52 protein-coding genes, 1 tRNA gene and 1 riboswitch (2 of these 54 running past the window's edge) are annotated in these 56,869 nt (G+C 57.0%); of the genes, 34 read left to right on the top strand and 19 right to left on the bottom strand.

What is annotated here, in order from left to right; translation table 11 throughout:
* Positions 1-988, bottom strand: the beginning of a protein-coding gene (gene thiC, locus ACFQDM_RS03210; RefSeq protein WP_377375358.1) for a phosphomethylpyrimidine synthase ThiC. It extends 1,019 nt beyond the left edge of the window; only the first 988 of its 2,007 coding nucleotides appear in the window; it begins with the start codon at positions 986-988; its stop codon lies off the left edge, out of view.
* 46 nt (positions 989-1,034) lie between these two features.
* Positions 1,035-1,194: riboswitch (TPP riboswitch) on the bottom strand.
* 125 nt (positions 1,195-1,319) lie between these two features.
* Between thiC and ACFQDM_RS03205 the strand changes: the two genes are divergently transcribed.
* The 3 genes from ACFQDM_RS03205 to ACFQDM_RS03195 all read left to right on the top strand — a co-directional run bounded on the left by ACFQDM_RS03205 (position 1,320) and on the right by ACFQDM_RS03195 (position 4,247).
* Positions 1,320-3,314 (top strand): VWA domain-containing protein, encoded by a 1,995-nt coding sequence (locus ACFQDM_RS03205; protein ID WP_377375357.1) that lies wholly within the window; start codon positions 1,320-1,322, stop codon positions 3,312-3,314.
* 136 nt (positions 3,315-3,450) lie between these two features.
* Positions 3,451-3,789 (top strand): ArsR/SmtB family transcription factor, encoded by a 339-nt coding sequence (locus ACFQDM_RS03200; RefSeq protein WP_377375354.1) that lies wholly within the window; start codon positions 3,451-3,453, stop codon positions 3,787-3,789.
* Positions 3,790-3,791: 2 nt separating this feature from the next.
* A complete protein-coding gene (locus ACFQDM_RS03195) occupies positions 3,792-4,247 on the top strand; it encodes an SRPBCC domain-containing protein (protein WP_377375351.1) in 456 nt (151 codons plus the stop codon).
* A 45-nt stretch (positions 4,248-4,292) separates the two neighbouring features.
* Here the strand turns inward: ACFQDM_RS03195 and ACFQDM_RS03190 are convergent, their stop codons facing one another.
* Positions 4,293-4,874: a hypothetical protein gene (locus tag ACFQDM_RS03190; protein ID WP_377375348.1), complete on the bottom strand. Its 582-nt coding sequence runs from the start codon at positions 4,872-4,874 to the stop codon at positions 4,293-4,295.
* An 83-nt stretch (positions 4,875-4,957) separates the two neighbouring features.
* Entirely contained in the window at positions 4,958-6,112 is a 1,155-nt protein-coding gene (locus tag ACFQDM_RS03185; RefSeq protein WP_377375346.1) for a hypothetical protein, read from the bottom strand.
* Positions 6,113-6,243: 131 nt separating this feature from the next.
* Between ACFQDM_RS03185 and ACFQDM_RS03180 the strand changes: the two genes are divergently transcribed.
* The 4 genes from ACFQDM_RS03180 (at position 6,244) to ACFQDM_RS03165 (ending at position 10,866) form a co-directional block, all read left to right on the top strand.
* Positions 6,244-7,221 carry an acyl-CoA thioester hydrolase/BAAT C-terminal domain-containing protein gene (locus ACFQDM_RS03180; RefSeq protein ID WP_377375343.1) on the top strand — a complete coding sequence of 326 codons (978 nt, stop codon included), beginning with the start codon at positions 6,244-6,246 and terminating at the stop codon, positions 7,219-7,221.
* Between the two features lie 66 nt (positions 7,222-7,287).
* Positions 7,288-8,100 carry an arylamine N-acetyltransferase family protein gene (locus tag ACFQDM_RS03175; RefSeq protein WP_377375340.1) on the top strand — a complete coding sequence of 271 codons (813 nt, stop codon included), beginning with the start codon at positions 7,288-7,290 and terminating at the stop codon, positions 8,098-8,100.
* 204 nt (positions 8,101-8,304) lie between these two features.
* Complete coding sequence (locus ACFQDM_RS03170) at positions 8,305-10,326, top strand: HAMP domain-containing methyl-accepting chemotaxis protein (RefSeq protein WP_377375337.1); 2,022 nt, start codon at positions 8,305-8,307, stop codon at positions 10,324-10,326.
* Positions 10,327-10,620: 294 nt separating this feature from the next.
* Positions 10,621-10,866 carry a hypothetical protein gene (locus tag ACFQDM_RS03165; RefSeq protein ID WP_377375334.1) on the top strand — a complete coding sequence of 82 codons (246 nt, stop codon included), beginning with the start codon at positions 10,621-10,623 and terminating at the stop codon, positions 10,864-10,866.
* On the opposite strand, the gene ACFQDM_RS03160 is transcribed toward ACFQDM_RS03165, so the two are convergent.
* The 3 genes from ACFQDM_RS03160 to ACFQDM_RS03150 form a co-directional block, all read right to left on the bottom strand.
* Positions 10,867-11,454, bottom strand: a complete 588-nt coding sequence (locus ACFQDM_RS03160; RefSeq protein ID WP_377375333.1) for an NAD(P)H-dependent oxidoreductase — start codon at positions 11,452-11,454, stop codon at positions 10,867-10,869.
* A 130-nt stretch (positions 11,455-11,584) separates the two neighbouring features.
* Positions 11,585-12,109 (bottom strand): hypothetical protein, encoded by a 525-nt coding sequence (locus ACFQDM_RS03155; RefSeq protein ID WP_377375330.1) that lies wholly within the window; start codon positions 12,107-12,109, stop codon positions 11,585-11,587.
* An 85-nt stretch (positions 12,110-12,194) separates the two neighbouring features.
* Positions 12,195-12,956 carry a dienelactone hydrolase family protein gene (locus ACFQDM_RS03150; RefSeq protein WP_377375328.1) on the bottom strand — a complete coding sequence of 254 codons (762 nt, stop codon included), beginning with the start codon at positions 12,954-12,956 and terminating at the stop codon, positions 12,195-12,197.
* Between the two features lie 188 nt (positions 12,957-13,144).
* Here ACFQDM_RS03150 and ACFQDM_RS03145 point away from each other — a divergent pair, with 188 nt between their 5' ends.
* Positions 13,145-13,603, top strand: a complete 459-nt coding sequence (locus ACFQDM_RS03145; RefSeq protein WP_377375325.1) for a hypothetical protein — start codon at positions 13,145-13,147, stop codon at positions 13,601-13,603.
* Here ACFQDM_RS03145 and ACFQDM_RS03140 read toward each other — a convergent pair.
* The 3 genes from ACFQDM_RS03140 to ACFQDM_RS03130 all read right to left on the bottom strand — a co-directional run bounded on the left by ACFQDM_RS03140 (position 13,600) and on the right by ACFQDM_RS03130 (position 17,755).
* Positions 13,600-14,313 (bottom strand): hypothetical protein, encoded by a 714-nt coding sequence (locus tag ACFQDM_RS03140; RefSeq protein WP_377375322.1) that lies wholly within the window; start codon positions 14,311-14,313, stop codon positions 13,600-13,602. The two genes, ACFQDM_RS03145 and ACFQDM_RS03140, sit on opposite strands and share 4 nt — an antisense overlap.
* Before the next feature lie 72 nt (positions 14,314-14,385).
* The gene (locus ACFQDM_RS03135; RefSeq protein WP_377375319.1) at positions 14,386-15,285 is read right to left on the bottom strand and encodes an alpha/beta hydrolase family esterase; all 900 of its coding nucleotides are present in this window, start codon (positions 15,283-15,285) and stop codon (positions 14,386-14,388) included.
* A 160-nt stretch (positions 15,286-15,445) separates the two neighbouring features.
* Positions 15,446-17,755 (bottom strand): methyl-accepting chemotaxis protein, encoded by a 2,310-nt coding sequence (locus ACFQDM_RS03130; protein ID WP_377375316.1) that lies wholly within the window; start codon positions 17,753-17,755, stop codon positions 15,446-15,448.
* A gap of 423 nt (positions 17,756-18,178) precedes the next feature.
* Here ACFQDM_RS03130 and rpoH point away from each other — a divergent pair, with 423 nt between their 5' ends.
* On the top strand, positions 18,179-19,069 hold the full coding sequence (gene rpoH, locus ACFQDM_RS03125) for an RNA polymerase sigma factor RpoH (RefSeq protein WP_377375313.1): 891 nt from the start codon (positions 18,179-18,181) through the stop codon (positions 19,067-19,069).
* A gap of 78 nt (positions 19,070-19,147) precedes the next feature.
* On the opposite strand, the gene ACFQDM_RS03120 is transcribed toward rpoH, so the two are convergent.
* Entirely contained in the window at positions 19,148-19,663 is a 516-nt protein-coding gene (locus ACFQDM_RS03120; protein ID WP_377375310.1) for a hypothetical protein, read from the bottom strand.
* Between the two features lie 179 nt (positions 19,664-19,842).
* Here ACFQDM_RS03120 and ACFQDM_RS03115 point away from each other — a divergent pair, with 179 nt between their 5' ends.
* The 4 genes from ACFQDM_RS03115 (at position 19,843) to ACFQDM_RS03100 (ending at position 23,065) form a co-directional block, all read left to right on the top strand.
* Positions 19,843-20,046, top strand: coding sequence for a hypothetical protein (locus ACFQDM_RS03115; RefSeq protein ID WP_377375308.1), 204 nt, complete (start codon positions 19,843-19,845; stop codon positions 20,044-20,046).
* Between the two features lie 177 nt (positions 20,047-20,223).
* Positions 20,224-20,667: an RrF2 family transcriptional regulator gene (locus ACFQDM_RS03110; protein WP_377375306.1), complete on the top strand. Its 444-nt coding sequence runs from the start codon at positions 20,224-20,226 to the stop codon at positions 20,665-20,667.
* Between the two features lie 147 nt (positions 20,668-20,814).
* A complete protein-coding gene (locus ACFQDM_RS03105; RefSeq protein ID WP_377375303.1) occupies positions 20,815-22,653 on the top strand; it encodes an SLC13 family permease in 1,839 nt (612 codons plus the stop codon).
* Positions 22,654-22,720: 67 nt separating this feature from the next.
* On the top strand, positions 22,721-23,065 hold the full coding sequence (locus ACFQDM_RS03100; RefSeq protein ID WP_377375300.1) for an RcnB family protein: 345 nt from the start codon (positions 22,721-22,723) through the stop codon (positions 23,063-23,065).
* 21 nt (positions 23,066-23,086) lie between these two features.
* Here the strand turns inward: ACFQDM_RS03100 and ACFQDM_RS03095 are convergent, their stop codons facing one another.
* Positions 23,087-23,653 carry a hypothetical protein gene (locus tag ACFQDM_RS03095; RefSeq protein ID WP_377375297.1) on the bottom strand — a complete coding sequence of 189 codons (567 nt, stop codon included), beginning with the start codon at positions 23,651-23,653 and terminating at the stop codon, positions 23,087-23,089.
* Between the two features lie 81 nt (positions 23,654-23,734).
* On the opposite strand from ACFQDM_RS03095, the gene ACFQDM_RS03090 reads away from it, so the two are divergent.
* Positions 23,735-24,541 (top strand): TrmH family RNA methyltransferase, encoded by an 807-nt coding sequence (locus ACFQDM_RS03090; protein ID WP_377375294.1) that lies wholly within the window; start codon positions 23,735-23,737, stop codon positions 24,539-24,541.
* Positions 24,542-24,668: 127 nt separating this feature from the next.
* A tRNA-Val gene (locus ACFQDM_RS03085) sits at positions 24,669-24,743 on the top strand.
* On the opposite strand, the gene ACFQDM_RS03080 is transcribed toward ACFQDM_RS03085, so the two are convergent.
* Complete coding sequence (locus ACFQDM_RS03080) at positions 24,714-24,884, bottom strand: hypothetical protein (protein ID WP_377375291.1); 171 nt, start codon at positions 24,882-24,884, stop codon at positions 24,714-24,716. The genes ACFQDM_RS03085 and ACFQDM_RS03080 overlap by 30 nt on opposite strands.
* A gap of 69 nt (positions 24,885-24,953) precedes the next feature.
* On the opposite strand from ACFQDM_RS03080, the gene ACFQDM_RS03075 reads away from it, so the two are divergent.
* The 11 genes from ACFQDM_RS03075 (at position 24,954) to ACFQDM_RS03025 (ending at position 38,049) form a co-directional block, all read left to right on the top strand.
* Entirely contained in the window at positions 24,954-27,086 is a 2,133-nt protein-coding gene (locus ACFQDM_RS03075) for a TonB-dependent siderophore receptor (RefSeq protein ID WP_377375288.1), read from the top strand.
* A gap of 7 nt (positions 27,087-27,093) precedes the next feature.
* Entirely contained in the window at positions 27,094-28,572 is a 1,479-nt protein-coding gene (locus ACFQDM_RS03070) for a tetratricopeptide repeat-containing sulfotransferase family protein (protein WP_377375285.1), read from the top strand.
* On the top strand, positions 28,569-28,859 hold the full coding sequence (locus ACFQDM_RS03065) for a hypothetical protein (RefSeq protein WP_377375282.1): 291 nt from the start codon (positions 28,569-28,571) through the stop codon (positions 28,857-28,859). The genes ACFQDM_RS03070 and ACFQDM_RS03065 overlap by 4 nt, the downstream gene beginning before the upstream one ends.
* Before the next feature lie 4 nt (positions 28,860-28,863).
* Complete coding sequence (locus tag ACFQDM_RS03060; protein WP_377375279.1) at positions 28,864-30,474, top strand: PepSY-associated TM helix domain-containing protein; 1,611 nt, start codon at positions 28,864-28,866, stop codon at positions 30,472-30,474.
* Positions 30,475-30,792, top strand: coding sequence for a DUF3325 family protein (locus ACFQDM_RS03055; protein WP_377375276.1), 318 nt, complete (start codon positions 30,475-30,477; stop codon positions 30,790-30,792).
* 132 nt (positions 30,793-30,924) lie between these two features.
* On the top strand, positions 30,925-31,971 hold the full coding sequence (arsB, locus tag ACFQDM_RS03050; RefSeq protein WP_377375274.1) for an ACR3 family arsenite efflux transporter: 1,047 nt from the start codon (positions 30,925-30,927) through the stop codon (positions 31,969-31,971).
* A 95-nt stretch (positions 31,972-32,066) separates the two neighbouring features.
* Positions 32,067-32,408, top strand: coding sequence for an ArsR/SmtB family transcription factor (locus ACFQDM_RS03045; RefSeq protein WP_377375271.1), 342 nt, complete (start codon positions 32,067-32,069; stop codon positions 32,406-32,408).
* Positions 32,409-32,575: 167 nt separating this feature from the next.
* Complete coding sequence (locus ACFQDM_RS03040) at positions 32,576-33,886, top strand: acyl-CoA dehydrogenase family protein (protein ID WP_377375268.1); 1,311 nt, start codon at positions 32,576-32,578, stop codon at positions 33,884-33,886.
* A 177-nt stretch (positions 33,887-34,063) separates the two neighbouring features.
* Entirely contained in the window at positions 34,064-35,026 is a 963-nt protein-coding gene (locus ACFQDM_RS03035) for a UDP-glucuronic acid decarboxylase family protein (protein WP_377375265.1), read from the top strand.
* 109 nt (positions 35,027-35,135) lie between these two features.
* The gene (gene acuI, locus ACFQDM_RS03030) at positions 35,136-36,119 is read left to right on the top strand and encodes an acrylyl-CoA reductase (NADPH) (protein WP_377375262.1); all 984 of its coding nucleotides are present in this window, start codon (positions 35,136-35,138) and stop codon (positions 36,117-36,119) included.
* 253 nt (positions 36,120-36,372) lie between these two features.
* Positions 36,373-38,049 carry a pilus assembly protein TadG-related protein gene (locus tag ACFQDM_RS03025; protein WP_377375259.1) on the top strand — a complete coding sequence of 559 codons (1,677 nt, stop codon included), beginning with the start codon at positions 36,373-36,375 and terminating at the stop codon, positions 38,047-38,049.
* A gap of 36 nt (positions 38,050-38,085) precedes the next feature.
* Here the strand turns inward: ACFQDM_RS03025 and ACFQDM_RS03020 are convergent, their stop codons facing one another.
* The gene (locus ACFQDM_RS03020) at positions 38,086-39,366 is read right to left on the bottom strand and encodes an acyltransferase family protein (protein ID WP_377375257.1); all 1,281 of its coding nucleotides are present in this window, start codon (positions 39,364-39,366) and stop codon (positions 38,086-38,088) included.
* An 81-nt stretch (positions 39,367-39,447) separates the two neighbouring features.
* Positions 39,448-40,212 (bottom strand): LuxR C-terminal-related transcriptional regulator, encoded by a 765-nt coding sequence (locus ACFQDM_RS03015; RefSeq protein WP_377375255.1) that lies wholly within the window; start codon positions 40,210-40,212, stop codon positions 39,448-39,450.
* Between the two features lie 95 nt (positions 40,213-40,307).
* On the opposite strand from ACFQDM_RS03015, the gene ACFQDM_RS03010 reads away from it, so the two are divergent.
* Positions 40,308-41,492 carry an acyl-CoA dehydrogenase family protein gene (locus tag ACFQDM_RS03010; RefSeq protein ID WP_377375252.1) on the top strand — a complete coding sequence of 395 codons (1,185 nt, stop codon included), beginning with the start codon at positions 40,308-40,310 and terminating at the stop codon, positions 41,490-41,492.
* A gap of 122 nt (positions 41,493-41,614) precedes the next feature.
* Positions 41,615-44,197, top strand: coding sequence for a TonB-dependent receptor (locus ACFQDM_RS03005; protein ID WP_377375248.1), 2,583 nt, complete (start codon positions 41,615-41,617; stop codon positions 44,195-44,197).
* Between the two features lie 225 nt (positions 44,198-44,422).
* Here the strand turns inward: ACFQDM_RS03005 and ACFQDM_RS03000 are convergent, their stop codons facing one another.
* The 5 genes from ACFQDM_RS03000 to ACFQDM_RS02980 all read right to left on the bottom strand — a co-directional run bounded on the left by ACFQDM_RS03000 (position 44,423) and on the right by ACFQDM_RS02980 (position 50,118).
* Positions 44,423-45,400 (bottom strand): NAD(P)H-dependent flavin oxidoreductase, encoded by a 978-nt coding sequence (locus tag ACFQDM_RS03000; protein WP_377375245.1) that lies wholly within the window; start codon positions 45,398-45,400, stop codon positions 44,423-44,425.
* Positions 45,401-45,431: 31 nt separating this feature from the next.
* Positions 45,432-46,997 carry a fatty acid--CoA ligase gene (locus tag ACFQDM_RS02995; RefSeq protein WP_377375399.1) on the bottom strand — a complete coding sequence of 522 codons (1,566 nt, stop codon included), beginning with the start codon at positions 46,995-46,997 and terminating at the stop codon, positions 45,432-45,434.
* A gap of 147 nt (positions 46,998-47,144) precedes the next feature.
* Complete coding sequence (locus ACFQDM_RS02990) at positions 47,145-47,933, bottom strand: glutathione S-transferase family protein (protein WP_377375242.1); 789 nt, start codon at positions 47,931-47,933, stop codon at positions 47,145-47,147.
* A 29-nt stretch (positions 47,934-47,962) separates the two neighbouring features.
* Positions 47,963-49,171: an acyl-CoA dehydrogenase family protein gene (locus tag ACFQDM_RS02985; protein WP_377375239.1), complete on the bottom strand. Its 1,209-nt coding sequence runs from the start codon at positions 49,169-49,171 to the stop codon at positions 47,963-47,965.
* 20 nt (positions 49,172-49,191) lie between these two features.
* Entirely contained in the window at positions 49,192-50,118 is a 927-nt protein-coding gene (locus ACFQDM_RS02980; RefSeq protein WP_377375236.1) for an oxygenase MpaB family protein, read from the bottom strand.
* Between the two features lie 251 nt (positions 50,119-50,369).
* Here ACFQDM_RS02980 and ACFQDM_RS02975 point away from each other — a divergent pair, with 251 nt between their 5' ends.
* The 6 genes from ACFQDM_RS02975 to ACFQDM_RS02950 form a co-directional block, all read left to right on the top strand.
* Positions 50,370-52,331, top strand: coding sequence for a heme lyase CcmF/NrfE family subunit (locus tag ACFQDM_RS02975; RefSeq protein WP_377375234.1), 1,962 nt, complete (start codon positions 50,370-50,372; stop codon positions 52,329-52,331).
* A 5-nt stretch (positions 52,332-52,336) separates the two neighbouring features.
* On the top strand, positions 52,337-52,879 hold the full coding sequence (locus ACFQDM_RS02970) for a DsbE family thiol:disulfide interchange protein (protein WP_377375231.1): 543 nt from the start codon (positions 52,337-52,339) through the stop codon (positions 52,877-52,879).
* On the top strand, positions 52,876-53,370 hold the full coding sequence (locus tag ACFQDM_RS02965; protein ID WP_377375228.1) for a cytochrome c-type biogenesis protein: 495 nt from the start codon (positions 52,876-52,878) through the stop codon (positions 53,368-53,370). The genes ACFQDM_RS02970 and ACFQDM_RS02965 overlap by 4 nt, the downstream gene beginning before the upstream one ends.
* Positions 53,367-54,302, top strand: a complete 936-nt coding sequence (gene ccmI, locus ACFQDM_RS02960) for a c-type cytochrome biogenesis protein CcmI (RefSeq protein ID WP_377375225.1) — start codon at positions 53,367-53,369, stop codon at positions 54,300-54,302. Before ACFQDM_RS02965 ends, ccmI begins: the two co-directional genes overlap by 4 nt.
* 98 nt (positions 54,303-54,400) lie before the next feature.
* Entirely contained in the window at positions 54,401-56,563 is a 2,163-nt protein-coding gene (locus tag ACFQDM_RS02955) for a S46 family peptidase (RefSeq protein WP_377375223.1), read from the top strand.
* Positions 56,564-56,655: 92 nt separating this feature from the next.
* Positions 56,656-56,869, top strand: the 5' portion of a protein-coding gene (locus tag ACFQDM_RS02950; RefSeq protein WP_377375220.1) for a MarR family winged helix-turn-helix transcriptional regulator. The gene runs 281 nt beyond the window's last position; 214 of the gene's 495 nt are visible here — the first part of the coding sequence; the start codon lies at positions 56,656-56,658; the stop codon falls past the right edge of the window.

Genomic DNA, 56,869 nt, shown 5'->3' with positions numbered 1-56,869 from the left:
TTTCGGCAATGCCGTCGACCTTTTCCAGCGCCTGATAGATCGGCACGGTGCCGATGGGGACCGGCGAGTTGCGGATGATCCATTCGCGGGTGTTGTGAATGTTACGGCCGGTGGAAAGGTCCATCACATTGTCAGCGCCCCAGCGGGTCGCCCAGACCATTTTCTCGACCTCTTCCTCGACGGACGAGGCGACGGCGGAATTGCCGATATTGGCGTTGATCTTCACAAGGAAGTTGCGGCCAATGATCTGCGGCTCCAGCTCCGGGTGGTTGATATTAGCCGGGATGATGGCGCGGCCCTTGGCGATCTCGTCGCGGACGAATTCCGGGGTGATGAATTCAGGGATGTCCGCGCCCCAGCTTTCGCCCTCAGCGACTTTCTCGGCGGCATTGGCAAGGGCTTCCTTGCGGCCAAGGTTTTCCCGCTCGGCGACATAGATCATCTCTTTGGTGATGATGCCCAGTTTTGCATATTCATACTGTGTCACGGGGGCGCGGTTTTGTTTGGTTTGCTCGGTGATGTTTCCTCGCGCTTCGCTGCTCGGATCACCTGCGCCTGCGCGGTCGCTTGTGGATTCCCCTAAACTTCCATTGGTGAAAGTCGGGTCAAAGTCCGCAGCGCGAAGGGGCTTGTTCTGCGTCGGGAATTCACGGGCGAGGTATTTGCCCGTCGCGCCGCCATTATCCTCTGGCTTCACTTCGCGGCCTTCATATTCCACGACGCCGCCGCGCTCTAACACCCACGCTGTGCGAATGCGGGCAAGGCCCTTCTCAACGTCGATCTCGACATCGGGGTCAGAATACGGGCCGGAGGTGTCATAGACCGGCACCGGCGGCTCATTGGCAGAGGGGTGCAGATTAATCTCGCGGCGCGGCACACGCAGCGAAACATCGGCCGTCGGGTGCGTATAGACCTTGCGGCTGGCGGGCAGCGCGCCGGTGGTGACTTTCGGGGTCTCGAATTCGGACTGGGAAGTAGGTTTGTTCATGTCAGGTCGCCTTTAAAATCAGGAGACCCGGGTGTGCGCGGTTGAGCGGTCTGCAATGGTCCGTCCCTACGCCGGTTGTCCCGGATCAGGTTCAAAGGGTGCTTGGTTACGCTGGCTGTTATTCCGGGCGGCGAACCGGTTCCCACTTCGCCTGAACAACAGCACATCCAATCTCAGCCGGTGCACCGGCGCCCCTCGGATAGCGCTACGCTAGATGACTTGGCCCGCTTTGGAAAGGGATGATCGTATCCCATCACCCATGTCCTGAAGTGGCTCGGCTTCGCGTGATCCGGTTCAGACAGGCAAATCGCCGGGAACAGGAAACACGTGCATGAAACACTCAAATTGGCTGTGTGCGGGCATATCTGCCCTCTCACTTATCGGGTCAGCCGCCGCACAGGAGGCGTCGCCAGATGATCCGATCATGTTCGTCGTGGATGGCTCGAACTCCATGTGGGGCCAGATGGATGGCATCGCCAAGATCGAGCTGACAAAGTCTGCCTTCGCCGACATGCTGCCAAAACTGGATGCCAGCCGTCCGGCCGGGCTCGTCATGTATGGACACCGCCAGACCGGCAGCTGTGAGGATATCGAGCTGGTGTCCGCCCCTGCGACCAAGAACCGAAGCCAGCTGACCGCATCTGTCAATGGCCTCTCGCCGCGCGGAAAAACGCCAATCACAGCAGCCCTGAAGACGGCGGCTGACGCTCTGCCCGATGGCGGAAACGGCACGATTGTGCTGTTGAGCGACGGCATTGAGACCTGCAAGGCTGACCCTTGCGCCATGGCGCAGGCGCTGAAGGAAAAGAACATCGAGTTCACGGTTCATGTCATTGGCGTGGATTTGCGCAAACCGGCGGACAAGGCCGCCCTCGCCTGTATCGCAGACCGCACAGGCGGGACCTTCACCGATATCGAAACGGCCGACAGCCTGTCAGACGCGCTGAAGGACACGACCTCTGCCGAGGGCAAGACAGATCTCATCCAGCCGCTACGCTATGAGCTGCGCGCGATTGACGGCATGGAAGGCCCGGTGATTGCAGATGCCCGGTTTGAAATTCTGAGCGCAGCAGACAAACAGGTCATCGCCTCGCAGATCGAGGATGGATATGACTTCCTGCCCGGCGACTATGAGATTATTGCCCGCTCTGGCGAACGTAGTGGAACGCTGGAGACCCGCATTCTGAAAGACGACGAAACCCGCACCATCACCATTGTGATTGACGCGGCGCTGCCGGAAGCGAGCCTCAGCTTTACGCCTTCTGTCCCGGCAGCCTCTGTGCTGTCCATTGCCTGGGAAGGCCCGAATGGCGAGGGCGATTATATCGAGCTACTGGATGCAGAAGGTCAGCGTCTGGAAGAGAGCTATTTTGTCTACACAGCCGATGGCGCGCCATCCCTGCTGCGCGTTCCAGGAGATGCGGGCGCGTATTCGCTCCGTTATGTCTATGCGAGCCTCAACGCGCCTCTGGTGACTGAGCCGCTGACTGTTACGCCTGCGCTTGCGAGCCTGACGCTTTCCGCAGACGCCGAAGTTGGCGCCTTTGTTGATATCAGCTGGGAAGGTCCGGCTGGCGAAGGCGACATGATCGGCATCTTTCCGGCAGGCACGCCCGTCAGCGAACGCAACCCGCTGAACTATGAGCGTGTCGCAAAGGGCAATCCGGTGCGCGTGCAAATGCCCGGCACGGAAGGCGATTATGAAACGCGGTATCTGACCGGCAATGACATGACGGTGCTTGCCGCGGCGCCTATCCGGCTCATACCCGCGCAGGGCGCCATCAACGCGCCGGAAAGCGCCGCACTCGGCGAAGCGATCACCATCGACCTGACGGGCAGGTTCAATCCGGATCAGGACTATGTGACGATTGTGCCTGTCGGCGCGGGCGCCTCGGCCTATCAGGAATATGCCTATACAGACGGCAGCGCGCCGGTCATCCTGCGCACACCCATCGAGACCGGCGATTTCGAAATCCGCATCGTTCGCGAAGCGGGTGACCAAAATCAGGTCCTCTTCAGCAAGCCCATCGCCATCACGCCATCTGTGGCCACGCTGTCTGCGCCGGCCACCATTGCGGCAGGCGGGACGCTGAATGTCGTCGCAAATGGACCGGTTTCGCGCGAGGGCGATGATGACGTCTATATTGCCATCACCGGCCCGGATGAAGGCGCAGGTTCGTATTCGGGCGGGTATGAATATGTCATCACAGCTGGCGAGACGATTGCGATCACCGTGCCGGATGAACCGGGCAGCTATGAACTGCGCTATATCGCCAATGGCTATCAACCGACCATTCTGGCGCGCCAGCCGCTGACCATTCAGTAGCCGCACAACGCATAAGACATGAAGAAAGGGCCGGTGTGATCATCGGCCTTTTCGCGTTTTTAGCCATGCGCAAAATAATACTTACCCAATTGACTTACTTTCTTGACAGGCGCAGCCCCGCATGACAGTAAGCCATATGGCTAACTTAAATGCGGGGTCGGCGCATCCGATCGATCTGGGATTTCATGCGCTTGCCGACGCGACCCGTCGGGCGGTGATTCAAAAGCTCCATCATGGGGAAGCAGCGGCAACTGAGTTGGCTGAACCCTTCGACATGGCGCTGCCTACCTTCCTCAAGCATCTCAAGGTGCTGGAGGCTGGCGGACTGATCACCACACGCAAGGAAGGCCGCCGACGCATCTGTCGGCTGGAACGTGAACAACTGGCCCGGCTATCGGGCTGGATCAATGCGTATGAAGCAGACTGGCGCGGTCGACTGGACCGAATGGACGCCATGTTCGAGGAAGGGGAATGATCATGACAGCAGAGATGTACCATCGCACGACCGTGCTGGAAAAAACGTTCAAGGTGAGCGTGGAGACCGTATTTGCGGCCTGGGCCGAGCTCGACAAACGGGCCAGATGGAATGCGCCCTCTGACGAGGTGCAGATCCGATATACCGAGGATAATTTTTCGGTCGGCGGCAAGGATGTATCGCTCTGCCTGGTCGGTGATCACATCGTGGCGGAAGTCATCGGCCTTTATCATGACATCGTCCCCAATCGGCGGATCGTCTATACCGAGATCATCAAGTCCGACGAGATGGTTCAGGGCGTCAGCCAGGTTTCCGTGCATTTCGCACCGTCCGGCGCGGGCACAGAAATGACCGTCACGCTGCAGACCTGCGCACTTTCCGGCGCAGAGGTGCTCGAAGAGGTCGCCGAAGGCTGGAGCGCGGCAATGGCGAAAATGGCGGAGATGTTTGCGGCGTAAGACAAGCAGGTGTGAGCAGCCTCGGATCACGCATCCCTGCTCACATCATGTTTTCCGCTTGTGGAGCAAATGCTGTCGGATCAGTCCCATAACGTGTTGGTGATCCGGCACATCTTCCATTATTCTCGAGAAAAATCCAGATCCAAAGCCGAGATCACGAAATGCCAGCTTCAGGTAACTGACGGACACGCCTCCAGCAAACAAATGGATATTGCCCGTTTCAGAATTCGACGGAGAGGACGTGGTAACGACTTCGATTGAGTCAGCTGGTACCGAGAACGTAATGCTTACCGGAAACGTATTCAGAAAGATTATGCGTCGATTGGTCAATGCATACGCAAATCGGTTTTTTCTGTATTCCACCCAAATTCCGGACAGGAGCATCAGGCCGCCTACCACGAGGAGCCAGACCTGAGCGACAACCGTGTCACCCGGCCACTCAAAGACAACAAAAGGAAGCACCACGAACCAAAGGAAGCACCCAATGAGGATTGCACCTATGCCGCGATGAATGCGTGTGCGCCGCCCTTCGCAAGTCCAGATGACCTGCTCGCCGGGCCACAGCATTTTTTGGACCTGAGCGTCCAGTTTCGGGTTTTCAAACCAGCTTTCGGCATTCACGCTCATATGCTTTCCTGAACGACAGTTCTACGCCAGTCGCGGCATCACTGGTTCACACCTTTATGGCACAACGCGCATGCCCGCCACACCTAGCGACTGCAGTTCAGATAGCCATTATTGTTCCATAACCGCTTTGATGCGCAATCATAGGCATCTGAAAGCACTGACTTGTAAGGGCGGTCATCAGAACTCGCATGCTCAACGAGTGTCGGGTAGCGATAATACGTGACCGTCTTGCCTTTCTCATTGAAGAGGGTCTGCTGTTCGAAACCCCTCGGCAATCTGTGAGATGGCCCATCGCAATATGAGACAAAGCGGTATTCGAACGAACTGGAACCCGCCTCAATCCGCAAAGGATCACAGGATTGCGTGAAGCTGCCCGAATAGGCGCTGGACTCGCAGACGAGGTAAAAGCCATCGACCTTTGCTGTGCCCGGCAGACAATTGCGAAGATCCAGCAATAACCTTTTGTCATCCGGATAAGCGTCAGAAGACAGCGCGGTTTCCATACCGGCCACACCCTTAACGGTAAACAGGGGCTGGCGCAGATCGCAGCGCAAAGTGGACGCCTCAACGTTCACGATCCAGCACGTCTCATACAGGCCGGGATTTGCCCGTTTCACCTTTGCCGTCGCGTCCTGCTCGGCGCGCGACAAAGTCGGCGGCGCACCCTCGCCGCCAGACACGACCGATATATCAAAATCACCCAGCCCGAAGCTGTCCGGATCGACATAGCCAGCGCCATCAAGATCGCGAACAGCGCGCATCCAGGCATTCACCGTCTTGCCGGCCTGAAGCGCATAGCCGAATGACCATTTGCGCAGCTTTGACTTATCAGTTTGCGGCAGGTCCTCAGATTCCCGCGTTCCACTCCAGCCCTGTCCGGAGCCGTTCGGAACCTCTTTTCCCCATGTCCAGGGGCCATTGAAACGCTTGAAATCCGCCGTGAGATTCCACTCAAATGTCCCGAAATTGCGCGCTCGATCTGTGTCGATACGACCGGTCGTCTGATCGGCATAAACGAACACACCGCGCAAAGTCTGGCCATTGGACTTGCCGACGATGAAGCCACGCTCGCCATATGTGCCATAGACGATGTTTTCCCGGCCCGTGCCTTCATAATCTTCGTAGAGATGGACATCCCCAAAGCCGGTTTTCCAATACCCTTCAAAGCCCTGTGCAAGCGTTGCCGGTGAAAGCCCGAGCAGGCCCAGCAAGATGATGAATGCGTAACAGGTTCTCATGTCCCCTCCCCCAGTTTGCATGCGAGCAGTAGAGCCAAGCGGGCTGAACGCGTCAAGAAAGCGGACATTGCCTTGTCTTGCGGCTCTGTGCAGATTGCGCCTTTGCTGTGCCTGAACGGAGCCATCGCCTCATGACATTTTCTGCCAAATCCGCCGCGCGTTTCTTGCTACCTTGCCTGCTTGCTTTAGCGGCCTGCTCGACCGCTCCGGCAGAGCGGGCATCAGGAGAGCTGACGCTTAATGCGATGGGTGTTGCAGAACTGCGCGAGCCTGATCTGATCGCGAATTACTATCCGGCAGAGGGACGCGCGCATGGCCCGGCCATTCTGCTGCTCGGCGGTTCTGAGGGCGGGCTGAGCCCATTGGTGGCTGAGGACGCTTTTGCGCTGCGCGATGCCGGATATCACGTGCTTCAGCTGTCCTATTACCAATCGCCGGGACAGGCTGAAAATCTGGAAATGGTAGCGCTGGAAATCTTTGACCGTGGCCTTGAATGGCTGCGCGCGCGCCCGGAAGTCGACGCGAAAAAGCTCGGCCTGATGGGTACGTCGAAAGGCGCAGAAGCGGCCCTGATCACGGCGACACGTCACCCGGATGCGTTTGACGCGATTGTTGCCGTGGTGCCTTCCAGCGTTTCCTGGCAAGGCATCAACTGGGATTTTGACGGTCGCCCGCCGGAGGCGAGCTGGTCACTGGACGGAGACGCCTATCCCTATCTTCCCTATGGCGCGTGGGAGGCGGAACAGGGCCTCTACTCGCTTTATGAAAATGGGTTGGAGGGTCTGGACGCACATCCCGAGGCGCAAATCAGGATCGAACAGGTCGACGCGCAGATCCTGCTGATCTGCGGCGAAGCTGACACGCTCTGGCCGAGCTGCCCGATGTCTGAAGCTCTGGCGGAACGCTCAGCCAGGCTGAACGGCCCGGACATTGAAGTGCTGGCCTATCCGGATGCGGGACATGGCTCCGGCGGCGTACCGTCCGATGCGTTCGATCCATCGCAAGCTGATGAGGCGTCCGGCTATGGCGGCACGAAGGGCAGCAATCAGGCCGCGCGAGCGGATGGCTGGCCAAAGACGCTGACCTTCCTTGAAACCGCGCTGAAATAGAGACCGGCGCGGGGCTCAAGGCTGGCAAGCCTTGTCAGATCAACAGGGCGCGTCCATGGAACGGTCATGAATCTCGACGCCTATCTCAAACGCATTGGCTATGTCGCGCCCGTGCGCGCCGACCTCGACACGCTGAATGGGCTGATGGACGCCCATGTGCGCGCCGTGCCGTTTGAGAATCTCGACATTCATGCAGAGCGACCCATCCTGAACACAGCTGAGGCGGCCTATGAGCAGATCGTGACACGCGGCCAGGGCGGCTGGTGTTATGAAATGAATGCGCTGTTTGGCTGGGTGTTAAACGAGATCGGCTTTGAAGTGACCCGGCTTTCCGGCGGTGTGCGACGCGCCAAACTCGGCGATGATGCGCTTGGCAATCATCTTTGCCTGATGGTGACGCTGGACAGGGACTATCTGGTCGATGTCGGATTTGGCGGCTCACAGATCTCTGCGATCGCGCTGGAACACGCCGAAACCCTGCACCCGCCTCTGCGGATGGCACTGGTTCCGATCGAGGACGGCTATTGGCGCCTTCATGAAGGCGGCTGGGGCTCTGCCATGAGTTTCGACTTCAGGGCTGAACCCGCGGACGAGGCGCTGCTCGCCCGCCAGCATGACCTGCAGATTTCTGATCCGAACTCGATTTTTCGCAAAACGCTGACGGCCAAGATCAGACGGGGACGCGCCTATCACACGCTGCGGGGACGAATGCTGGAGACCAATCATCCGGGCCGGAAGGAAACCCGTGTCATCCAGTCTGTCGACGACATGCGCGATGTGCTGCGGGACCTGTTCGGACTGGTTGAACCGGATCTGGAAACGCTCTGGCCCATGATGACTGCCCGCCACAAACAGCTGTTTCCACACGCGCACAGATAAGCCGTGCCGGAGCGCCGGTCGCCTGCAACGATCTCCCCATGACCGCAGACGGTTTCGCAGATCGGATGGGCACCGAAAATTTCTGAACCTGTTAATGATGTAGATGTACTTTTTAACCGTAAAACAACTTTACCGCGATACGCCAAAGCTGGGGATGGAAATCAGTTTCACGGACACAGCGTGTCCATTGCAAGGGTTTTTCCCATGTCTCTTTCATGGTTCGCCAATCTGAAAATATCGACCAAGATCTATGCGGGTTTCGGATTGCTGGTGCTTCTGCTCATTGTGTCGGGTACGCTCGGCATCAGTTCACTGACGGGTTCGGGCAATAATCTGTCCACCTATCGCGACTATGCGCGCAATACGAATGCGGCATCGCGTGTTCAGGCCAACCTCCTGTCAGCCCGCCTTGGCGTGAAGGACTTCATCATTGAAGGTAATCAGGCCGCCATTGACCGATTCCGCGAGCGCGCCGCCGCAACGCAAAGGCTGATCGATGAAGCCATGACGCTTGATATGCCAGACGCGCAGATCGAACAGCTGAGCGACATCAATCTCGAGTTTGGCGACTATAAGAATGTGTTCGAAGAGATTGTCGTCCTGCAGGAGCAACGCAATCAACGCGTAAACACGCAGTTGAACGTTGCCGGCCCGGCCATGGAAACTGCGCTTTCCGAAATCATGATGAGCGCCTATCGCGACGAAGACACCATGGCCGCATATATGGCCGGTGTGGCGCAGCGCCATCTCCTTTCCGGACGTCTGCTCGGGCAGAAATATCTGCTGCAGAACGACCCTGCCGTGGCTGACGCGACGCTTGCCAGGTTTGCGGACATGAAGAGCGCGCTCTCCGAACTTCTGGAGAATCTTGAAAACCCAACACGCCGCGCCCTGGTCGCAGAAACAGAAGCCAATCTGGCAATCTACGAAGATGCGTTCACGAATGTGCGCAGCATTATCCAGAGCCGAAATGACCTGATCGATAATCAGCTTGATGTGATCGGACCCGATATTGCCAACCGCATTGAAGGCATGAAGCTCGCCTATAAGGATTTGCAGGATGCTCTCGGCCCGAAAGCCGAACGCGAATTGCGCTCTGCGATCTGGCTGACCATTGGCGGCGTCATTGCAGCTGTGCTCGTCGCCGCGATTGCTGGCTGGATCATCGGCCGGATGATCTCTCTGCCTGTCCGCGCAATCACCGAGGTCATGCAACGTCTGTCGAACAATGATCTGGACGTCGAAATCGAGGGTCGCAGCCGCAAGGATGAGATCGGCGAAATGGCCTCATCTGTTCAGGTGTTCAAGGAGAACGCGATTGCCGTCAAAGCGCTTGAGGCCGAACAGGCGCAGGCGAAGGAACGCGCTGAAGCCGACAAACGCGCCGCGATGCGCGCACTGGCGGACGAGTTCCAGAACAGTGTCGGATCCATTGTCGACTCGGTGACCGCTGCGGCGACGCAGATGCGGAGCAGCGCTGAAAACCTCTCTGCGATTGCGGAAGAAACCTCCAGCCAGGCAACGACGGTGTCGGCGGCGGCTGAACAGGCGAACGCCAACGGTCAGTCGATTGCCAGCACCGCTGAGGAATTGTCCGCTTCGATCAATGAGATCAGCCGCCAGATCAACACGACGTCCAACCAGACGATTGAAGCGTCAGGCGATGCGAGCCAGACCAGCGGTCAGATGGACACCTTGCGCGTCAGTGTCGAAAAGGTCAGTGAAGTCATCGGCCTGATCCAGGATATCGCAGAGCAGACCAACCTCCTCGCGCTCAATGCAACGATCGAGGCGGCACGCGCTGGCGAAGCGGGTAAAGGCTTTGCGGTTGTTGCCAGCGAAGTGAAAAATCTCGCCAATCAGACCGGTCGCGCGACGCAGGAGATTGCAAGTCAGATCGCTCAGATGCAGGGGGCCTCAAACGCCACCATCGAAGCCATGCTTCGCATCGCCGAGAAGATTGAAGGCATCAGCTCAACGGCGACCGCGGTATCAAGCGCCGCAGAAGAGCAAGGATCGGCCACACAGGAAATCGTCCGCAGCATTCGCGAGTCAGCTGCCAGCACGCAGCAGGTGAGCGACACCATTACCGGTGTGCGTCAGGCGGCCGAGGATACGGGCCGCATGTCGAGTGAGACGCTTGAGGCTTCCAAGGAGCTCAGCATTCAGGCTGAACGCCTGCGGGTCGAGATGGACAACTTCCTGGATCGCGTTCGCGCGGCCTGATCAGCGCCCAAAGGGTTCAACCAAAGCGGACCGGCCCTTCCGGTCCGCTTTTTTGTTGCTGAAATGCGACGCGGTGCCAGCATATTTCGCCAGAGCGTGGAAAGCCCTTGCCTTCCGGCGCAAACACATTAGGTGTCCGCTCAAACAAAATATAACCAATCTGGCGAACTCATCAGACGAGATGTGATTTTAACCAAGCGGAATGCGGCCATTACTGCGCCTGCACACCGTTAATCCGGCATTCACGTCGATATGGTAAATAATCCGCCAGACAAGAATCAATCGAGCAAAGATATGAAGCTCCTGAATATTGAAGGCACTGTGGATGTGATTGGCGCGGCTGAAAAACGCGCCGACGGCATGGTGTATAGTGAAATGACGTTCCTGACCCGTAGTGGCGGGGAAGTGTTCGTGCGAAATGTGAGTGTCGACAAGGACCTCAGCGAAACGCTGCTGCCCGGTCTTTCCGGTCGCTTCGTGCTGCAGAAGAACCTGTTCTCGAACAAACTGGTGTCGGCGCAGATCGGCGTTTATTCCTGATCACCGCCTGACGATTTGCGTGCCGCGGCGGGCAGCAACATCAAGCCAGTGACGGATCTTTTCCGGTTTGGCGGCCTTCACCGTGCCGAACTGAAAGGTCCGCACAGGCTTTATGCCTGAAAACTTCATGACAAGCCGCTCCACCTGCCGTCCGGCAGGCCGGGCATATATGAGGCGGTCAAACCATCCGGGCGCATCTGCGGTGATGAAGACATCTGCCGAACGCCCTGTCAGAAGCTTGTCCCAGAACGCATCATGTTCGTGATAATTCATGGCAAAACCCGGCAGGAAGGCCCGGTCGAGCACGCCTTTCATCTTGGCCGGCATTCCGCCCCACCATTGCGGATAGAACCAGGCGAGATGATCAGCCCACAGGATGTTCTCACGCCAGGTTTCGAGGCAGGGTTCCAGCGTTTTGCGTGCGTGGTATCCGTCTGTCAGATCGACGTCGAAATCCATGTCGTGAAGATTCATCCGGCGTGTTTCAGCGCCTGCCGCCTCAGCGGCTTTCTGATAGGCGTCAGCAAGGCCTGCGCTCAGTGACTCGGATCGTGGATGCCCGACCCAGATGAAAATGCGTTTTGCCATAACCGCCCCCTGCATGCAGACGCCGACTGTGCCAGCGGTCCGGCCTTCAGACAATGCGACGTAAAAACCTTACCGCACAAGAAAACGGCTCCCAGTGGGAGCCGCTTCTCTTCAGGATTTGCCCGCCTGATTATCCGGTTTTGGCCGCTTTGACATATTCCTTCTTGACGATCTCACTGTCGTCATCGGTGTCATAGGCATCAAAGCGCGGTGCATATTCGCTGTCATAACCCTGCCAGTCAGAGAACTCTGTTCTGGAGATCATGCCGTCATTATTTGCATCCATCGCTTTGAAAGCGGCGTCATATTTGGAAGCCTGCAGATCGCCGATTGGTGGCTTGGTCTTCACGACAACGGCCTGCTCGTCTTCTTCCTGTGCTGGCGATGCGACTTTCATCACTTCGCGCTTGGTGACGTTATCAGATGTTGCCTTGGCCTCGTTCATCACAGCCTGCGGTGATGTATAGGTCTTGTCGGTTTTCGCCTTTTTGGCATCCTTGTCACCCAGAAGCGTGTTGTCAGCGTCCGTGATCTCTTCCGGCATGTCTTTGGTGATGGCTTTCGCCCCGTCGCGCGGCGGTTCCGCCTGCGCCATATATCCGGCACCAAGGAGTGTACTGAGCGCTGAAATCACAAGATATTTATGGGTTTTCATGTCCTGTCTCCCTTCCGTTCGTTCACCAAACCAACGGAAAGGACTTCAGAATGTTCCGAAATGTTTCGGCGGCTCAACCAGCACGCTATTCCGGCTGTGCGAGATACCGGTCGATAAAGGTCAGGAAGGATGACCAGGATTTCTCGTCAGCCAGCTTGCGATATCGATCACTTCCAAAAACGGTGAAAGCGTGGGGCGCACCGGAATAGACTTCCAGCTCATAGGGCACGCCTGCCTCTTCCAGCAGGCCAGCCAGATCGGTCGTATCGCTGAGCGGTATGCCGGAGTCCGCACCGCCATGCGAGATCAGGATTGGCGCGGTCGCTTCACTGTAGTTCTGCCCTTCAGGTGTCGCGAGCGTGCCGTGAAAGGTTGCATAGCCGACCACGTCTTGACCCTCGCCAGACCGCGCGAGTTCGAGCGTTGCCCCGCCACCAAAGCAATATCCCATCACGACGGAACGGGTGAGACCGGTTTCGGCCTGAGCGGCCTTCAGACCTGCGAGAATACGTGCCCGCATGGTTTCGCGGTCGCTATAGAGCTTGCCGGTTTCTTCCTTGCGCGCCTCAATCGATTCCGGGCGGTTGCCTTTGCCGTAAAGATCGACGGCGAACGCATCATAGCCTTTATCGGCGAGCATTTCCGCGCGCGTCATTTCGTAAGAGTCCAGCCCGTCCCAGTCATGGATGACAATGACCAGCCCCTTGGGCTCTAACGTGGACTCGGCCAGATAGCCTTCGAATGCCATGCCATCGAGTTCATAGGTAACAGATGTGCCCGCCATGGCCGGGCCAGCCAGGGCCAGAGCCGAGACCATTGATGACGCTGCGAGAAACCGTTTGAGCATGAAAACCTCCCTTTCAGATACCATTCACCGTTACTGACCTGTGCTTTTGAAGCCATTCGGCAAGACCTGTCCGCGCCAGCTTACGTCATTTGGCGAGGCTCGCATCTGAACAAGTCGTGAGACAAGCCATGAGACAAGTCGGGCGAACGCGACTAGGGTGATGTTTTATGACGGTTTGGGAGGCCGGAATGTTCAAACAACACTGCACCATATTGGCATCAGTCTTTCTGCTCGCTGCCTGCTCGACACCGGAAACAAGCCCGCCCGAGCTGCCCGCCCCGAGCGGGACACCGCAAACGAGTGAACGGCCTGTGGGCCTGACCGAGCGCCCGGATAGCTTCATGTCGGAAGGCCAGGAAGAATCCTGGGATGCGATCGACCATGAGGCCTGCGCCGAGAATGGCGGCATTGTTCAGATGGCCGGCATGCTGGGATATTATCGCTGCACGCTGATTTTTGATGATGCGGGCAAAGCCTGCTCAGACACGGATGACTGCATGGGCAAATGTCTCGCCGAAGACATGGCAATGAGCCCGGAAGAGACCGAAACAGAAGCCGTCGGAAAATGTGCGCAGACCGACAGCCCGTTCGGTTGCTATTCGCAAATCGTGGATGGCAAGCAGACGCCGACCATCTGCGTCGATTAGATCTTCAGGCGTATCCAGAGCTGTTCTGAATGCGCGAGCAGCTCTCCGTCTCTGGTGTAAAGCGCGGTGCCCGCACCGTGCTTGCGTCCATCCTCAAAGGTTTTCCAACCGGTCACGATCAACGGCTCACCCGGTTGCGGCCGTTTGATCAGCGACACGCTCATACGGGCCAGGACAACCGGGCCTTCGGTCATGCCGACGGCATAAGCGCCCGGACAATCGAGCGCCGCCCAGATGAATTCCGGCGCCACAAGGCCGTCATCTGCAGCCAGCCCCACATCCGGCGTCCAGACGTCGGCAACGCCCTCAAAGCCATCGACAGGGCCAGCAAAAATGCAAAGCCCATCGGGATAGTCCCGCGCCGGACCGCAGACAAAACAGTCCACAAATTCCAGCTCGTCTTTCTTCGGAAAATGAGCCGCACCTGTTTTTGCCGCCTCCAGAGTGGGCGGCGCGGGAGGCAGGCTGAGCGGTTCGCTCTCATAGGCACGCATGATGAGCGCATCGCCGCTGCGCGCTTCCAGACCGGCCTCGGTCTTTACAATGGCAATCGGGACATCCAGTGGCGGGGGCGCACGAAGCTCGACCGAAACAAGGCCCGACATGTGCTGCGCCAGCAGACCTGCACTATACCCGCCATTGCCGGTCGTCGGCGGTCCGTTGAAACGGCGCGCGATGGTGATGTCGGCAAGTGTTTCGGGCTTTTGCATGGTCCAGATCTCCCAATCCCTTCAAAGCTGGCACAGCGATGGACTGGCAGGCGCGGACTGTCAAATATGCGTTCAGCGACCCGATGGCTGCGAGGTCAGAAAACGCACAATCGCGGCATCGAGATCGAATGACGGAATGGCTTTCGGCCATTCATGCCCGCCGCGCGCCGAGACAATCGTTTCGACCCCAGACCCGCATTCACATGCGGCCTGCATCTGCCTTACACCGCCTGCCGGGCGATGGACTGTCGGCTCGCTGCAGGATTTGAGCGCCAGCAAGCGCTCTTCGACTTCTGCGAAAGACAGGTTCGGCGCCGTGCGCCAGCGTTCGAATTTACCGCCGGACCCTTCGAAATTGATCACGTCATCATTGCGGGCATGAATGGCGAGAACTGAGGTTTCGGCTGGCAATGAAGGCTGATCTTCAAACATGGCGCCGCTGATCGCAACGACATGGCTCGGCGCGTGTTCGAGCTGTGCGGCGAGCCGGTAAGCCAGCATCGCGCCATTTGAATGGCCAATCAGGGCAATGCGATCGGTATCGATGGGCACGCGCTTCATGAGGCTCTCAAGCACCGCATTCACATAGGCTGCATCATCAACATGTTCGCGTTCGGCAAAGGCGCAGCAATGGTCGGCATTCCAGGTACGCAGATTCCTGCGCCCCCAGCGAGCGGAGCCATTGAGATAGACGACGAGATAGCCTTTGGCGCGCAACTGACGGGTCAGGGCCTGAGACTGGGCCTGCATCTGATCGGCTGACCCACCGCCGCCATGAAAAATCATCGCCAGAGGCAGATCGCCTTCGAGCCGCCTTAACGGCGCTTCGATCAGAACTTTGCGCGGGGTCCCATCTGTATTCACATACATCATGGACGGAATGCCGCCCATCATGGGGACGCCGCCTGCTAACGCGCCTGGCGCACACAGGGCGGCCATCAAAGTCAGAAGCAGGCAGACACGACGCAACATAAGCTCATCCTGAAAACGTTTCAGTGCAGAGGCCGATACGCAGCCTCTGCACCTTCAACGCATCGTCGAAAGGATTCCGTCGCAAACAGGTTTTGACAAAGCAGGCCTGCGGCGACGGAACCCCGTCTTTGCCGCAGGCCTGCCCGCCAGGGTGAGCTCTTTAAGCCGCTTTGTCTGTCTTCTGGCGCTTGAAAAAGCGACCAATGACGCTGTTTGAGAGACGTTCGGAGAATTCGATGCCGGACTCACGCTCGGTCGACCAGGCTGTGCGGCCTTTCACCTTGCCTGAACCGCCTGGCAGTTCGATCTCCACATCGCCTTCCGAATGACCGGCAACACGGACACCACCTTCAGAAATATCGAGAATTTCTGTTGGTCGATGCACATTGCCGCTGGAGACGATGGCACGGCCTTCTGCAGGCTGGCGTTCATCCCTGCGGTTATCGGCAGCCGCAACAGCGCGCTGAATGATTTCCGGGATCGCACCATTTGCATCGCGAGATGATTGCGCCATCTGCTCTGCAAGCTCGGTAATGGAGACCGCGCCGTCAGACGTTTCGGTTGCCAGCTCGCTCAGCTCGCCGATCTGCTGCGCCAGATCCTCAATGGAGCGGCGGTTGTCAGACAGGAAGGCGGTAAAGCTGCTTGTGGAGGCGCGCTGCTCTTCGACCGCCGCAGCAACCGCAGAGGTGACGCCGCCAAGCGAATTGATCGAGTCCGCAATACGCGTGATCGTTTCCACAGCCTGATGGGTCTTGCCCTGAATGTGGTTTACGCGCTCGGTGATCTCGGACGCAGAGCGGTTTGTCTGAGACGCCAGCTGCTTTATCTCGGATGCGACAACCGCAAACCCTTTGCCGGCTTCGCCAGCACGTGCTGATTCAATCGTCGCATTCAGAGCCAGCAGGTTTGTCTGATCCGCCAGCTCAGAGATCAGACGGACAAAGTCGTTGATCTGCTGCGTCGCCTGTTCGAGCTCTTCGACACTCTCACGGGATTCAGCGGCGATGGTGACTGTGTCACGTGCCAGGGCATCGCCGCGCATAATGCTCTCTGCCACTTCCGAGATCGCAGAGTTCAGCTCCTGTGCCAGTTCAGACGCCCGATTGGTGTCGTCGAGCGACTTCTCGGTCGACCGATTGGCTTTCTGGGCATGCTCGCTCGCCATGTTGAGAGTCTGGCGCATATTGCCGACATTATCTGTCAGCTGCTCTGCGCGGGAGACAATGGCCGAAACGCTTTCATGTGTGGCGGTTTCCACCTCATTGGCCATACGGGCAAGCACGCGGCGGCGTTCAACCATGGCTTCACGCTCCTTCGCCGCATTCTCCTTCATCAGGATTTCCCGCTGCGAAGACATCTTCATGAAGGTCTGCGCTGCGCTGGCAAGAACGCCGATCTCATCACCACGGTCCTGACCTTTGATGTTCAGACCGGTTTCACCCTTGGCGAGCCTGTCCAGACTATCGGTGATGTCGACAATTGGCTTCACGACGCTCGAAATCATGACAATGGAAATACCGATGGACAGCAGGGTCACAAGGATCGCAATGGCAATCACAATGGCGGCATGGATCATGACTTCCTGCTTGCGCGCCGTCGCACTGGCTTTGAGATCAGACACAAGCTGTTCTTCGAGGGCCATCATTGCATCGATACGCTTCGTTGTCAGATCGAACCAGTCATTGCCGGTATATCCGGACAAAGACCCGCCATAGCCTGCAGAGACCAGAACCTCGCGAGCGCGGTTCACATCCTGAGATTCCTGACTGTCGAGCAGTGCCTGGAGCTGCGCATCCCATTTCTGGCCGACCAGCGCTGTGAACTCATCGAAATACGCCATCTGACGCGTCATCAGAGACATCACGCGCTGATGCAGATCTTCATTGATCTGACCTGTCGCAAAGATGTTTGACCCGACAGCGCGTTCCAGGCCTGCGCTTTCCTTGGAACGCATCAGCGAAAGCAGCGCCGACATGGAGGCAGCGGTTTCATCGCTGTTGGAAATGCGCGTGTTGTCGACGACGATATAGATCAGGTCCTCGATCATACGCGTGTATGGCCCGACCGCACTCTTGAGGTCGATGGACAGATTATCAATCTTCGCGCGATGGTCGCTGAGATCAGACAGACGCATCTCAAGATCAGCAAGGTGAGCCTGATGCTCTTTTGATGACAGCATTTTGCGGTCCTGCTCGAGCTCCGTCATGAACGCTGCCAGAGAGGCATCGGTCATCTCACGCTGTGTGTTGAGGCGATCTGCATAGCTTGCTTCACCGGAAGAGCCGATAAAGCCAGCCGACCGACCGCGCTCGCGTTGCAGCTCATGCACGAGCTCACTGAGCACCTCAGAGAAGCTCGTAATACGTTCAATCCGCGTCATCTTCTGAGAGAGGGCGACCTGCTCATAAACGAAGAATGCGGCAAAACCAAAAAGTGCCAGCGTTGGAATCAGAGCTGCGACAAGCATTCTCCAACGAATGGACACGGAGGACAGAAAATTCGAAACCACGCGACCAACCCCTAACTACTTCAAGTGTTAATTTTCTGATTGTTTTGATTAAGGAAAACGTACCTGTGATAGTGTTTCCAACTGATAAACGAGTTCAGTCGCCTTTTGATAGAAATGTCGATAAAGGGTCCGAAACACCCTGTTTTTTGCAACTTTTGGGTGCGACATTTTGCCATTTCAGAAAATTACGCTAGGGTAGGCTCTTAATCTGAATTCAGGTCTTCCGTTTATCAATAAACGTCCTAAATGGAATCGAGCGCGATCAATTGATGCGCATGAACTGCCCGCCCGGTCGCAGAATTCTGGGCCTTTTCTGGTGGGAAGTTTGAAACCTGCATGGATCGTCAACGTTGAGATTCTATGCTGCAAGGAGAATGTTAAATGGCCGGTACTTCCGTTGCGCTGTCCCCTGAGCAGGGGCTTTCGCGCTACCTCACAGAAATTCGAAAATTCCCGATGCTGTCGAAGGAGCAGGAATTCATGCTTGCCAAACGCTGGCAGGAGCATGAGGACACCGACGCCGCCGAACAGATGGTGACATCGCACCTGCGCCTCGTAGCAAAGATTGCCATGGGCTATCGTGGCTATGGCCTGCCAATGGCCGAAGTCGTGTCCGAAGGTAATGTGGGCCTGATGCAGGCCGTCAAGAAATTCGATCCGGACAAGGGCTTCCGCCTCGCGACATATGCGATGTGGTGGATCCGGGCCGCAATTCAAGAATACATTCTGCGTTCCTGGAGCCTTGTGAAACTCGGCACCACGGCTGCGCAGAAAAAACTGTTCTTCAATCTTCGCCGGATCAAGGGCGAGATCAACGCGATTGAGACCGGCGATCTGCGTCCTGAGCAGGTCACGGAAATCGCGACACGTCTGAATGTCAGCGAAGAAGAAGTCATTTCCATGAACGGACGCATGTCTGCGTCTGATGCCTCGCTCAACGCGCCGATCGGGTCTGCTGATGGCGATGGCGAGTGGCAGGACTGGCTGGAAGACGAAGACAATCCGGGTCAGGCAAAGGAATTTGCTGACCGTCAGGAATTCGATAGCCGGATGAGCCTTCTGGAAATGGCCATGGGTGAGCTCAACGAACGTGAGCAGCACATCATCACTGAGCGCCGCCTGAAGGACGAGCCAACCACGCTGGAAGACCTCTCAAAGGTCTATAATGTCTCACGTGAGCGTATTCGCCAGATTGAGGTTCGCGCGTTCGAGAAGCTTCAGAAGGCCATGACCAAAGCGGCCAAGGAGCAAGGCTTGCCGATGAGCGCATAACGCGCCTGGCTCCTTGCACAGCGAGATAAAAGGGCTGCCTGCGGGCAGCCTTTTTCTTTTTTTGCCCTGATCGAGCGGCTATTGCGACGGATTAAGACCCAGCTCTTTCATGAGCTCAGCGGCCAGCTCGCGATTTTCAAGTCTGTAGTCGAATTTCGAAACTTTCCACTCGCCGTCTTCCTGTACCCAGACGACATTCGATGTTGCCGTCGTATCCGGATGCTCATGCTGCGTGACGCATTCAACACGCCCGACAACAACATCAGCGTTCAGATCATCACTATGCGCCGTACAGGATGGCTGCTCTGACGAAAGAACCTCACCAGCCCCGTGCACGAAGTATGTGAGCTGACTGATGGCTCGCGGGCTCCAGCCCGGTGCTCCGTCCCGATAGATCGGATCGTCAATCTCTGGCAGCCCCTCCTCGAAAACCCGGTCCATGAAGGCCTGATTGACCTTTTGCGTTTCAAGCGACGCGGCAAACAGGCCGCCAAAGGACATCACACACGTTCCCAATGACAGGAGCACGAGGACAGCAACGCCGATTGCAATCCATTTTCCAGCTCCAGAGCCACGCTTTTTTACCGTTTCCATTCTATTCTCCCCCAGCCACCAGGATTGGTGACCTCATCCGAAAGACGCATTCCGTCACTGGCGGTTACGTGGCAGGATGGGAAAACGGCCAAAATTCTTGACGAAATGAGCTTTCAGACAGATTTTTGGGAACCAAACAAAAAGAAGAACGCTTTAAAGCGGATACGTTGGGGAGAAACATGTTCGGACACGTCGAAAACAAGCATAAAAAACAAGACCAGCAATTCAGCCAGTCGGAAATGGCCAACGCTGTGGACGCGACCAGGATCGCGAACTCTGCGCCGGTGAATGTGGCGCATGTCATGATCCAGTCCGACGCGCGCATTGATGGCGATCTGTACCTGTCTCAGATGGTTCAGCAGCTGAAAACCGGCAAACGCTAACCGGACGCGTCATCCACTTATGATATGCCTTTAACCGAGCCTCTCGCCCGGCTCGGGCCTCTGCGCGCCTAATGCACGCAACTTGCCGCTTTTCCCGTTCTGTCCTATGCGCAAGAGAACAGGCTCGCTCTGTGAGCGGCCATTATCAGACAATTCGGGAAGCTCTGATCACCCTTCATGATCTCGCAAAAAGCCAAATATGCCCTGCGGGCCATGTTCGCCCTGGCCGAAGCGACCGACGATACGCCGCTACGCATTGCTGATATTGCCGAAGCGAAAGCGATCCCACGCAAATTTCTCGAACAGATCCTTCTGGAGCTGAAACGTCAGGGACTGATTGTCAGCCGACGCGGCAAGATGGGCGGCTATCAATTGCTGCGCAGCGCTGACGACATCACCTTCGGTGAAGTCCTTCGGGTCGTTGACGGCCCGCTCGCGCCCCTGCCCTGTCTGTCCAAAACCGCCTATCACCGATGCGAGGACTGCCAGGACGAAGCGAGCTGTCATATCCGCCGTGTGTTTGCCAATGTCGCCGAAGCGACGCGGGATGTGCTGGACCGCACCAGCATTGCCGAGGCGATTGCATCTGGCCAGACCGAAGCCATGCTCGACGCTCAGTAACCGCCTGCCCTGCCTGCTCGTTTGACAGGCAGAAACGCGCCTGAAGGGTGAATTGAATTCACCTAAATTGACTATCTCTACCTTTTTAGTAGTCTTTAATCTGCGACTGGCGGATACACCGTCCGGGCGAAGGGGGAGCCTGCTTCCATGGAGACGATTTCGCAGTTTCTGGCACAGCCGCCAGTTCAGATAGGCATTGTTCTGGCCCTCACCGTGGCGGTGTTTGTCGGCTTTGTCTGGGAAAGACTTCCTGCCGATATTGTCGCCCTTCTCGCGCTTGGCATTTTGCTGGTGACCGGCGTGCTGACGACAAAGGATGCGCTGAGTGTCTTTTCCAATGCCGCGCCGATCACCATTGCGGCCATGTTCGTTCTGTCAGCCGCGCTGGAGCGAACCGGCGTTATCGATGCGGTTGGTCGCCGCGTGGTCAATCTCGCACAGACGCGCTCTCCGCTGTTTGCCATATTAGCGCTGATGCTCACCGTGATGGTGCTGTCTGCCTTCATCAACAACACGCCGGTCGTCGTGATCTTCATTCCAGTGGCGATTGCGCTCGCCAAGGCGTGCGGCATGCCCGCCTCACAAACGCTGATCCCGCTTTCCTTTGCCTCCATCTTCGGTGGCACAATGACGTTGATCGGTACCTCGACCAACCTCCTGGTCGATGGCGTGGTGCAGAGCGCTGGCCTTCAGCCCTTTGGCATTTTCGAGATCACAGGCGCCGGATTGATCCTGGCCTGTGTCGGCGCGCTTTATTTGGCGCTCGCTGGCCGCTTCCTCCTGCCGAAACGTCAGGCGCTGAGCGAGCTTCTGCCCAATCATGGTGACAGGCGCTTCTTCACGCAGGTCATTATTCCCTACGACTCCGATCTGATCGGCTACACGCTGGAAGAGGCTGGCTTTTCGACCACGCAGTCACGCTTGCGGGTGATCGACCTGTTCCGCGATAACATCTCGCAGCGCCACGATCTTGAGGCGATCTATCTGGAGCCGGGCGACCGGATCGTCCTGCGTGCCTCGGTTTCGGAAATCCTCACGCTGAAGGAAACCGGCATGATCTCTCTGCGCGGCGATCAGCCTGCGCCTGACACCCCAGGTGAGCTGGAGACGTTTGAAACCGTCAACACCCAGGAGACACAGGTGATGGAAGGCGTGATCGGTCCGCAATCGCGCCTGATTGGGCGCTCGCTGATCGGGCTGGGGCTCGCACGCCTGTTCGGTGTTTATGTGATTGCGGTGCACAGACGCGGGGAGAATGTCTCGGCCTCTTCGGACCGCTTCCATCTGGATGTCGGCGACACGCTGCTGCTGGAAGGCAGCGCGAATGGTCTGCGCCGCATGTTCGACGAAAACTATCTGAACAGCCTGACCAATGTGTCAGACCGGCCCGTCAAACGTGGCAAGGCCCCCATCGCCATCCTGACAATTCTCTCGGTTATGGGGCTTGCCGCCCTTGGCGTCATGCCGATTGCCGCGCTGGCGCTCATCGGGGCCGGCATTGTCATCGCGCTAGGGTGCCTCGACCACAAGGAAGCCTATCAGGCCATTCACCTCGACATTCTGATCCTGATTTTCGGCATGCTCGGGCTCGGCCTTGCCATGGAACAGACCGGCGCAGCACGCCTGATCGTGACGCAGCTTGCTGGCATGATGGAAGGCTGGGGACCGATTGCCATTCTGGCGCTGATCTATCTCGTAACGACGCTGCTGACCGAAATCATGAGCAATAATGCGACCGCCATTCTGATGACGCCGCTCGCCATCAGCTTTGGCCAGCATCTGGGCGTCGACCCGCGTCCCTTTGTGGTGGCAGTGATGTTTGCAGCCAGCGCGAGCTTTGCCACGCCCATCGGCTATCAGACCAACACGCTGGTCTATTCGGCGGGCGGGTATAAATTCAGGGACTTCCTGAAAATCGGCGCGCCGCTCAACCTGTTGATGATGATCACATCCATTCTGGTGATCCCGCTTTTCTGGGACTTCTGACGCCTCGGACAGCGCTGAGGGAACCGACCCTGCTCATGCCTCGTTAACTTTTGACGGAGGAAGAGACATGAAACCGTTCAGACCCGACACCGCCTTTATGGCCATCAGCGTGATCCCGCTCCTGTTAATGGCACCGACACTTGCCGACGACTTTGCAGCAGGCGACTGGGCAGCGCGCGACTGGGCGAAATCAACGCCTGCGCCTGTGAGCATGTCGTTCGAAAAAGGCGACTATGTCCCCGTGGAATTCGGTGAAGCGAACTGGCCGGAATATCGCGCCTTTAACCTGCCGCCCGCGCCGGATGGCTTTGACTGGGTCCGCGTTGAGGATCAGGCCCTGCTGATCAATGCCGCGACAGGTCAGGTCGAGAACGCCTATGACAATCTCGACGCCCGCCAGGCCACATCCTAGCCGGACCTTACCCGAACTGTATCAGGGCCGATTTTCATTTGAGTCCGACGCTGCCTCATGCTGTGACGCATTTTCGGACCCGGTCGCATTGTTGTTCTCAATACCGCTGAAATTATAGTCGAACCAGAGCAGACGCCAGTCACCCTCCTCCTTGCGCCAGCGCAGCGATAGCATTCCGTCCTTCCCGTCAATCGGCATCAACTTATCGCACTCGGCAAAGGTGCCAGACAGCTCTTCGGTGCTCGCCAGGGTGCGCATGGAACAGGACGACCCATTGCTGAGGTCGAAATCCTGATACCGCCAGAGGAAGGTGTTGACGGTGTCGATCCCGTCCTGGCTCCACCCCTCACCCGCAATGGAATAGATCGGACTGCCCGCTGGTGGCAGACCATCCTCGACGATCTCGGCGACAAATGCGTCATTGCGCTCCTGAAACGCCAGCACGCTCTTGAACAGATTGACGAACTGCCATGTGCAAGTCCCAACGCCCGCGCAGACAGCAACAATGATGAGGATGACGACCCAGCTCGGCATCCCCTTTTTGGACTTTTGTCCCTTGGTTTCATATTCCATATTGTCCCCCGACATTTGGTGTCGGAAATAAGAGAGCCTTCCTGCCCGCTTGGCAAGTCACCCGGCACATCGCCAATCCAAAGAGATCTCACCGCCTTGGCCCTGAACCTTCACGCCGTCACATCCAGAGATGACCCTCGTATTGCGCCCTATACGGCCGTGCGTGAGCGCGATCTGACAGGCCGTGACGGACTGTTTCTGGTCGAAGGCAAAGTCACGCTGGAGGTCTGCATCACGCGGGCCCGGTTCGATCTGGACAGCGTCTTTCTGGAAGAAGGCCGCGTGCCGGTTCTCGCCGAGCTGCTTGAGAAACTACCCTACAGCGTGCCGATTTACACAGCGCCGCAAAGCCTGATGGACCAGATTGCCGGCTTTCCGATCCATCGCGGCATTCTTGCCTGTGCGCGCAAAGCGCCGGAAACAGACTTTGGGGGCTGGCTATCGGCGCAAACGGGCGCCACGACGCTGGCGCTCTGCATTGGCACATCCAACCATGACAATGTCGGCGCGGTCTTTCGAAATTGCGCGGCGCTGGGCGCCGACGGCGTGGTGCTGGATGAGACAAGCTGCGATCCGCTCTATCGAAAGGCCATTCGCGTCTCCGCAGGCACGGCCCTCTGGCTGCCCTATTATCATGGTGGTAGCGGCGAAACGCTGCTCGATACGCTCAAAGGTGAGGGCTGGACGATCTGGACGCTCACCCCCGGAGAGACGGCAACCAATCTTTACAAGACACCCCGACCGGACAGGCTTTGCCTGGTGCTGGGGCCGGAAGGGCCGGGCCTGAGTGACGCCCTGCTTGCGCGCGGCGAACGGGTGCGCATTCCCATGGCGAACGCTGTCGACAGCCTGAATGTTGCGACAAGTCTTGCCATCGCCCTGTCGCACCGATTGTCGGGCTGAGCCAGCTTATGTCATGCCGCATGAAGTTTGCGCCATTTTCCGCAAAAAGCCGATTGACGAGCGATAGCGCTTTGTGATTTATGACCGCTTCCCGAAACGGGGCTTTTCTGCCCGGTTTTCCAAATGAGGGCGGTTAGCTCAGCGGGAGAGCACTACGTTGACATCGTAGGGGTCACTGGTTCAATCCCAGTACCGCCCACCATTTCTTCTGCCAAAACATGTCCCAGCAGCGAGACAAGCTCGCCTGAAACTGCGCCTGATCGCGTTCAGCGCGGCTCATTCTCATGAAATCGGCATTTTCACGCAGATTGATAATTATTATCAGTTGCAATGCCTCAAACAACTCGCTAGGCCCGAATTTGTTATTGCGAATTATTAGCAAATATTGATTTCGATTTTGGGACTGGGGATTATGACATCGAATTTTAAACCTTCCGGGCTCGCCGCACACCTGCTTGCTGCTGTTTCTGCAACAGCCCTGATCGCAAGCGCACAAACGGCATTTGCGCAAACAGAGAGCGACACATCAGACGAACTTCGTCAGGACACAATTGAGGTCAAAGGCCGCTTCCAGCAGTCCCTGATTGACCGCATTCCCGTCCCACCGGAAGAACTGCCTTTTACACTGAACATTCTCGACCGTGATTTTCTGGATGACCGGAACTTCACGCGCCCGATCGAGGCGCTGACCACGCTCCCGAACATCACCCTGTCTGAAGACCGGCTGGGCACGGGAACACCGAGCTTCAAATCCCGCGGCTTCTTTGCCAACGTTCTCGTCGACAACCGCGTCTCGAATGAGTTTCGCGGATCCGGCGCCCGCGATGATGCCTTTATTGACCGGTATGAAGTGCTCAAGGGACCTGCTTCCATCGCATTGGGCCCTGTTGCAGCGGGCGGCGTCATCAACGCCGTGACGAAATCACCGGAAGCCGAGCAATTTACAGACTTCAAAGTCCGCGCCGATCATTTCGGCAGTATTGGCGGCGAATTCGATTTCAACATGGGTGAGATCGAACAGGCTGACGGCGTGCTGTTCCGCCTGTCAGGCGCTTATCGCGACTATCAGTTTGACGCGGAAGAAACCAAACGCGAAACCTTTGCGATCCGGCCGGTCGTCGCGTTCGACTTCGGCCCGGCAACCGCGCTGAAAGCCAGCGTCTCCTATACAGAGACGACCTCCAATCCGAACTCCGGCTTTCCACTGATGTCTGATGGCAGCATTCCGGATGAAATCGACACCAGCACATTTACCGGCCTCGCCAATGGAGAAGCGGTCTCCAAGGATACCTATTACGCATCGGAATTCGTCCATGATTTTCTGGACAATCTGAAGCTGACCGTCCGTGGCAGCTATCAGGAAACCGACTTCGACTATCAGAACACGGTCGGTCTTTATAACTATAATTATGCCGATGGCGGACCGGGCATCGGCGCAAACGACCCGTATGTGTATGCCTATGGTTTTGCAGGCGCGACGACACAGGACGCGACATTCCTGGATGCACAGCTGGCCTATCAGGCCGAGTTCTGGGGTCAGCAGCAGGATTTCGTTGTCGGTGCCTCTTATAATGACACCAATTTCGAACGCGCGTTTGGCGCTTTCCCATTCGTTGAAGCGGTTCGCCTCGATGAGCTCGATGCGCCGCGCTTTGGCCCGGTACAGGACCCGGCGACGTTTGCGCCCTTCTCCTCGTTCGAAAGCGAGCTCAATTCGGTCTATGCAGAAGCCGCGATCCGCCCAACGGACCGGCTGACCGTCATTGGCGGCGTACGCTATGATGATGCGATCCGGATCAATACCCGCAGAGGCAATGCCGTCCCTTATGATGATGGCGAGGTCACCTTCCGGCTCGGCGCAACCTATGAAGCGACCGAAGACATCAATGTCTATGCGAGCTTCGCCCAGTCTTTCGACTCACAGTTTGGTGATCGGCGCGACGCCTCTCCCCTGCCCGCGGAAACGTCGGACGGTTATGAACTTGGGGCAAAAGGCGCGCTCTTTGACGGCATTGTGTCGTTTGAAACCGCCTTCTTCCATTCCATCCGCAAGAATGTCGGCGTGCTGGACCCGAATAATGGCCAGGGAGAATTCTTCTATGCCAGCATTGGTGAGCTGACCGTTCAGGGTTTTGAGCTCAGCGCCAACATTCGCCCAACCGACGCGTTAAATCTGAACCTCAATCTTGGCAGCACCGATGTCGAGGAAGAGGATGGCGCGCTCTTGCCTGCCCCTGCCATCATCGAAGAGACGGCCAGCGCTTATCTCAGCTATGAGGTTCAGACCGGCACGCTGGCTGGTCTGTCACTTGGCGGTGGTGCACGATATGTCGGCGATGTCGGCCTGTTTGACAGCTATACGATCGCTGATCTGAATGTGTCTTACCCAGTTCGTGAGAACATTGACGTCTCCTTTGATGTGCTGAACCTTTTCGATGAAACATATGTCGAAAACGCAGACAGCAATCCGGGCCAGAGCTTTACCTATGGTACGGTTCTGGGTGCCCCGCTAACCGCCGTCTTTACAGTGAGCGGCAGATTCTGAGGGTTTGATGCCCCCACCATCGCATACGGCCAGAGACTGGTTTGAAATCGGAGAAACATCACGGCGCGCTGGCAATCTTGCTGGCGCGCTTGATGCGTTTCGCAATTCTCTGAGAGCGAACCCGGCCGTTGTTGCGCCATGGATCGGGCTAAGCCGGGTTCTGGACGCCAACAGCCAGTTCGAAGAGGCGCGTCAGTGCCTGATGCGAGCGGTGGCGGTTGCGCCAGGCGATGAAACGGCGCGATTGCTTCTGGCGACCGCTCACAAGAATCTCGGCCATACCGATGCTGCCGAAACCGAATACCGCAATGTCCTGTCAGCGCATCCGCAAAGCGCCGCCGGGCATTTTGGGCTGGGGCAATTACAGGAGGATCTCGGCGCGCCCGAGGCTGCGGCCGCATCCTATCGCTCTGCCCTGTCGATTGAACCACACAATCGCGAAGCGCTCGCCTGTCTTCTGGGACTGGGCGCACATGTCGATATCGAAGACGAGCAGGCTGACGCCGCACGCTTACTCGAATCCGATATCCGTGACAGAGACAAAGCTCTGCTTGGATATGGACTTGGCAAGGCATATGACCGCCTGAAGCAATATGATGCGGCGTTCCATGCCTTTGAGACCGCGAATGCAGCGCGCCAGCGTCAGTCAGGCACATTTGATCGCAAAGCATTTGATGAACGCATCGACCGTCTGATCGACCTGTTTTCCGAAGATTTTTTCCACGCGCGCCGCCGTTGGGGCAATGCCTCCTCACAGCCGGTCTTCGTGGTGGGGCTGCCACGTTCCGGAACCACGCTGACCGAACAGATCATGTCATCGCATTCATCCGGTTTCGGAGCGGGCGAGCTGAACGTGCTGACAGACCTTGCGACCGGCACACCGGACCGATTGGGCAAACCCGATCCTGCCTGGCCTGACTGCGTGGTGCATTTGAATGAGCACCATATTGCGGAGCTGAGCGCCGACTATCTGCAACAGTCGCGAAGCAGAGCGCCAGACACGGCGCGCCGCGTCATTGACAAGCAACCGCTGAATTTCTGGCATCTGGGACTGGTGGCGCTGGCCCTGCCAAATGCCAGGATCATTCATTGCCGACGCGATATCAGGGACTGCGGCCTTTCGATTTTTGCACATAACTTCAATCTTCAGCAGACCTGGTCGACCTCGCTTGAGGACATCGCACATTACTGGCGCGGCTATCGCCGTCTCATGGCGCACTGGGAGGCCGTGACACAGCTGAACATTCTGACCGTCGACTATGAAGATACGGTCTCTGATCTTGAGACACAGGCGCGCCGGATCACAGACTTCCTTGATCTCGGCTGGGAGGCGCAGCTTCTGCAATTTCATGAGAATGACAGAGCGGTTCAGACGCCAAGCCGTTGGCAGGTCCGTCAACCGGTCTACCGCTCGGCCATGGCGAAATGGCGTCACTATGAGCCGCACCTTGGTCCGCTGACCGCAGCATTCGAGGCGCAGTCATGAGCGTTGTACGGCACACCAATCTGATGCGCACGCTGCGTCTCCTGTCCGCAACGATTGTCAGTTACGTCTTTGCGAACGGGCTGATGGCCCTGATGGGCACAGGGTTGCCGCATCTGGGCATGGTGCAAACCGAGGCTTTGCTGCTGGGGGTGCTTGTCGGTTGCCTGATGTTTCCGATCACCTTCATCTGGATCATCGCAACCCGCTATTTCCTGTCTGTCAGCGCAGGCATGCTGGCAGCGGCAATCGCCATGGTGATCCTCGCCCCGAAACTGGTGTCTGGATAAGGTCATGAGCACACGCATCACCAAATCCTTTCGCGACTCCATGGGATGGCTGCACACTTGGCTGGGGCTGGGGCTGTCGGCTGTGCTCTTCGCAGTGTTCTGGACCGGCACGCTGACGGTTTTCGACCGGGAGATTGACCAGTGGATGATCCCGGAACTTCGCTTTCCAGCTTCAGAGACTGTGTCCATTGACGAGGCCGTCCTGCCAAGACTGGACGACATCAACCCGGCGGTCGGATCTGAATTCTGGGTCGCACCGCCGCGTGACCGCATTCCCGCGATCCGCCTCTATTACGAAGATCAGAGCGGCCATACGCGCGAGGATTTCCTTGATCCGCAAACCGGTGCCACGCTTGATCTGACAGACAGTCATGCCGGAAGTGAGTTCTTTTTTCACTTCCACTACATGCTTCATATGCCCGGCATTCTTGGATATCTGGTCGTTGGTATTGCCGCCATGGGCATGCTGATCCTCATCATCTCCGGGCTTTTCATCCATCGAAAGATATTCCAGGAATTCTTCACTTTCCGTCCAAAGACCAGAACGCGGCGGGCATCTCTGGATTTCCATAATCTGACGGCAATGGTAGGCCTGCCGCTCCATTTCCTGCTGCCGCTCAGTGGTCTTGTGATCTTTGCAACGGTGTATTTTCCCTGGCCGATCAGCGTGCCTTATGAAGGCAATTTGCGGGCTTATAATGCGCAGATTGAGGGATATGCCCAGCACCATATCGACCTTGCAGACCGCCCCGGCGCGCCGGTCACCAGTCTGGATCGCTTTTACAATCGCGCTGAGGAAATCTGGCGCGCAGAGGAAGGCTCTGCAACAAGCGAGCCCGAATGGATGGGCATTTTCAATTACGGCGATGCCAACACCTATGTCTTTGCCGAACGGTATTTTCCAAGCCGCCGGGTCGCGATAGGCCCTGACCAGATCAGCTTCGATCCGCAGACGGGCGAGGTCCTGAACCGTTTCTCCCCCAAAACGATCCATCACGCCATGAACTGGCTGGAAGGCCTGCACTGGATTCAGTTCGATCACTGGCCTCTGCGCTGGCTATACTTTTTCGGCGGCCTGACCGGCTGCGCAATGATCGGCTCTGGTCTGATTTTCTGGATGCATTCGCGCATCAGAAAAGGCATGTCAGACCCGTTTTCCATTCGCTTTATCCGCGCGCTCAGCGTGAGTGCGATCTGCGGCGTCATACTGGCCAGTGCGGCCTTCATGATATCGAACCGTCTGATCCCGAAAAGCATTTCACTGGATGTACACCGCCACGATCTGGAGATCTGGGCATTCTTCGCGGTCTGGATTGTCAGCACGCTTCATGCCTGTCTTCGTGGCAAGGCAGCCTGGCATGAACAGAGTTTCGCGATTGGCGTTCTGGCGCTCATGGCCGTCGGACTGAACTGGCTGACCACAGGCGATCATCTGATCACCTCGATGACAAGTGGGTTGTGGGCTGTTGCCGGAGTGGACCTCATGCTGATCCTGACCTCTATCCTGGCCGGATATTTTGCGCTTCGTCTGAGCAAGGCATTTGCGACATCGGCAGGCCCTGACGCCAGCGGTGCGGCGAGCGCCCTGCCTGACAGACCTGCGGAGCAAAACTGAATGATCGCTGCGCTTTTGTTGATCCTGATTTTCGTGTCCGGCCTTCTGGGTTCTGTCTGGCTCTCGCTGAGCCAGCCGCGAAATCTCCGCAAGGTCGTCGATGGAAATGGTGCGCCGACGCCGCCCGCTTATTTCAGGCCGCTTGGATGGACACTTCTGGCGGTCTCGTTTGGGCTGTGCGTGCTTCGCGATGGCGGCGGCTTTGCGTTTCTCCTGCTTCCATTGGTCTTTACGCTTTCTGCATGTTTGGTCGCCTGGATGCTGGCATTTTACCCTTCCGCCCTGCGGTTTCTCGTTTCGTCTTCGACGTCCAGCTAGACGCTTCTCCCGTCCGTGAGACGAGCCCCTCTATTTTGTTTCGATAATTCCAGAACTGTCATTTTCAAAGCGGATGAAATGCGTTAGGAGATCGCGACACACGCCATCTCTTGATCTTCGCGGAGCGCTCTGATGGGCTTTTTCGAACGCTTTCTGTCTGTCTGGGTCGCGATCTGTATCGCGGTCGGGATCACCCTGGGCACCCTGTTTCCTGATGTCTTTGCCGCGCTGGCCTCGCTGGAATACGCCAGCGTCAATCTGCTGGTGGCGGTGCTGATCTGGGCCATGGTCTACCCGATGATGGTGTCGATCGATTTTGCCAGCCTGAAGCAGATCCACACCCGTCCGAAGGGCCTGATCATCACACTTGTGGTCAACTGGCTGATCAAACCCTTCACCATGGCGGCGCTTGGCGTTCTGTTCTTCCGCTATGTGTTTGCCGGCTTCATCCCGACCGAGGATGCGAGCCAGTATATCGCAGGCCTCATCCTGCTCGGCGCAGCCCCGTGCACAGCCATGGTGTTTGTCTGGTCACAGCTTACCAAAGGCGATCCGAACTACACGCTGGTTCAGGTCTCCATGAATGATGTGATCATGGTTTTCGCGTTTGCGCCAATTGTGGCTCTGCTGCTCGGCGTGACGGACATTGAAATTCCGTGGGCAACGCTGACGCTTTCTGTCGTGCTTTATGTTGTGGTGCCGCTCGTTGCTGGCACGCTGACGCGGATCGCGCTGTTGCGGGGTGGGTCGCAAGCCAGGGTCGATGCCTTTACCGCGGCTGTTAAGCCCTATTCCGTGCTCGGCCTGCTTGGGACGGTCATTCTGTTGTTCGGATTTCAGGGCCAGGTCATTCTGGACAATCCGATACTGATCGCCCTGATCGCGGTGCCGATCCTGATACAGTCCTATGGTATTTTTGCGATTGCCTATGCGGCCGCCTTTGCCTGGAAAGTGCCGCACCGGATTGCAGCCCCCTGCGCGCTGATCGGAACGTCCAACTTCTTCGAACTCGCCGTTGCAGTCGCCATTGGTCTTTATGGTCTGAATTCCGGCGCTGCACTCGTCACTGTGGTCGGCGTGCTGGTGGAAGTGCCTGTCATGCTGTCTCTGGTCGCCTTCGCCAACAGGACACGCGCACGCTTTCCTGCCGAGGACACAGCGCACGACCACAGCCTGTAAAGATTGCCAGATTGACGGCTGGCGCGATTACGAACAAGTTTGCCATCCCTGTAATCGGCAGGTGCACAAGATAACAAGACAATCAGGCCGAGCCCATGCCCGACACACCCAAGCACATTATCGATCAATTGGCCGCGCTCGGTCAGGAGAGCCGGTTTCGCGTGTTTCGGCGCCTGATGAAGGCCGGTCCGGACGGTATTCCTGCTGGCCAGCTTGCATCCGAGCTCGATATTCTGCCGAACACACTATCCACGCATCTCGGCATTCTGTCCCGCACAGGGCTGGTCTCTGCCCGGCGCGATGGGCGCACACTTTACTATTCGGCTGACATTGAAAGCGTCAGCGGCATGGTCGAAGGCATTGTCGCAGATTGCTGCAATGGCAATCCGGACCTTTGCAAATCGCTGCAGACGTCAAAAGTCCTGCAATGCGGCTAACGCGCCGACGGCGTTCAGGCCTCTCGCAACGGCAAAGCCCATAAGCTTTGCAATAGTTACATACAATTATCGGTGATTACCTTACGCCCCCCATTTTCAACGGCTCAAATACCCTTTACGCTGTGGACAGAACGATAAGAACACACAGTCTCAGGAGGGAGAGCACCATGGCCGACACAGCCACGACACCACAGCTTGATACGCATTCACCGGAAATGAACGACCTGCGTATGTCAGACGCGGCCAAGCCGCTCTATGAGCATGTAAAGCGCTTCATTGCCGAAACCGTTGAACCGATGAGCGAGGAATTCTACCGCCTCGGCGAAAAGAAAACGGACATCTGGAGCTATGCTCCGGGCCAGCTCGAAACGCTGGAAAAAGCAAAAGACGAAGCCAAGAAACAAGGTCTCTGGAACTTCTTCCTGCCGGATGCTGAAACCGGCGAAGGCCTGAAAAACCTCGATTACGCCTATATCGCTGCTGAACTCGGCAAGAACCCGCTGGCGTCTGAAAGCATGAACTGCTCGGCGCCTGACACGGGCAATATGGAAGTGCTCGAACGCGTTGGCACACCTGCCCAGAAAGAACAGTGGCTGAAGCCGCTTCTGGAAGGCAAGATCCGCTCGGCCTTTGCCATGACCGAGCCTGCCAAAGCCTCTTCGGATGCGCGCAACGTCTCCATGACAGCTGTTCTGGATGGCGATGAGTGGGTCATTAATGGCGAGAAATACTATATTTCCGGCGCGGGCGATCCACGTTGTAAAATCATGATCTGCATGGTGCAGACCAACCCGGACGCACCGTCTCACAAACAGCAATCTCAGATTCTGGTACCGCTGCCACATCCGGGCGTGACCATTGTCGACGGCATGCAGGTCTTTGGCGACTATGACGCGCCACACGGTCACATGCACCTGTTGTTTGAAGACGTACGCGTCCCGAAAGAGAACATGCTGCTCGGCGAAGGCCGTGGCTTCGAGATTTCTCAGCTGCGTCTTGGCCCGGGCCGTATTCACCACTGCATGCGTTCGCTTGGCTCGGCTGAGAAAGCGCTCGACCTGATGATCCGTCGCGGCCTGGCTCGCGATGCGTTTGGTCAGCCGCTCCTCAAGCTCGGTGGCAATATGGAGAAGGTCTCCCGCGCACGCATCGAGATCGAAGCCATGCGTCTGATGGTTCTGAAGGCGGCCAAGGCGATGGACGTGCTCGGCAACAAGGAAGCCCGTGTCTGGATTTCCATGGTCAAGGCGATGGTGCCAGAGCGTGTCTGCCAGATCATCGACGAAGCAATCCAGATGCATGGTGCAACGGGTGTCTCCCAGTGGTCACCGCTTTCCCGCATGTATGCGAGCCAGCGTACGCTGCGTCTGGCTGACGGCCCGGACGAAGTGCACCATATGGTCGTGTCACGCGCGGAAACCCGCAAATATGACGGCGAACCGGAAGATCCGGCGCTGGCATCTGTCTGGCGCAAATAAGCGATCAGCTGACTTTATTGAAGAAGCGCGCGAGATATCCGTCTCGCGCGTTTTTTGTTGCTAAGGACATGCCCTTGAAGAATGACAGGTTTGTATCTTGCGCCGAACACCGTATTAATCGAGTGATGACCGTCTGATCGGTCGCGAGACGTCACTTCAGAGGAAATTCAAGCGCGTATGTCTTTCAGCAGCAAACGGATCATGGTCACGGGCGGCGCCGGCTTTCTCGGCTCTCATCTGTGCGAGCGCCTGCTTGAGCGCGGCGATGAAGTGCTTTCCGTCGATAATTACTATACAGGCCGGCGCACCAATATCACGCACCTCCTGTCCAATCCGCGCTTTGAAGCGCTGCGCCACGACATCACGCACCCGATCTATGTGGAAGTGGACGAGATCTATAACCTCGCCTGCCCGGCCAGCCCGGTTCATTATCAGTTTGACCCGGTGCAGACCCTGAAGACATCCGTGCATGGCGCCATTAACGCGCTCGGCCTCGCCAAACGCCTGAAAGCGAAAATCTTTCAGGCCTCGACATCGGAAGTCTATGGCGACCCGACCCTCCACCCGCAGCCGGAAAGCTATTGGGGGAATGTGAACCCAATCGGGCTGCGCTCCTGTTATGATGAAGGCAAACGCGCCGCCGAAACGCTGTTCATGGATTATCATCGCCAGCATGGCGTGAACATCAAGATTGCGCGCATCTTCAACACCTATGGTCCGCGCATGCACCCGAATGACGGGCGCGTCGTCTCCAATTTCGTCATGCAGGCCCTGCGCGGCGAGCCCATCACCGTTTTTGGCAAAGGCAATCAGACGCGGTCATTCTGTTATGTCGACGACCTGGTCAGCGGCTTCATGAAGCTCATGGATACGCCGGACGATTTTCTGGGCCCGGTAAATATGGGCAATCCCGGCGAATTCACCATTCGGGAGCTCGCTGAAGTCATTATCGAAATGACGGGATCGACGTCTGAAATCATCGAAAAGCCGCTGCCACCCGATGATCCAAAACAACGCAAGCCGGACATCACACTGGCGAAAGAAAAGATGGGCTGGGAGCCGACCATAACGCTGCGCGCGGGTCTCGAACCGACCATCGCGTATTTCGACCGGCTAATTAAAGACAATGTGATCGACTGAGCCAAATTACCGCCACGTCAGCGTCTCCCTCCCCTTGCAGCCGCATCAAAGCGGGTCATATTTAGCTTTAAACATCATCAGCCAGGTACCAGGACCCTCGGGAGGGATCATGTCATTTCGCGCGCTTTTCACGACCAAATCTGACGACAAACAGATCGAAACCAATCTCATCGAGATGGCCGAAGACGATCTGATGCCGGGCGATGTGACGATTGATGTCGAATGGTCGACGGTGAACTATAAGGACGGGCTCGCGCTCTCCGGCGCGCCGGGCATCATCCAGTCCTATCCGATGATTGGCGGCATCGACCTTGCCGGCACGGTCACCTCTTCCGAGGATGCCCGATACAAACCCGGCGACAAGGTCTTGATCAATGGCTGGGCTCTGAGCCAGACGCATTTTGGCGGCTATGCCGAAAAGGCGCGGGTCAAATCTGACTGGCTGATCAAGGTGCCGGACACTTTCACCACGCGTCAGACCATGGCAATCGGCACAGCAGGCTATACGGCCATGCTCTCCATTCTGGCGCTGGAACATAATGGCGTCACGCCAGAGAAAGGCCCGGTTCTGGTAACCGGCGCGAATGGCGGTGTCGGCTCCATCGCGATCGCCGTGCTGTCCAATCTGGGCTTTGAAGTGATCGCCTCAACGGGCCGCATGGACGAAGAAGCCTATCTGAAAAGCCTCGGCGCAACGTCTATCATCGACCGGACCTCTCTGTCAGAGCCAGGTCGGCCGCTCGGCAAGGAACGCTGGGCTGGTGCCGTCGATGCCGTGGGCAGCCATACACTCGTGAACGTGCTGGCACAGACACAATATCGCGGCGCTGTAGCCGCCTGCGGACTGGCCCAGGGGCCCGATCTTCCGGCGACGGTCATGCCGTTCATTCTGCGCAATGTCACACTGGCGGGCATCGACTCTGTCAACGCGCCCTATGCGGCACGCAAAACCGCATGGGATCGACTGGCGAAGGATTTAAATCCGGAAATTCTTGAGCACACCATCACAGAAGTTAATCTGGAAGATGTCCCTGAAACCGCTGCAAACATCCTTAAGGGAAAGATTAAGGGGCGCACACTGGTGAAGGTCTGAGGGCTTTAATTTCCCGCAGGGCGTGTATACAGCACCATAGATGAAGGTCTACGGCCTGATATGCACGCCTCGGGTACATTTTTTCGAAGATTAGCAATTCTGCGAACAATTCATCTGACAAGCCGCAGCGGGAGGAAACAAAATCTTACTCCGCACCGTTTGGTAAACGCGTGTAGATAAATATTACCGCCTGATTTAGTAAGAAGTTGTGCCTTTTGATGTCTTATCCTGACCAGTAGTCCGGATAAGCAGAATGTTTCGATCCCTAAAATCAAATCGCGACGGCAATGTCGCCATGATCTTTGCAATCTGCCTGATCCCCCTGATGGTCCTCATGGGGGCCGCGATTGATATGTCACGTCAGCGGGGCAATTCCGTTGCAGCGCAAAATGCGATCGATGCAGCGCTTCTCGCTGTGGCCCATGAAGCCTTCGGTATGAAGGAAGAGGACATACAGGGCAAAGCGCGCAAATGGTTCACCAACCAGCTGAATGGCGCCCCTGTCACCATCGAACAATTCGTCATCGTCAAGGGCGACCGCAAGCTGACGGCAGACGTAACGGTCAGCATGGACACGACATTCCTGTCTATCATGGGCATCAAAAAGTTACGCTTTACGCGTCATGCCAGCGTGCTCTTCGGCATCAAGAAGGTCGAGATGGCGCTCGTGCTCGATACGACCGGCTCCATGTTGCAAAAGCCCACAGGCAGCCATCTGAACAAGCTGAAAATCATGCAGAAAGCGGCAACCGACATGATGACCCAGCTGGAAGACCTGCCGAATTCAGCAGGCCAGATCGAAGTCGCCATTGTCCCCTTCGCCACTTATGTGAATGTCGGCAAAGAGAATGCAAAAGCGAAATGGATGGACACCAAGGCGCTGTCTTCCGTCCATGGCGACAATCTGGTCGACGGGCTGAACCGTTTCGACCTTTATGACCATCTGGGATATGAATGGAAAGGCTGCGTTCAGGCCCGCCCGGCACCTTATGATGTCGACGATACGACCCCGCGAAAGAACAAGCCTGACACGCTTTACGTCCCTCTGTTTCATCCTGACGAAACGGATTCGCGATGGAGAGAGCAGTTTCCGAACAACTATGTCTCGGATGCCTCATCGCTTGGGTCAGCCTTCCTGGATATCGGCAACCCGATGAAATATGGACTGCCTGAAAACGTGCTCAAGCTGATGGATGGGTATGTCTATGCAAGCGACTATGATCGCGATGACTGCGAAGGCAGCGAAGACGATAATGAAGGCTATGGCAATAATGACTGCGAATTTGGCGATCCGCTGAAGGTCTCAAACTGGACGACCGTGGAGACCAAGCCGACCTATACCTATTTCAGCGACGTCTTCTCATCGACCGGACCAAGCTATAACTGCGAGATGCGCCCGATCACGCCGCTGACAAGTCGCTTCTCTGATCTGCGCAAGGAAATCGACGCGCTGTCAGCGTCCGGCTCGACCAATCTGGCACAGGGTATGGTTTGGGGCTGGCGCGCCTTGTCGCCGGAAGAACCGTTCTCTGAAGGCGATGCGTTCACGGACGAAGTCGAAAAGGTCGTGGTCCTGCTGTCTGACGGCAACAATATGGTCGTCGAGCGCAACAAGGCGGGCGGTTCCGACTTCTCGGCCTATGGCTATCTGGAGAATGAACGCCTGGAAGGCACGACGAGCCGCTCCACTCAGAAAGACATTCTGGATGCGATGGATGAACGAACGCTGACGTCCTGCGCGAATGCAAAGGAAGCCGGCATTCGCATCATCACCATCCGGCTGGATCTCGCCGATGAGCGCTCCGAGAAGGTTCTGAAAACCTGCGCCAGCAGCCCGGATGACTATCTTGATGTTCAGGATGGCTCAAAGCTTGGCGATGCGTTCAAACAGATCACCGAAAAAGTGACCCTGCTCTATCTGTCAGAATAAAAAAAGCGCTCCGGACTGGAGCGCTTTTCGTTTCGATCAGTTGAAGACCGATTTGGAACCAACCGGCTCTTTTGGCAGCTTCACAGCCGCATCCGGCGCGCGGAACAGATCGCCAATGGCGTGCTTCGGCAGCGGACGCCCACCGTTCAGAACGGCAGATACTGGCGGCATCAGCTTGCCCAGCATCAGCGCGCCGACAATTGCCAGCCCAAAGGTCAGCACCGGGCACAGGAAGAAGAAGACCAGATAGGCCGGGTGATAATAGTCACCCACCAGGAATTTGAACGGCATCCACAGCATGGTTGTCAGGAAGATGTGACTGCAGAACACGAAGAAGGCGAAAGGCTCCAATCGTGTGATCAGGCTCTTCCAGTTGGTCTTCAGGATCATGCCCGCAATCGCCCAGAAAGCTGCCGCACCGAACAGGCGTTCCACTTCCATCAGGCCTGTAAAGATCGGCTCCAGCCCCTCATTCGGGTGCAGCTGAACCTGAAAGCTCATCGTGGTGAGGCTCAGCGCATAAATGACGAATGCCAGAATGACCTTGCCAGCATGGCGATCAATCCAGCGCTCCATGGTCTGACCATTCAGCGCGAACCAGATACCCATCGAATAGAAGAGCGGAATGTTGTTTCCGAGGAAAGGCGATGGTGCATGTGTGACCATCAGAACAAACAGAACCGCCAGAACCGGTAGTGCAAATTTGCGCATGGCCAGCACAATGACCGGGGTCAGTAGCGCGCAGATGAACAGGTCACGCAAAAAGCCAAGCGGGAAGTTTGCCGGGTGATCAGTAATCCCGAACAGCCAGTTCGGAATGTGTGACCAGGCAAACGCCTCACCGACCTGATGTTCCAGATAGCCGGGCTGCACCTGATCGCCTGCAATATAGGCCATCAGCAGAAGCGCGCTCCACACGACCATCGGGATGAGCAGGCTCCGCACACGTTTCATGGCAAATTTGCCGAACGGGAACACCCGCGCAGTCGAAATGGCGAGGAAGCCGGAGACAATCGCCAGAAGGCCAATGCTCGTCCGGCCAACGCCATCTGCAAAGAAATACCGGACCCAGTCTGCCAGACGCACACCATGGGTCGCCAGATCAACCTCGGCCACGCCCGGGTTCACATGCACCAGCACCATGAAGAAAATACACATGGGGCGGGCAATGCGAATACGCAGGGATGTGGATTTATCCAGAGACGGAGACGGCGGCGGGGTCATCCCCTCAATCAGCGCATTCCAGAAGCGGGACAGGGCAGAACGTTTGCGCTCAGCAGGCGTACTGTCGGTGTAAAGCGTGTCAGTATTGGACATTTGCAAACCAGACGTATCAAGAGAAAGGTGTATGTCCCCTCCCTTTGCAAAAGTCCGACCAGTTTGCGCGCCCGGTCCGGGTCAGGCTGTCACAGCGCCAACATATCCAAGCTTTGTCGCCCGGTGGATCGCCTGCGTCCGCCCGGAAACGCCGAGCTTCCGGCTGGCATTGGTCAGGTGAAACCGAACGGTTGGCGCTGAAATACCGACAATCACGGCAATCTCTGCGTCCGTTTTGCCTGCGGCGGCCCATTTCAGACACTGAATTTCCCGGCGGGTCAGTTCCTCGTCCAGATGCGTGCGCCGCTCAAGCCGCATATCGCGATAGGTCGCGATGAACTTCAAAGCGAGGATGTGAAGCTCTTCGGCGTGCGCCTTGAAGAAAGCCGGCAGCTCCTCAATCAGCGTATCGCTGCCCCAGACAATGGCACCGATCACTCCCAAAGGCAGGTGGCAGGGACAAACAACAGATGAGCGCATGCCATACAGCTTGCTCGCCTTTGTCAGATCAACATCTTCAAGCGCGTTGATGTGACGCCAGCTATAGGCCTGTCCATCCATCAGATAGAAAGGCTCTGCGACCAGCCGACACGTGCGCAAAACGTCGGATCGCAGCGCGAAGGAACGATCCTTCCAGTACACCAGATCCGGATCAATCCAGCGAAAACGGGATTCGGCGAAAGGCACTCCATTCGCGTCCAGCATGGGATCAGGGTCGGAAATGTCGGCGCTCACCGCAATGAAAGGGAGCCCCATTTCCGCACCGATGTCTGCGATTTTATCCGCCATCGCCTGCAAGCGGGATTCGTCCTCACTGCGCGCGGCGCTGTCTGGTTCGCCCGTCATAATCACGTCTCCCTATCGGTATTATGAGGTTGCCTCAAATTGAAGCGCGTTTCAATTTGAGAGCTGTATAACAGGGAATAAGAATTGAAAACGCCATGAATCTCGACCTGACGCCTGAAGATCTCGAATTCCGTGAAGAAGTGCGAACATTCTTTGCCGAGAACCTGACAGACAAGCTCGCGCGCGCCGGAAAACTGGCGACCAGCGTCTTCATGGAACCGGAATACAGCCTCGAATGGCAGAAAATCCTGCACAAGAAAGGCTGGGTCGCACCGGGCTGGCCGAAGAAATATGGCGGCACAGGCTGGACCGAGGTTCAGCGTTATATCTATGAAACCGAGTATGCACTGGCTGGCGCCCCATCGCTCGCGCCGATGGGCCTCAACATGGTTGGCCCATGCATCATTGGATACGGTACCGAAGAGCAGAAGAATTTCTATCTGCCGCGCATCCTCGCTGGTGAAGACTATTGGTGCCAGGGCTATTCCGAGCCGGGCTCCGGTTCCGATCTCGCCAGCCTGTCGCTCAAGGCGGAATCAGATGGCGACGACTATATCCTGAACGGCACGAAGATCTGGACGACACACGCCCATCACGCCAACCGCATGTTCTGCCTGGTCCGCACCAAGGCTGACGGCAAACCCCAGCAAGGCATCACCTTCCTTCTGCTGGAAATGGACACGCCGGGCATCAAGGTCGATCCGATCATCACGCTGGCAGGCGAGCATGAAGTCAATCAGGTCTTCTTCGACAATGTCCGCGTCCCGAAATCAGGCCGTCTGGGCGAAGAGAATGATGGCTGGTCCGTCGCCAAATACCTGCTCGAGTTTGAACGCAGCGGTGGCTCTTCGGCGGGTCTGGAAGTCTCCGTCAAACGCGCCCGCAAGATCCTGAAGGATCAGGCACCCGATGATGCGGCCCTGAAACGCCGCCTGGCTGAAGCCGAAATTCGCGTTGAAGCGATCAAGATGACAGAGCAACGCGTGCTTGCTGCTGTTTCAAGCGGCAACAATCCGGGGCCAGCAGCCTCCATGCTCAAAATGCAGCGGACCGAAACCATGCAGATGGTGGATGAGCTCGCCGTCGCGATCTCCGGCACATACACGGGTGTCGCTCAGATCCAGGCACTTGATCCATCGAGCAATGAAACGCCTGTGGGACCGGAAAACATGGTCACCATCATGCCGCGTTATCTGAACAATCGCGCCGCTTCGATTTATGGCGGTTCGAATGAGGTCCAGCGAAACATTATAGCAAAAGCTGTATTGGGCCTGAAATAATCAAGAAAACAAGCAGGGGTTACACCTGTTGATCTTGATAGCTTGCGTAGAAAATAAGTTCCCGCAAGGATAGAGTATCAAAAAGCCACCAAATAAATAATGGCTTTTGGGAGGAGAAAATTATGCCATCGAATTACCTTCGCCAGCTCCTGCTGGCGAGTGCGTCCGTCATGACATTCGCTTCGGTTTCCCCGGCGCTTGCGCAGGAAGCCACCGAAGCAGAAGCAGCCCCGGCAGCTGCTGAGCCTGAAGCCGATCAATCCATGAAACTGACCACCGTCACTGTGACGGCGCAACGTCGCGAAGAATCTGCGAACGACGTTCCGATGGCCATCCAGGCCTTTGGTGCAGAACAAATGGACACGCTGCGCGTCAACAGCGTCGACGATCTGCAATCTCTGGTACCAAGTTTCACCGTGTCTCAGAGCTATCAGGGCGTTCCGACTTACACGCTGCGCGGTATCGGCTTCAACACGATCAACATGTCAGCGACCTCTACGGTCGGTACATATGTCGACGAAGTTGCTTATCCATACCCGATCATGAACTCCGGCCCGGTGTTCGACATTGAACGGATTGAGGTTCTGAAAGGACCTCAGGGGACTCTGTTCGGTCGCAACACAACGGCTGGTCTGTTCAACGTCGTCACGAACAAGCCATCTGAAGAGTTTGAAGCAAGCCTGAAGGCCGACCTCGGCAACTACCAGACCTTCAACTATGAAGGCATGATGAACCTGCCAATCAGCGACACCTTCCAGGCGCGCTTTGCGTTCCGTCAGGAAACAAGCGCCGAAGGCTGGCAGAAATCCATGTCGCATGACGAGACACGCGGTAAGGTCGACAAGACCGGCTATCGTCTCGCGCTCGCATGGCAGCCAACGCCAATGTTCGACGTCGATTTCTCTTATAATGGCTGGCTGAACAAGTCAGACACGCTCGGCGGACAAGCCATCGGTCTGACACCAAACACAAACCCATTCTTCATTGTTCCTGGCACAAACGGGCCATCTACAGCGTCCGGCTTCCTGGAGCCAGGTCTACTGGACTTCATCCAGAACAACCAGCCAACCTCTGGCGAAGATGCTGACTGGGCGCCTCGTGCTCGACGCGAAGCCACCGTTGGCGGTGTTCCAGGCCTCGAAGGTCCACTGGAAGAAGATTCCCGTTTCGATGCTGTAAAACTCGGCCTCAACTATGAGTTCGACAATGGCATGCGCGTTGTTTCGCTGACCGGCTATAACAAGCTGGAACGTGAATCCATGCTCGACTGGTCAGGTGCGCCATTCCAGATCCTGACCCAGGATATTGATGGTGAAATCGAATCCCTCAGCCAGGAAATTCGTCTCGAAGGTGAGACCGGCATCGCAAGCTGGCTCGTCGGCGCCTATTACGGCAAGGATGAGATCACGGACTCCAACCAGACCAATTTGCGTGACAATGCCAACTCGAACTTTGTCAGCACGGCCGCTTATCTTCTGACGGTTGACCCGACCCAGCTCGGCTTCCCGCCAGAGATTGCAGGTCTGGTTGCTGCGATGAATATCGACCCGGAAACCGGCGCGCCATACACGGCGGCTGAGCTTCTGAACTCGTTCCAGACTTACTATGACATTGGTGAGTTCGAGACGACGACCTGGAGTATCTTTGCAAACGCAGACTGGGATATCTCTCCAGAACTGACGCTGACAACCGGTGTTCGCTACACGGAAGACAGCCAGGACTATGTTGGTTGCTCCGGCGACATTAACGGCTCCATGCAGCCAAACGTGAACGTCTTCAACCGCGTCTTCTTCACCGGTCTTTACGGTCTCGCTGTGCCACCGGCTGCGCTCGAAGAAAATGGCTGTAACACTTATAGCGAAACCAACAATGCCTTCGGCCCGGTCGTCTCCGATCTGACCGAGGACAATGTTTCCTGGCGCGTCGTTGCGAATTACACACCAGAGCGTTTCGACGATCTGCTGCTCTTCGCTTCGGTATCACAGGGCTATAAGGGTGCATCGGTTCCTGTGAACGCCGCATCAAAAGCCGAGCAGAACTTCCCGGCAACTCAGGAAAGCCTGCTGGCTTACGAACTGGGTGTGAAAGCCGGTCTGCTGAACGGCCGCATGCAGGCGAACGCGTCTGTCTTCTACTATGATTATGAAGACAAGCAGGTTTCGACCTACTTCCCGGACCCGATCTACCGCGCTCTGTCACAGCTGCAGAACGCACCAAGCGGCAAGGCTTACGGCTTTGACGGCGAACTGACCTGGCTCGTCTTTGACAGCCTGACAGCGATCGCAGGTGCAACCTTCCTGCACACAGAGTATGGCAGCTTCGAAACCTTCGATACGTTCGGTACGCCGATCAATCGTGAGGGCGACCCATTCCTCTACAGCCCGGAAGAAACACTCAGCCTGTCTCTGATCTATGACCGCGAAGTGTCTCCGAACTGGGGTCTCGAAGCATCTCTCAGCGGCCGCTGGCAGAGTGACTCAACAGCAAGCAGCCCGGATGATGAGCTGTATGACATCGACGCATACGGCACGCTGAACGGCTCAATCGGCCTCTACACGCTGGATGACAAATGGAAAGTCAGCCTGTGGGGCAAGAACCTGACCGACGAGTATTACTGGCAGCAGGTGATCTCGAACGCGAACACGGTGATCCGCTTTGCCGGTAAGCCTCGCACCTTCGGTCTGTCACTGAGCTACACATACTAAGCAGACCGCCCCGTCGGAGGGGGACTGAACACACAATGTCTTCTCAGGAGGGGTTTCCTCCCTACACTCAACTGACCTCCTGAAAGGTAGAAACTCCCCCGGTCTCCACAAGAGACCGGGGTTTTTTATGCCTGCCGACAGCTGCGCACCAGAAAACCGGACGTAAAAAAGCCGCCTGATCGCTCAGGCGGCTCTATCTGTCTGTCAGAGCAGTGATCTCAGGGGTTAAGAGACCATGCCTTCCAGGCGCGATTTGATAATGGCTTCCGCTTCAGAGACCATGCGATCGATCAGTTCGTGCACGGTTGGAATGTCATCAATGATGCCCTGAACCGTACCGGCCGACCAGATACCGCCATCGGTATCGCCGTCCGCCATCGCCTGCTGGCCACGCTTGCCTGCGACGAGGTGCTGAACGTCCTCAAACTTGGCGCCGCCCTTGCGTTCAATGGCAACAACCTCGTCGGAAACAGCATTCTTCATGACGCGCGCCGTGTTGTGCAGCGTGCGGAAAATCAGGTTGGTCGCCCGTTCGTCATTCTCGACCATCTGGCGTTTGAAGGACTCATGGATTGGCGCTTCCTTGGTCACACAGAAACGTGTGCCCATATTCACGCCGTCTGCACCGAGCGCGAGCGCCGCGACCAAGCCGCGCGCATCGCCGATACCACCGGAGGCGAGCATCGGAACCTTGACCTTGTTGGCCGCAGCCGGGATCAGAACCAGACCAGGAATATCATCCTCGCCCGGGTGACCTGCGCACTCAAAGCCGTCAATCGAGATCGCATCCGCGCCCATGCGTTCCGCCGACAGAGCGTGACGCACAGCCGTACATTTGTGGATGATCTTGATGCCATGCTCTTTGAAATGGTCGATATGTTCCTGCGGCTTATAACCAGCCGTTTCGACGATCTTGATGCCGCCTTCGATGATGGCCTGACGATATTCTGCATAAGGTGGCGGGGTGATCGCTGGCAGAATGGTGAGGTTCACGCCAAATGGCTTGTCCGTCATTTCCTTCGTGCGTGCGATCTCTTTGGCGAGATCTTCCGGTGTCGGCTGCGTCAGCGCCGTCAGAAAGCCAAGCGCACCTGCATTCGCAACCGGTGCAACAAGCTCCGCCTTGCCAACCCACTGCATACCACCTTGCGCGATTGGATGTTCAATCCCGAAGGTTTCCGTAAATCTGGTTTTGATACCCATGTTCCGTTTTCCCTAACACTCGTTCTTTTCTTTAGCTCACTTCACGCTCGCGACCGGCCCAGTAAGGCTCACGCAGTTGGCGCTTGAGAATCTTGCCAGAGGCATTGCGCGGCAAGGCTTCAATGAAATCAACACTTTTCGGCGCCTTGAAACCGGCAATGCGCTCACGCGCGAACGCTATAATGTCGGCTTCGCTCGGATTTGTGCCCGGTTTCGGCGCAACAACAGCCTTCACCGTTTCACCCCATTTGTCGTCTGGCACACCGATAATGGCAACTTCAGCGACATCCGGATGGCCGTAAACCGCGTTTTCGACTTCCGCCGGATAGATGTTCTCACCGCCGGAGATGATCATGTCCTTCACCCGGTCATGGATGTAGACATAGCCATCTTCGTCCATGTAGCCGGCGTCGCCGGACCGAAGCCATCCATCTGCGCCCATGGTCTTGGCCGTGGCTTCTTCCAGCCCCCAGTATCCAGCCATGTTCGCTTTGGATTTGATGGCGATTTCGCCAACGGTGTTGCGTGGCACTTCCTGTCCGTCTTCGTCGATGATCTTGATCTCGACGCCCGGCATAGGCAGGCCAGCAGAACGCATGCGTTGGTTGCCATTCGGATCATGATCTTCCGGCGGCAGATAGACGATCGTGCCACAGGTTTCCGTCATGCCGTATTGCTGACAGAAGCCGCACTGGAACACTTCCATACATTCGCGCAGCAGATCGAGCGGGATCGGAGATGCCCCGTACAGAATGTATTTCAGGCGGGAATAATCGACGTCGCGCGCATTCGGCTGATTGACCACAATCTGCAGAGCAGCCGGCACCATGAACATTTTCGAGATGCGGTCTTTTTCGATGAAGTCGAGCACGGTGTGTGGATCGAATTCACGCGCCACAACGCCCTTGGCGCCGTTATAGAGCCCGACAACGCCCCAGCCCGTACCGCCAATATGGCCAACCGGCATCGCAACAAGGCTCACATCATCCGGGCCCCATTCATTCCATTCCATACCGGATTCAACCGCGTCGGCGCGGCCACCCAGCATGTTGTGATGGGTCAGCATCGCCCCTTTCGGGTTGCCCGTCGTGCCAGACGTATAGAGCTGAACGGCAATGTCATTTTCGCTGATCTCGACCTGAGGGTCAGAGGTTGGCTGTTTTCCGCGCCAGGCAATGAATATGTCCTCGCCCTCGCCTTCCATGCGGATGGCTTTCGGCGGCTTGTCCATCGGGCCGAGCGCCTTGTTCACAGCGCCTTCAACTTCCGGGCCGACGAAGACAAGCGGTGCCTGACTGTCAGACATGATGAAGGCCATTTCCGCCGGTGCGAGACGCCAGCCGATCGGAACGATGATCGCCCCCATCTTGGTCGCGCCGAGAAACAGCTCGAAATAATGGTCAGAGTTCTTGCCGATATAGGCGAGACGCTGCCCCTTCTTCACACCCTCAGCAATCAGGGCGTTCGCAACCTGATTGGTATGGCGATCAAAATCGGCAAAACTGGTATCACGCCCCTCAAAGCTGAAAGCGATCGCATCCGGGCGACGCTTGGCATGAAAGCGTGGAATGTCCGCCAGCGTTGGCATGGCGTCCATATCTTCTCTGGTCAGTCGTCCGTCAGCTGAAGACACCTGAATTCCTCCCATGAATTTCCCTATAAACACAGCTATAATCGCGGTGACCGGCCCTGTCTGCCGGTCACGCTACGTCAGCTGTTGGTGTCGATAGGCAAAAAATGAAGCTTAGCCTCGAAAAGGCTCGGTAAACCGGATGGTTTGCTTCTCCAGCCCCTTGGTCACAACTTCGAGACCACCCGATTTGATCATCCATTCGAGCCGGTGATCACGGTATTGGCGCTTGAAGAGACCTGCCTCGATGGCAGCGCCGACATCGCTCATGCCGGTAATGGAGGCCGCCGATTCTGCCTGGGTCTGTTTGACACTTTCCCGCGCATTTGCACGCGTCATCCAGTCACTCAGTCTTGAGCCCTCTTTCGGCGTCAGACCGAACCCGGCCAGGCCATTCAGATAAGGAATGACGGACAGATCGCCCCAGCCAAAATCATGACCGTTGAACCAGTCGCGATTGCCAAGCTCGCTTTCCAGCCAGCTATGGAAATCGGCAACCTGACTGGCCGCATTCTTCTCGATTTCCTCCTTCAGCGCACCGCTGGCACGTCCGAAGAAGTTGAGCTCACCAAGTCCCCAGGCGATCGCTTCGACATGTGTATCCATGACATCTTCGATCATGCGCACACGCGCGCGCTCATATGGATCGGCGGGCAGCATGGGCGGTGTCGGCCAGACATCTTCAATATATTCCAGAATGATGGTGGAATCGAAAATCGCACGCCCCTCATGAACAAAGGCCGGCACTTCGCCGCGCGGACTGACGCTGGCGAAATCGCTCTGTGTCGTGCCCGTGCCAATTCCGTCCGGCAGGCGGGCTTCGAATTCGACGCCCTTTTCCCGCAGAGAGATTTTCAGTTTTTGCGCATAGGGCGACAACGGGTGTTCATAGATCACCAGCATGGCTTCCCTCCCTCTATTTTATGTCTCGCTCAGAGGCCGATCTGGGCCTTGGCGAGAATGTTTTTCTGAATTTCGTTCGAGCCCGCATAGATAGAGCCCGCCCGGTCGTTGAAATATTTCGGCGACATGGTGACGAGACTGTCCGGACCCACCACGCCGTCATTCGTTGGCGGCTGATTGAGGATCGGTCCGCCCGGGCTTGTTCCCTGTGGCTGGAAGGGCGCTGCATAATGGCCCGCAATATCAACACCAAGCTCGGTCAGGCGCTGAGAGAGCTCCGTACCGCGAATTTTCAGCATGCTGGCCGTCAGGCCCGGCGTGCCGCCGCCGGACAGTTCCGACATCAGACGCAGCTCCTGGGTCTCCAGTGCGCGGGCAGAAATCTCCGCGTCAGACAGCGCGCGCGACAGTCCGGGGTTCATGGCACCCAGCTCGTTTGCAAGCGAGCGCAGCTTTGCCGCCCGTGCGAGCAGTTTCGGCCCATAGGATGACCCGCCGCGTTCAAACTCGAGCAGGTATTTCGCCACCGTCCAGCCCTTGTTGATCTCTCCGACCACATTGGTTTTCGGCACACGCACATTGTCAAAGAAAACAGCGTTCTGAATATGCTCGCCAGACAGCATGACAATCGGATCGACCTTCACGCCTGGCGCATTCATATCGATCAGAACGAAGGTAATGCCTTGCTGTTTACGTCCGGAATTGTCTGTCCGCACAAGGCAGAACATCATGTTCGCTTCATGGGCATGCGTGGTCCAGATTTTCGAACCGCTGCAGATGAAGTCGTGGCCATCGTCGATGGCAGACATGGTCAGGGCGGCAAGGTCGGAACCGGCATGCGGTTCAGAATAGCCCTGGCACCAGAAATCCTCACCCGACAGAATGCGCGGCAGATAATAATCCTTCTGCGCCTTTGAGCCGTGCCCGATCAGGGCTGGCCCGCACATGGCAACGCCCATCGGGGAAAGTGGCGGCGCATCGGCGCGCGCCATTTCCACGTCATAGATATAGTGCTGGGCAATGGACCAGTCGCACCCGCCATACTCAACCGGCCAGCCAGGCACAGCCCATCCCTGCTCCACAAGGATGGCCTGCCATTCCAGAGCCACCGATTTTTCCGCATAGACGCTTGTCATGCGACGCGCATATCTGCGCAGATCATCCGTCAGCTTCTCACTCAGAAACGTCCGGACTTCCTCCCTGAACGCCTCTTCCTCGGGCGTAAATCTCAAGTCCATTTGTTTGCCTTTTTGGTTTTCTAGACTGCTGCTGGTTGCTTCAGTTCCTCATTGAATGTGCTTCCCGCGACCAGTCTTTCACGTTCTTCTGCGCTCTTCCAGACGAAATCGCGCGGTAGACCAAGCCGCTCACTGGCCTGCGCTGCGGGACTGTTCAGATCAACTTTACGCTCTGCCATCCAGCCAAGCGTCTTGATGAACATCTCACCTTTCCAGGTCAGATCGTATTCTTTTCCGAGATCCAGCGCTTCGCGAACCTTCGGTGGCAGGATAGAAACTGCAGCGTTCACAACAGCGCTTTTCGCCATTTTTGGAATGTTCGGCGCAGCGCGATCCGACTTCATGATGTCGAGGAATTCAGTGTTGATCGGGTGCGGCTCGAAACGCGGCACCAGCTTCTCCATCATCGCTTCAAAATCTTCCAGCGAATGGATCGGGTTTTCGACACCATAAAGACGCGCAACACTGTCACCGCCCACATAGAAAGAATTCTGCTCTTCTTTTGAGAGCGGGCGCACAAAGCGGTGATAAGCGGTCAGAAAGCCATAACCGGCCGTCGCGCTGACCCAGTCGAGCAATTCCACATCGAGTGCGCGATAGTCTTCGCCGGACGGCGTCTTGCCATTTACCTTGGCGTGCATGTTGGTAACGCCCTGAATGATCCGGCGCGCCGCGCTTTGCGGACCATACACGCCGACCATGGCGGCAACGCCTGTGCGTTGCGAACGGCCAATCGGATCGGTCTTGAACGTTGAGTGATCCCAGACACCGGACCGGATACGCGCATCGGCAAATTCCAGAAGGACAGCCGCAACACCACCAATCCCGAGCGCAATCGGGTTTTTGTGCACCTGCCAGGAGACGGACAGCGGGTGACTGAAGGCTGGCTCGCCGACAGGCTTTGAATAATCTATTTTCCAACCGAGATAGGATTTAGGCTGTTGCATGTCACGATTCCTCGAACGCGTTATAATTATATCATGACGATGTTCTGCACAGAACAGGGGTCGTTGCGTCAACTGTCAGAATTTATAGTTCCACACCCACAGGTCGCAGATTGTCAGACCTGTTTGCGATCACACCCGCGTGATCCGGCGTAAACGCGCAAACCTGCCGCAGCCTGCAAGGCTTCACCTTGCCTCGTCTCTGTGCTCAAGAAGGATCAGATAAGAATTGCGTACACAATCACAGGGCCTTCATGTCAGCTGAAATCGGACAAATCTCGCTTATCCTTGCGCTGATGATTGCACTGGCACAGGGCGTCTTGCCGCTGCTTGGCGCACACCGCCTGGATGGCCGCCTCATGGCTTTCGGCGATCGTGCCGCCCTGGCGCAGGCTGTCTTTCTGATCGCTGCCTTTGTGATGCTGTGCGTGGTGTTTCTGGCCTCAGACTTCTCCGTCAATCTGGTTGCCAAGCATTCCCACACCGCCAAGCCCTGGCTGTACAAACTGTCCGGCACATGGGGAAACCATGAAGGGTCCATGCTGCTCTGGGTGCTGATCCTTGGCCTGTTTGGCGGCGCGATTTCCCTGTTCGGCAGCAGCCTGCCATCACCGCTGCGCGCCCGCGCGCTTGGTATTCAGGGGCTGGTGGGCGCAGGTTTTCTGGCCTTTCTCATCTTCACCTCGAACCCGTTTGAGCGCTTATCGCCAATCCCGGAAGACGGCTCTGGCCTGAACCCGCTTCTTCAGGACCCTGGACTCGCCTTTCACCCGCCCTTTCTTTATCTCGGCTATGTCGGCTTTTCCGTTGCGTTCTCATTCGCCATTGCGGCCCTGATTGAAGGCCGGGTGGACGCCCTCTGGGCACGCTTTGTCCGCCCCTGGGTGCTGGCCGCATGGTCTTTCCTGACACTCGGCATCGCGCTCGGTTCTGTCTGGGCCTATTACGAGCTTGGCTGGGGCGGCTGGTGGTTCTGGGACCCGGTCGAGAATGTCTCACTCATGCCATGGCTTGCAGGGACAGCCCTTCTGCACTCGACGCTGGTCGTCGAGAAGCGCAACACCTTCATGAACTGGACGCTGTTGCTCGCCATCACCACATTCTCGCTCAGCCTGATCGGTACCTTCATTGTCCGCTCCGGCGTGCTGACCAGCGTCCACGCCTTCGCCGTCGACCCGGAACGGGGCGTCTTTATTCTGGGCCTTCTGGGCATTGCCACCGGCGGCGCGCTGATCCTCTACGCCGTTCGCGCCGGCAAGATTGCCTCCACCACCAGCTTTGACGCGCTCTCACGCGAAGGCGGACTGGTGATGAACAATCTCCTTCTCTGCATCGCGACAGCGACCGTCTTTATCGGCACCTTCTATCCCCTGCTCATTGACGCGCTGACCAGTGAAAAGCTGACAGTTGGTCCGCCCTACTTCAATCTGACCTTTGCACCCATCATGGCGGGCCTGATTGTTTTCATGGCCGTTGGCCCGCTCCTCAAATGGCGCACAGACAAGCCCGCGCGCCTGGTCAGACCGCTGCTTTATATTCTCGGTGCCATTGTGATTGCCGTGATTGCCACGCTGGTGCTTGGCAAAGCCATCTGGGGCATTGGCGGCATGGCGCTGGCCGCAGCTTTGGCCGCAGGCGCCTGTCTCTCAATGGGTGACAAGCTCTTCCTCGGCAAACGTCCGCTCGGTGACAGCCTGAAACTCGCAGGCAAGCTGCCCGCCTCAAGCTGGGGCTTCTTCCTCGGTCATATCGGCCTTGCCGTGACCGTGGTTGGCATTACCGGCATGAGCGTCTGGGCCAAGGAAGGTCAGGCGCGCATCGATATCGGCCAGTCCGCCGAGATCGCAGGCTATACCCTCACCCTCGCAGACCTTGAGCAGGCCCAACGCGCAAACTTTGCTGTCCAGACAGCCGTGCTCGACATTGGCAAGAATGGGCGCAACTTCACGCAATTGCGCGCAGAACGGCGCTATTATCCGGTCGAAGAGCAGATGACGACAGAAGCCGCGCTGAGTGTGGGCGTGTTCCGCACGCTTTACGGCGCGCTCGGCGATGGCAATGATGATGGCTGGCTGATCCGCTATTATGTCCATCCATTTGTCAGCTGGATCTGGGCAGGTGCCGTGATCATGGCGCTGGGCGGATTTATCTCCATGACAGACCGCCGTTTCCGCCTTCCCGGCAAGCCCAGGTCGCAGAAGGGAGCGAAAGGATAAACGCCATGAAGTCCATCTCCTGGAAAGCGCTTCTCCCTCTGATCGTCTTTGGCGGACTGGTTGCAATCTTTGCCATCGGTCTGACGCTGAAACCACATGACCTGCCGTCTCAGTTCATCGACAAGCCATTGCCTGCCTTCGAACTCGAAAGCGTGTATGAAGACCAGCCCCCCCTCAGATCCGAAGAGCTGAAAGGCGAGATCACGCTGCTCAATGTCTTCGGCTCCTGGTGCGTTGCCTGTCTCGTCGAGCACCCTTTCCTGATGGAGCTGAAAGCCACCGAAGACATTCACATTGTCGGCCTCGACTGGCGCGATACGCGCGAAGATGCGCTGCAATGGCTGGATCGGCACGGCAATCCATATGACCAGATCGGCTTTGACGCCTATAGCGAGGTCGCCATTGATCTCGGTGTGACCGGCGCGCCGGAAACCTATCTCATCGATCCGAACGGTCAGATCCGTTACAAATATGTCGGTCCCATTACCGAAGACGTCTGGATGGACACTTTCCTGCCGATCATTCGCAAGGTGGAGGCCGAAGGATGAGCCGCCTGTTCCAAGCCCTTGCGATGACCGCATGTCTCTTTTGCGCCGCTCCGGCGCTTGCCCAGAGCGACCCTCAGCTGAGTGATGAGGCCGTAAAGGAGCGCACGGAAACCATCTCTAAAACGCTTCGCTGTGTGATTTGCCAGAACCAGTCGATTGCCGACTCCAACTCCACACTCGCTGAGGACATGCGCAATCTGGTGGAGCGCCGGGTGCGTCTTGGCGATAGTGATGAGGAAGTGCGCGACTACATGCAGGCGCGCTATGGCGATTTCGTGCTGATGAAACCGCCTGTGCAATGGAACACCTATCTGCTCTGGTTTGGCCCGCTATTGCTCGTCGGACTGGGCGGCATATGGTACATTCTGACCCTCAGAAGCGCGCAAAAGGCACAGGCCGCAAAAGCGGGCGATGATGAGCTCTCTGCAGAAGAAGAAGCCCGTCTTGCCGCCCTCCTCTCCGACACTTCGGATGAAAGCCCGAAATCATGATCTGGATTCTGCTTCTGATCCTCACCGCACTTGCGGTTCTGTTTGTCCTGCCTTCGCTTCAGAAGCCTGCCGAAGTGGATGCGCGGGCCATTCTGGAACGCGAACTTGCAGCCAGCAAATCCCAGCTCGCGCAAATTGAAGACGAAATTGCCTCCGGTTTTCATGATGAGGAAAGCGCAGCGCGGGCCAAACGCGCCATGCAGCGCCGGGTTCTGAAACTCGGCACGCGCCTCGACGCTGCCATTGCCGGTGAGGAAGCAGCCCTCAGCCCCATGGTGAAATGGGGCGTGCCAGCGCTGATCGCCATTGGCGCCATCGGTCTTTATGCTGTGATCGGCGCACCGAATTATCGCAATCAGGCGCCAGAGCAGATCGTCATTCCTGAAGAGATGCAGAACATGCCGCTCGATCAGCTGGCGGTGATGCTGGAAACCAAGCTGCAGGAAGCAGAGAACCCGGAACCGATCGGCTATGTTGTCCTCGCACGGGCCAAACTCGGTCTGCGCGATGTTGACGGTGCGATTGCCGCCTATGAGACAGCGCTCGAAGCATCGAATGGTGATCCGCGCATTGAATCTGAACTGGCACAGGCCCGCGCCCTGAAAGCGCAGATAGACGCTGGAACAGCCGCGCCGATTGCGCCTCAGCTCGATCAGGGCCAGGTCGAAGCCATGCAGGACATGTCACCTGAAGACCGCCAGCAGGTTATCCGCGGCATGGTCGACGGCCTCGCCTCCAGGCTCGACGAAAACCCGGACGATTTGCAGGGCTGGCTACGCCTGATCCGGGCGCGAACCGTGCTCGCAGAGTATGATCAGGCCAGCGCAGATCTTGCTCGTGCACGCGACGCCTTTGCGGGCAATCCCGACGCCCAGGCTGCATTTGATCGCTTGGAAATCGAGCTGAATTCTGCCAAAAGCGTTACACCATAATGCAACAGGACGATTTGATTGCTATTTTAGGCAGGTTTAGGTCGTTATCCCTGTTGACAGGACAGCATTGAAATATTTTTCTAGTAATGGAGTTTTGTATGAAACGAGCACTGCTTGCTTCGGCTGCTTTCCTAGCCTTCGCCAGCCCGTCTCATGCCAAGGAGGGTATGTACACACCAGATCAGTTGCCAGAGATCGCTGAAGACCTGCAAGCGACAGGTCTCGAGCTCGATCCGCAAAGCCTGACTGATCTGACATCGTTTCCGATGGGCGCAGTGATATCACTCGGCGGCTGCACAGCTTCATTTGTTTCCCCTGAAGGTCTGGTTGTCACGAACCATCACTGCGCCCGCGGTTCCGTGCAGTACAATTCCACTGAAGAGAAAAACTATCTGGAAGATGGCTTCCTCGCCGCAACCAAAGGCGAAGAGCTGAAAGCGGCTCCAGGCTCGCGCGTCTATGTCACCGTCGACGTGAAAGATGTCACCGACACCATCACCAGCGACCTTGGCGATCTGACAGGCAAGGCGCGCTATGACGCGATCGACCTGTCTGAAAAAGAGCTCATCGCAGAATGTGAGGCCGAAGGCCCTTATCGCTGCCAGGTCGGCGCTTTCTTTGGTGGCATGCAATACAAGCTGATCAAGCGCCTCGAAATCCGCGACGTCCGTCTGGTCTACGCCCCGGGCGACAATATCGGCAAATATGGCGGCGACATCGACAACTGGATGTGGCCACGTCACACGGGCGACTTCTCTTTCTATCGCGCCTATGTCGGCCCGGATGGCAAACCGGCTGACTATTCCGAAGACAACATCCCATTCCAGCCTGAGCACTATCTGAAAGTGTCTGCTGGCGGCCTGGAAGAAGGTGATTTCGTCATGGCGGCGGGCTATCCCGGCTCGACCAACCGTTATGAGCGCCTGAAAGAAGTCGAATACGTCTTTGACTGGTATTACCCGACCTGGGTCGAGACACGTCAGGACTGGATCGACACGATCATCGACACCGCGCCGGAAGGCTCGGACATGCGCATCAAGTATGAGTCTCGCCTTGCGGGTCTCAACAACTATGTGAAGAACCGCGCTGGTCAGCTGGAAGGCGCCCGCCGCGTCGGCCTGAAAGATCTGCGCGCAGAGCGTGAAGCGGCGCTCGATGCGTGGATTGCCGAAGACGACTCCCGCGCCGCCTATGGCGAAGCCATTGCGCAGCTCGATGCCCTCACCGAACAATCTGCCGATGCGAACAAGAAACGCTTCTGGTATGCAGGCGCCACCACACCGGCCCTGCTGGATGCAGCTCAGCGCCTCTATCGCCTCTCCGTCGAGCAGGAGAAGCCGGATGCTGAACGCGAATCCGGTTATCAGGAACGCGACCTGACCTTCATCCGTCAGCGTCTCGAAGCTCTGGACCGACGCTATGATCCAACCGTCGACAAGGCGGAATGGATGCTCTTCCTTGAGAAATACATGGCAGCGCCAGAGGCCTACCGTGTTGCGGCTCTGGACGAAGCACTGGGCCTTGGTGAGACCTTCAACGAGGACGAGATCTCTGCCAGGCTCGACGCCTATTATGCGGGCACCACACTCGGCGATACCGAGACCCGTGTCGGCCTGATCGATGCAGACAAGGCTGAGCTCGAAGCCCTCGACGATCCATTCATGCAGCTCGCCATTGCGCTGTTCGAAACGGAAATGGCGATGGAAGCCGAAGCCAAGGAACGCGCAGGCCAGATGGGAGAGCTTCGCTCAGCCTATATGGAAGCGATCATTGGCTGGCAGAAATCCAATGGCGTGACGACCTATCCGGATGCGAACTCCACGCTGCGTGTCACCTATGGCACTGTCATGGGCGGTTCGCCAAAAGACGGTCTGATCTATACGCCATTCACATCCCTCGAAGGCATCACCGAGAAGGATTCCGGCGTCGAACCGTTCAACGCACCACAGGCGCAGCTCGATCTGATCGACGAACAAGCCTATGGCGATTATGCGCTTGAAAGCCTCGGCTCCGTTCCGGTGAACTTCCTCTCCGACCTCGACTCCACAGGCGGCAATTCCGGCTCTCCGACTCTGAACGGCAAGGGCGAGCTGGTTGGCCTGCTCTTCGACGGCACGCTGGAGAGTGTGAACGCTGACTGGCACTTTGACCCCAAAACAACCCGGACCATTCACGTGGACTCCCGCTACATGCTCTGGGTGATGGAAAAAGTCTCCGGCGCTGACAATCTGATCGAAGAAATGACGATCGTCAGCGAATAAGACGAAAGAATATCACGGAAATGGCCCGCAATCGCGGGCCATTTTGCATTTCAGCACTTCGCATTTGCCAATTTTCTTCCTAATTAGAAAACATGTCGACTTATCTGGATGTTCTCATCGCGCTCCGCCGCATCATGCGCGCAATTGATTTGCACTCTAAGCAGCTGGTGCGTGTCAGCGGCCTCACAGCCCCCCAATTGCTGGTCCTGAAAGAGGTCCAGCTGCTGGGTCACGCCAAGCCATCCATTGTTGCGAAGAACGTCCACCTGTCCCAGGCAACAGTCACCAGCATTATCGACCGACTGG

This window comes from Ponticaulis profundi (assembly GCF_042659465.1).
In the GTDB taxonomy this organism is placed as follows: Bacteria; Pseudomonadota; Alphaproteobacteria; order Caulobacterales; family Hyphomonadaceae; genus Ponticaulis; species Ponticaulis profundi.
This window is presented reverse-complemented; position numbering and strand designations above follow the sequence as displayed.

Bases quoted from the DNA above. Each gene is read 5' to 3' on its own strand.
- ACFQDM_RS03205 (WP_377375357.1), top strand. From the start codon at position 1,320: ATGAAACACTCAAATTGGCTGTGTGCGGGCATATCTGCCCTCTCACTT.
- ACFQDM_RS03200 (WP_377375354.1), top strand. From the start codon at position 3,451: ATGGCTAACTTAAATGCGGGGTCGGCGCATCCGATCGATCTGGGATTT.
- ACFQDM_RS03195 (WP_377375351.1), top strand. From the start codon at position 3,792: ATGACAGCAGAGATGTACCATCGCACGACCGTGCTGGAAAAAACGTTC.
- ACFQDM_RS03190 (WP_377375348.1), bottom strand. From the start codon at position 4,874: ATGAGCGTGAATGCCGAAAGCTGGTTTGAAAACCCGAAACTGGACGCT.
- ACFQDM_RS03185 (WP_377375346.1), bottom strand. From the start codon at position 6,112: ATGAGAACCTGTTACGCATTCATCATCTTGCTGGGCCTGCTCGGGCTT.
- ACFQDM_RS03180 (WP_377375343.1), top strand. From the start codon at position 6,244: ATGACATTTTCTGCCAAATCCGCCGCGCGTTTCTTGCTACCTTGCCTG.
- ACFQDM_RS03175 (WP_377375340.1), top strand. From the start codon at position 7,288: ATGAATCTCGACGCCTATCTCAAACGCATTGGCTATGTCGCGCCCGTG.
- ACFQDM_RS03170 (WP_377375337.1), top strand. From the start codon at position 8,305: ATGTCTCTTTCATGGTTCGCCAATCTGAAAATATCGACCAAGATCTAT.
- ACFQDM_RS03165 (WP_377375334.1), top strand. From the start codon at position 10,621: ATGAAGCTCCTGAATATTGAAGGCACTGTGGATGTGATTGGCGCGGCT.
- ACFQDM_RS03160 (WP_377375333.1), bottom strand. From the start codon at position 11,454: ATGGCAAAACGCATTTTCATCTGGGTCGGGCATCCACGATCCGAGTCA.
- ACFQDM_RS03155 (WP_377375330.1), bottom strand. From the start codon at position 12,109: ATGAAAACCCATAAATATCTTGTGATTTCAGCGCTCAGTACACTCCTT.
- ACFQDM_RS03150 (WP_377375328.1), bottom strand. From the start codon at position 12,956: ATGCTCAAACGGTTTCTCGCAGCGTCATCAATGGTCTCGGCTCTGGCC.
- ACFQDM_RS03145 (WP_377375325.1), top strand. From the start codon at position 13,145: ATGTTCAAACAACACTGCACCATATTGGCATCAGTCTTTCTGCTCGCT.
- ACFQDM_RS03140 (WP_377375322.1), bottom strand. From the start codon at position 14,313: ATGCAAAAGCCCGAAACACTTGCCGACATCACCATCGCGCGCCGTTTC.
- ACFQDM_RS03135 (WP_377375319.1), bottom strand. From the start codon at position 15,285: ATGTTGCGTCGTGTCTGCCTGCTTCTGACTTTGATGGCCGCCCTGTGT.
- ACFQDM_RS03130 (WP_377375316.1), bottom strand. From the start codon at position 17,755: ATGCTTGTCGCAGCTCTGATTCCAACGCTGGCACTTTTTGGTTTTGCC.
- rpoH (WP_377375313.1), top strand. From the start codon at position 18,179: ATGGCCGGTACTTCCGTTGCGCTGTCCCCTGAGCAGGGGCTTTCGCGC.
- ACFQDM_RS03120 (WP_377375310.1), bottom strand. From the start codon at position 19,663: ATGGAAACGGTAAAAAAGCGTGGCTCTGGAGCTGGAAAATGGATTGCA.
- ACFQDM_RS03115 (WP_377375308.1), top strand. From the start codon at position 19,843: ATGTTCGGACACGTCGAAAACAAGCATAAAAAACAAGACCAGCAATTC.
- ACFQDM_RS03110 (WP_377375306.1), top strand. From the start codon at position 20,224: ATGATCTCGCAAAAAGCCAAATATGCCCTGCGGGCCATGTTCGCCCTG.
- ACFQDM_RS03105 (WP_377375303.1), top strand. From the start codon at position 20,815: ATGGAGACGATTTCGCAGTTTCTGGCACAGCCGCCAGTTCAGATAGGC.
- ACFQDM_RS03100 (WP_377375300.1), top strand. From the start codon at position 22,721: ATGAAACCGTTCAGACCCGACACCGCCTTTATGGCCATCAGCGTGATC.
- ACFQDM_RS03095 (WP_377375297.1), bottom strand. From the start codon at position 23,653: ATGTCGGGGGACAATATGGAATATGAAACCAAGGGACAAAAGTCCAAA.
- ACFQDM_RS03075 (WP_377375288.1), top strand. From the start codon at position 24,954: ATGACATCGAATTTTAAACCTTCCGGGCTCGCCGCACACCTGCTTGCT.
- ACFQDM_RS03070 (WP_377375285.1), top strand. From the start codon at position 27,094: ATGCCCCCACCATCGCATACGGCCAGAGACTGGTTTGAAATCGGAGAA.
- ACFQDM_RS03065 (WP_377375282.1), top strand. From the start codon at position 28,569: ATGAGCGTTGTACGGCACACCAATCTGATGCGCACGCTGCGTCTCCTG.
- ACFQDM_RS03060 (WP_377375279.1), top strand. From the start codon at position 28,864: ATGAGCACACGCATCACCAAATCCTTTCGCGACTCCATGGGATGGCTG.
- ACFQDM_RS03055 (WP_377375276.1), top strand. From the start codon at position 30,475: ATGATCGCTGCGCTTTTGTTGATCCTGATTTTCGTGTCCGGCCTTCTG.
- arsB (WP_377375274.1), top strand. From the start codon at position 30,925: ATGGGCTTTTTCGAACGCTTTCTGTCTGTCTGGGTCGCGATCTGTATC.
- ACFQDM_RS03045 (WP_377375271.1), top strand. From the start codon at position 32,067: ATGCCCGACACACCCAAGCACATTATCGATCAATTGGCCGCGCTCGGT.
- ACFQDM_RS03040 (WP_377375268.1), top strand. From the start codon at position 32,576: ATGGCCGACACAGCCACGACACCACAGCTTGATACGCATTCACCGGAA.
- ACFQDM_RS03035 (WP_377375265.1), top strand. From the start codon at position 34,064: ATGTCTTTCAGCAGCAAACGGATCATGGTCACGGGCGGCGCCGGCTTT.
- acuI (WP_377375262.1), top strand. From the start codon at position 35,136: ATGTCATTTCGCGCGCTTTTCACGACCAAATCTGACGACAAACAGATC.
- ACFQDM_RS03025 (WP_377375259.1), top strand. From the start codon at position 36,373: ATGTTTCGATCCCTAAAATCAAATCGCGACGGCAATGTCGCCATGATC.
- ACFQDM_RS03020 (WP_377375257.1), bottom strand. From the start codon at position 39,366: ATGTCCAATACTGACACGCTTTACACCGACAGTACGCCTGCTGAGCGC.
- ACFQDM_RS03015 (WP_377375255.1), bottom strand. From the start codon at position 40,212: ATGACGGGCGAACCAGACAGCGCCGCGCGCAGTGAGGACGAATCCCGC.
- ACFQDM_RS03010 (WP_377375252.1), top strand. From the start codon at position 40,308: ATGAATCTCGACCTGACGCCTGAAGATCTCGAATTCCGTGAAGAAGTG.
- ACFQDM_RS03005 (WP_377375248.1), top strand. From the start codon at position 41,615: ATGCCATCGAATTACCTTCGCCAGCTCCTGCTGGCGAGTGCGTCCGTC.
- ACFQDM_RS03000 (WP_377375245.1), bottom strand. From the start codon at position 45,400: ATGGGTATCAAAACCAGATTTACGGAAACCTTCGGGATTGAACATCCA.
- ACFQDM_RS02995 (WP_377375399.1), bottom strand. From the start codon at position 46,997: ATGGACGCCATGCCAACGCTGGCGGACATTCCACGCTTTCATGCCAAG.
- ACFQDM_RS02990 (WP_377375242.1), bottom strand. From the start codon at position 47,933: ATGCTGGTGATCTATGAACACCCGTTGTCGCCCTATGCGCAAAAACTG.
- ACFQDM_RS02985 (WP_377375239.1), bottom strand. From the start codon at position 49,171: ATGGACTTGAGATTTACGCCCGAGGAAGAGGCGTTCAGGGAGGAAGTC.
- ACFQDM_RS02980 (WP_377375236.1), bottom strand. From the start codon at position 50,118: ATGCAACAGCCTAAATCCTATCTCGGTTGGAAAATAGATTATTCAAAG.
- ACFQDM_RS02975 (WP_377375234.1), top strand. From the start codon at position 50,370: ATGTCAGCTGAAATCGGACAAATCTCGCTTATCCTTGCGCTGATGATT.
- ACFQDM_RS02970 (WP_377375231.1), top strand. From the start codon at position 52,337: ATGAAGTCCATCTCCTGGAAAGCGCTTCTCCCTCTGATCGTCTTTGGC.
- ACFQDM_RS02965 (WP_377375228.1), top strand. From the start codon at position 52,876: ATGAGCCGCCTGTTCCAAGCCCTTGCGATGACCGCATGTCTCTTTTGC.
- ccmI (WP_377375225.1), top strand. From the start codon at position 53,367: ATGATCTGGATTCTGCTTCTGATCCTCACCGCACTTGCGGTTCTGTTT.
- ACFQDM_RS02955 (WP_377375223.1), top strand. From the start codon at position 54,401: ATGAAACGAGCACTGCTTGCTTCGGCTGCTTTCCTAGCCTTCGCCAGC.